48 protein-coding genes and 3 tRNA genes are annotated in these 55,618 nt (G+C 49.5%); 31 read left to right on the forward strand and 20 right to left on the reverse strand.

All coding sequences use genetic code 11. The features are described from left to right. Window positions 1-121, forward strand: a 121-nt coding sequence (locus tag P9L94_20315; GenBank protein ID MDP8246438.1) for a transposase, incomplete at its 5' end; no start/stop codon positions are given. Window positions 122-250: 129 nt separating this feature from the next. Here the strand turns inward: P9L94_20315 and P9L94_20320 are convergent. The 3 genes from P9L94_20320 to P9L94_20330 form a co-directional block, all read right to left on the reverse strand. Beyond that, window positions 251-1,786: a DUF5906 domain-containing protein gene (locus P9L94_20320; protein MDP8246439.1), complete on the reverse strand. Its 1,536-nt coding sequence runs from the start codon at window positions 1,784-1,786 to the stop codon at window positions 251-253. A 7-nt stretch (window positions 1,787-1,793) separates the two neighbouring features. Further along, on the reverse strand, window positions 1,794-2,618 hold the full coding sequence (locus P9L94_20325; GenBank protein MDP8246440.1) for a DUF3854 domain-containing protein: 825 nt from the start codon (window positions 2,616-2,618) through the stop codon (window positions 1,794-1,796). Window positions 2,619-2,721: 103 nt separating this feature from the next. After that, window positions 2,722-2,997: a hypothetical protein gene (locus tag P9L94_20330; GenBank protein MDP8246441.1), complete on the reverse strand. Its 276-nt coding sequence runs from the start codon at window positions 2,995-2,997 to the stop codon at window positions 2,722-2,724. Window positions 2,998-3,121: 124 nt separating this feature from the next. Between P9L94_20330 and P9L94_20335 the strand changes: the two genes are divergently transcribed. Further along, the gene (locus P9L94_20335) at window positions 3,122-3,808 is read left to right on the forward strand and encodes a hypothetical protein (protein MDP8246442.1); all 687 of its coding nucleotides are present in this window, start codon (window positions 3,122-3,124) and stop codon (window positions 3,806-3,808) included. 89 nt (window positions 3,809-3,897) lie between these two features. Here the strand turns inward: P9L94_20335 and P9L94_20340 are convergent, their stop codons facing one another. The 3 genes from P9L94_20340 to P9L94_20350 form a co-directional block, all read right to left on the reverse strand. Continuing rightward, entirely contained in the window at window positions 3,898-4,128 is a 231-nt protein-coding gene (locus tag P9L94_20340) for a helix-turn-helix domain-containing protein (GenBank protein ID MDP8246443.1), read from the reverse strand. A 185-nt stretch (window positions 4,129-4,313) separates the two neighbouring features. After that, the gene (locus P9L94_20345; GenBank protein MDP8246444.1) at window positions 4,314-5,351 is read right to left on the reverse strand and encodes a site-specific integrase; all 1,038 of its coding nucleotides are present in this window, start codon (window positions 5,349-5,351) and stop codon (window positions 4,314-4,316) included. Window positions 5,352-5,527: 176 nt separating this feature from the next. Further along, a tRNA-Gly gene (locus P9L94_20350) sits at window positions 5,528-5,600 on the reverse strand. A 136-nt stretch (window positions 5,601-5,736) separates the two neighbouring features. On the opposite strand from P9L94_20350, the gene P9L94_20355 reads away from it, so the two are divergent. From P9L94_20355 to P9L94_20385, 7 genes are all read left to right on the forward strand, one after another. Further along, a complete protein-coding gene (locus tag P9L94_20355; protein ID MDP8246445.1) occupies window positions 5,737-6,177 on the forward strand; it encodes a response regulator in 441 nt (146 codons plus the stop codon). Window positions 6,178-6,194: 17 nt separating this feature from the next. Further along, window positions 6,195-7,463, forward strand: a complete 1,269-nt coding sequence (locus P9L94_20360) for a hypothetical protein (protein ID MDP8246446.1) — start codon at window positions 6,195-6,197, stop codon at window positions 7,461-7,463. Between the two features lie 20 nt (window positions 7,464-7,483). Next, the gene (locus tag P9L94_20365) at window positions 7,484-10,204 is read left to right on the forward strand and encodes a hypothetical protein (GenBank protein ID MDP8246447.1); all 2,721 of its coding nucleotides are present in this window, start codon (window positions 7,484-7,486) and stop codon (window positions 10,202-10,204) included. Between the two features lie 343 nt (window positions 10,205-10,547). After that, the gene (locus P9L94_20370) at window positions 10,548-12,020 is read left to right on the forward strand and encodes an alpha-L-fucosidase (GenBank protein ID MDP8246448.1); all 1,473 of its coding nucleotides are present in this window, start codon (window positions 10,548-10,550) and stop codon (window positions 12,018-12,020) included. Between the two features lie 226 nt (window positions 12,021-12,246). Then, on the forward strand, window positions 12,247-13,749 hold the full coding sequence (locus P9L94_20375) for an alpha-L-fucosidase (GenBank protein ID MDP8246449.1): 1,503 nt from the start codon (window positions 12,247-12,249) through the stop codon (window positions 13,747-13,749). A gap of 437 nt (window positions 13,750-14,186) precedes the next feature. After that, entirely contained in the window at window positions 14,187-17,753 is a 3,567-nt protein-coding gene (gene nifJ, locus P9L94_20380) for a pyruvate:ferredoxin (flavodoxin) oxidoreductase (protein MDP8246450.1), read from the forward strand. A gap of 33 nt (window positions 17,754-17,786) precedes the next feature. Beyond that, on the forward strand, window positions 17,787-18,776 hold the full coding sequence (locus P9L94_20385; protein ID MDP8246451.1) for a dihydroorotate dehydrogenase-like protein: 990 nt from the start codon (window positions 17,787-17,789) through the stop codon (window positions 18,774-18,776). Window positions 18,777-18,881: 105 nt separating this feature from the next. Here the strand turns inward: P9L94_20385 and P9L94_20390 are convergent, their stop codons facing one another. Further along, window positions 18,882-19,163, reverse strand: a complete 282-nt coding sequence (locus P9L94_20390) for a hypothetical protein (protein MDP8246452.1) — start codon at window positions 19,161-19,163, stop codon at window positions 18,882-18,884. A 138-nt stretch (window positions 19,164-19,301) separates the two neighbouring features. Next, on the reverse strand, window positions 19,302-19,463 hold the full coding sequence (locus tag P9L94_20395; GenBank protein MDP8246453.1) for a hypothetical protein: 162 nt from the start codon (window positions 19,461-19,463) through the stop codon (window positions 19,302-19,304). Between the two features lie 675 nt (window positions 19,464-20,138). Here P9L94_20395 and P9L94_20400 point away from each other — a divergent pair. Continuing rightward, window positions 20,139-20,957: a HAMP domain-containing sensor histidine kinase gene (locus P9L94_20400; GenBank protein ID MDP8246454.1), complete on the forward strand. Its 819-nt coding sequence runs from the start codon at window positions 20,139-20,141 to the stop codon at window positions 20,955-20,957. 16 nt (window positions 20,958-20,973) lie between these two features. Continuing rightward, window positions 20,974-22,362 carry a sigma-54 dependent transcriptional regulator gene (locus tag P9L94_20405; protein MDP8246455.1) on the forward strand — a complete coding sequence of 463 codons (1,389 nt, stop codon included), beginning with the start codon at window positions 20,974-20,976 and terminating at the stop codon, window positions 22,360-22,362. 91 nt (window positions 22,363-22,453) lie between these two features. Here the strand turns inward: P9L94_20405 and P9L94_20410 are convergent, their stop codons facing one another. Beyond that, window positions 22,454-23,776 carry a Gfo/Idh/MocA family oxidoreductase gene (locus tag P9L94_20410; GenBank protein MDP8246456.1) on the reverse strand — a complete coding sequence of 441 codons (1,323 nt, stop codon included), beginning with the start codon at window positions 23,774-23,776 and terminating at the stop codon, window positions 22,454-22,456. Between the two features lie 356 nt (window positions 23,777-24,132). On the opposite strand from P9L94_20410, the gene P9L94_20415 reads away from it, so the two are divergent. Then, window positions 24,133-24,504: a pyridoxamine 5'-phosphate oxidase family protein gene (locus tag P9L94_20415; GenBank protein MDP8246457.1), complete on the forward strand. Its 372-nt coding sequence runs from the start codon at window positions 24,133-24,135 to the stop codon at window positions 24,502-24,504. Window positions 24,505-24,741: 237 nt separating this feature from the next. Next, window positions 24,742-25,485 carry an HAD family hydrolase gene (locus tag P9L94_20420; protein MDP8246458.1) on the forward strand — a complete coding sequence of 248 codons (744 nt, stop codon included), beginning with the start codon at window positions 24,742-24,744 and terminating at the stop codon, window positions 25,483-25,485. Between the two features lie 66 nt (window positions 25,486-25,551). On the opposite strand, the gene P9L94_20425 is transcribed toward P9L94_20420, so the two are convergent. Together P9L94_20425 and P9L94_20430 are read right to left on the reverse strand one after the other, a co-directional pair. Continuing rightward, window positions 25,552-26,577, reverse strand: a complete 1,026-nt coding sequence (locus P9L94_20425) for a hypothetical protein (protein ID MDP8246459.1) — start codon at window positions 26,575-26,577, stop codon at window positions 25,552-25,554. Window positions 26,578-26,637: 60 nt separating this feature from the next. Then, a complete protein-coding gene (locus P9L94_20430; protein ID MDP8246460.1) occupies window positions 26,638-27,681 on the reverse strand; it encodes a hypothetical protein in 1,044 nt (347 codons plus the stop codon). A 358-nt stretch (window positions 27,682-28,039) separates the two neighbouring features. Between P9L94_20430 and P9L94_20435 the strand changes: the two genes are divergently transcribed. From P9L94_20435 to csrA, 3 genes are read left to right on the forward strand one after another with little or no spacing between them, the layout of a single operon-like run. After that, on the forward strand, window positions 28,040-28,798 hold the full coding sequence (locus P9L94_20435) for an ABC transporter ATP-binding protein (protein MDP8246461.1): 759 nt from the start codon (window positions 28,040-28,042) through the stop codon (window positions 28,796-28,798). A gap of 47 nt (window positions 28,799-28,845) precedes the next feature. Continuing rightward, window positions 28,846-29,406, forward strand: coding sequence for a flagellar assembly protein FliW (locus P9L94_20440; GenBank protein MDP8246462.1), 561 nt, complete (start codon window positions 28,846-28,848; stop codon window positions 29,404-29,406). Between the two features lie 49 nt (window positions 29,407-29,455). Beyond that, window positions 29,456-29,701, forward strand: coding sequence for a carbon storage regulator CsrA (csrA, locus tag P9L94_20445; GenBank protein MDP8246463.1), 246 nt, complete (start codon window positions 29,456-29,458; stop codon window positions 29,699-29,701). 345 nt (window positions 29,702-30,046) lie between these two features. On the opposite strand, the gene P9L94_20450 is transcribed toward csrA, so the two are convergent. Further along, window positions 30,047-30,895, reverse strand: coding sequence for a hypothetical protein (locus P9L94_20450; protein ID MDP8246464.1), 849 nt, complete (start codon window positions 30,893-30,895; stop codon window positions 30,047-30,049). Then, window positions 30,892-31,404, reverse strand: a complete 513-nt coding sequence (locus tag P9L94_20455; protein MDP8246465.1) for a hypothetical protein — start codon at window positions 31,402-31,404, stop codon at window positions 30,892-30,894. Before P9L94_20455 ends, P9L94_20450 begins: the two co-directional genes overlap by 4 nt. Window positions 31,405-31,613: 209 nt before the next feature. On the opposite strand from P9L94_20455, the gene P9L94_20460 reads away from it, so the two are divergent. After that, a complete protein-coding gene (locus tag P9L94_20460; GenBank protein ID MDP8246466.1) occupies window positions 31,614-32,930 on the forward strand; it encodes an anaerobic sulfatase maturase in 1,317 nt (438 codons plus the stop codon). A gap of 238 nt (window positions 32,931-33,168) precedes the next feature. After that, window positions 33,169-34,209: an amidohydrolase family protein gene (locus tag P9L94_20465; protein ID MDP8246467.1), complete on the forward strand. Its 1,041-nt coding sequence runs from the start codon at window positions 33,169-33,171 to the stop codon at window positions 34,207-34,209. A 21-nt stretch (window positions 34,210-34,230) separates the two neighbouring features. Here P9L94_20465 and P9L94_20470 read toward each other — a convergent pair whose 3' ends face one another. Continuing rightward, window positions 34,231-35,742, reverse strand: a complete 1,512-nt coding sequence (locus P9L94_20470) for a NapC/NirT family cytochrome c (protein ID MDP8246468.1) — start codon at window positions 35,740-35,742, stop codon at window positions 34,231-34,233. Window positions 35,743-36,426: 684 nt separating this feature from the next. On the opposite strand from P9L94_20470, the gene P9L94_20475 reads away from it, so the two are divergent. Further along, entirely contained in the window at window positions 36,427-37,224 is a 798-nt protein-coding gene (locus P9L94_20475; GenBank protein ID MDP8246469.1) for a family 16 glycosylhydrolase, read from the forward strand. Between the two features lie 136 nt (window positions 37,225-37,360). Then, window positions 37,361-38,113: an exodeoxyribonuclease III gene (locus P9L94_20480; GenBank protein ID MDP8246470.1), complete on the forward strand. Its 753-nt coding sequence runs from the start codon at window positions 37,361-37,363 to the stop codon at window positions 38,111-38,113. A gap of 32 nt (window positions 38,114-38,145) precedes the next feature. On the opposite strand, the gene P9L94_20485 is transcribed toward P9L94_20480, so the two are convergent. From P9L94_20485 to P9L94_20495, 3 genes are all read right to left on the reverse strand, one after another. Then, on the reverse strand, window positions 38,146-38,979 hold the full coding sequence (locus P9L94_20485; GenBank protein ID MDP8246471.1) for an alpha/beta hydrolase: 834 nt from the start codon (window positions 38,977-38,979) through the stop codon (window positions 38,146-38,148). A 73-nt stretch (window positions 38,980-39,052) separates the two neighbouring features. After that, window positions 39,053-39,139 (reverse strand) — tRNA-Ser (locus P9L94_20490). Window positions 39,140-39,203: 64 nt separating this feature from the next. Continuing rightward, a tRNA-Ser gene (locus P9L94_20495) sits at window positions 39,204-39,291 on the reverse strand. 187 nt (window positions 39,292-39,478) lie between these two features. Between P9L94_20495 and P9L94_20500 the strand changes: the two genes are divergently transcribed. Then, a complete protein-coding gene (locus P9L94_20500) occupies window positions 39,479-40,966 on the forward strand; it encodes a M43 family zinc metalloprotease (protein MDP8246472.1) in 1,488 nt (495 codons plus the stop codon). A gap of 90 nt (window positions 40,967-41,056) precedes the next feature. Then, a complete protein-coding gene (locus P9L94_20505) occupies window positions 41,057-42,751 on the forward strand; it encodes a hypothetical protein (GenBank protein ID MDP8246473.1) in 1,695 nt (564 codons plus the stop codon). 10 nt (window positions 42,752-42,761) lie between these two features. Here the strand turns inward: P9L94_20505 and P9L94_20510 are convergent, their stop codons facing one another. Both P9L94_20510 and P9L94_20515 read right to left on the reverse strand, forming a co-directional pair. After that, complete coding sequence (locus P9L94_20510) at window positions 42,762-43,613, reverse strand: hypothetical protein (GenBank protein ID MDP8246474.1); 852 nt, start codon at window positions 43,611-43,613, stop codon at window positions 42,762-42,764. Window positions 43,614-43,747: 134 nt separating this feature from the next. Beyond that, window positions 43,748-45,292 carry a glycosyltransferase family 39 protein gene (locus P9L94_20515; protein ID MDP8246475.1) on the reverse strand — a complete coding sequence of 515 codons (1,545 nt, stop codon included), beginning with the start codon at window positions 45,290-45,292 and terminating at the stop codon, window positions 43,748-43,750. Between the two features lie 118 nt (window positions 45,293-45,410). On the opposite strand from P9L94_20515, the gene P9L94_20520 reads away from it, so the two are divergent. The 8 genes from P9L94_20520 to P9L94_20555 all read left to right on the forward strand — a co-directional run bounded on the left by P9L94_20520 (window position 45,411) and on the right by P9L94_20555 (window position 53,053). Further along, window positions 45,411-46,169: a YebC/PmpR family DNA-binding transcriptional regulator gene (locus P9L94_20520; GenBank protein MDP8246476.1), complete on the forward strand. Its 759-nt coding sequence runs from the start codon at window positions 45,411-45,413 to the stop codon at window positions 46,167-46,169. A 210-nt stretch (window positions 46,170-46,379) separates the two neighbouring features. Further along, window positions 46,380-46,898, forward strand: a complete 519-nt coding sequence (ruvC, locus tag P9L94_20525) for a crossover junction endodeoxyribonuclease RuvC (GenBank protein ID MDP8246477.1) — start codon at window positions 46,380-46,382, stop codon at window positions 46,896-46,898. A 15-nt stretch (window positions 46,899-46,913) separates the two neighbouring features. Next, window positions 46,914-47,516 (forward strand): Holliday junction branch migration protein RuvA, encoded by a 603-nt coding sequence (gene ruvA / locus P9L94_20530; protein MDP8246478.1) that lies wholly within the window; start codon window positions 46,914-46,916, stop codon window positions 47,514-47,516. 494 nt (window positions 47,517-48,010) lie between these two features. Further along, window positions 48,011-48,376, forward strand: coding sequence for a response regulator (locus P9L94_20535; protein ID MDP8246479.1), 366 nt, complete (start codon window positions 48,011-48,013; stop codon window positions 48,374-48,376). 35 nt (window positions 48,377-48,411) lie between these two features. After that, a complete protein-coding gene (locus P9L94_20540) occupies window positions 48,412-48,882 on the forward strand; it encodes a chemotaxis protein CheX (GenBank protein MDP8246480.1) in 471 nt (156 codons plus the stop codon). Window positions 48,883-48,884: 2 nt separating this feature from the next. After that, window positions 48,885-49,781: a protein-glutamate O-methyltransferase gene (locus P9L94_20545; GenBank protein ID MDP8246481.1), complete on the forward strand. Its 897-nt coding sequence runs from the start codon at window positions 48,885-48,887 to the stop codon at window positions 49,779-49,781. A gap of 15 nt (window positions 49,782-49,796) precedes the next feature. Next, window positions 49,797-51,911 carry a chemotaxis protein CheA gene (locus P9L94_20550; protein MDP8246482.1) on the forward strand — a complete coding sequence of 705 codons (2,115 nt, stop codon included), beginning with the start codon at window positions 49,797-49,799 and terminating at the stop codon, window positions 51,909-51,911. A 44-nt stretch (window positions 51,912-51,955) separates the two neighbouring features. Further along, entirely contained in the window at window positions 51,956-53,053 is a 1,098-nt protein-coding gene (locus P9L94_20555) for a chemotaxis response regulator protein-glutamate methylesterase (GenBank protein MDP8246483.1), read from the forward strand. Between the two features lie 95 nt (window positions 53,054-53,148). On the opposite strand, the gene P9L94_20560 is transcribed toward P9L94_20555, so the two are convergent. Next, entirely contained in the window at window positions 53,149-54,585 is a 1,437-nt protein-coding gene (locus tag P9L94_20560; protein ID MDP8246484.1) for a sigma-54 dependent transcriptional regulator, read from the reverse strand. A gap of 323 nt (window positions 54,586-54,908) precedes the next feature. Here P9L94_20560 and P9L94_20565 point away from each other — a divergent pair, with 323 nt between their 5' ends. Beyond that, window positions 54,909-55,388, forward strand: a complete 480-nt coding sequence (locus P9L94_20565) for a chemotaxis protein CheW (GenBank protein ID MDP8246485.1) — start codon at window positions 54,909-54,911, stop codon at window positions 55,386-55,388. The last annotated feature ends 230 nt before the right edge of the window (window positions 55,389-55,618 follow it).

A 55,618-nucleotide genomic window follows, 5' to 3' on the forward strand; every position in this document is an offset into this window, starting at 1 on the left:
CGAAGGAACCAACAACAAAATCAAAACCATGAAACGCCAAGCCTATGGATTTCGAGATCAAGAATTCTTTAAACTCAAAATCATGGCCATCCATCAATGTAGGTACTCATTTACCGGATGAACCATATTTATTTTCATTCCAATTTTACCCTTACCACCCCTGACACCCTTGACTCCATACTGAAAACATTAGACTTACAGCGTCAGAGGTCGGTCTACAAAAACAACCAACCCCCGACACCCCTGACACTTAGATACCATCCCAAAAAATATCATTTTCATATTTTTCGTCATCAATGGATTCATCTTCATCATCGGTAAACAAAATAATTGGTTTTGCATCATCGTCTATTGGTGACCACTGAATTGTTGATCCAATGTATTGTTCAAACGACTGACGACACACGCTCAAATCTGGAAAGACATAATAAACGACTCGCTGTTTTTGATTGCCAAATCCATCCGTGTTGTAAACTGTCTTTCTGGTATCTCTTACCGCTGGAATGATCTTACTGATTTCTTTGGCAAATTGACCTTCCCAATTCCTGCGACGAACTCCAGCAATAGACGATGCTTCACAGTACGCTTGGTACAGATCGTGTTTTGCAATCTCGTTGTTCCATCCATCATGCGTATCCAGCCACTGTCCTTCCATCAAACGATCATAGACAAATCGATCTACTGCTTCCAAAGATTGAATTTTCTGTTCCAGTAATGCGTCCGTTTTTGGTATGGATCGAAGATTGAAGTTGGAGATGTCGTACGTTAATAGAAAATGCAAAAATGCTTCACTACCGCCATCATCGAGTTCCATTTTCAATTCTGCAAAATATCCGTTGTCTTGCTTTCGCTCTTCGCTTACTTGCAGCACAACAAACCGTCGATCATCAATGTTCGCTGGAACCACCCAGTCCTCATTTGACGCCATAATAATTCGCAATCGATTCGGCGTTGTAAATACATCGCGACCTTTTGGTTCAATCGCAATTTCTGGTTCAGTTATGAGCGCTTTAAGAGTATTTTCACCCTGCTTATCACCAGCCCAAAATGCTTCATCGGCAAACAGTACCAGTGTGTTGGCTAAATGGCTGTTAAAATTTCCGACTAAGTGCTTACTCTGCGATACCTGTTTATAGTGGACTCCAAACAATGATCCAAACGCATTAACGAAGAACCCTTTACCTGTACCTTGTCCACCCTGAAGAACCAATGCCGTTTCTGGTCGTTGCGCTGGATACTGTACTGCATGAGCCATCCAAGCAAGCACATACTGATAGAGTTCATCATTGCGATTACAGATGATATTGCGAATATGATTCAGATATTTTTCGCAAGTACCTTCAACAGGTTCAACTGCGAACCCTTTCCACAAATTATAGTGACATGGATTTGAATTCTCTGGATCAAACACCACTTTGTCATACGTACGTCTATCTCGATGTTCAAACCAGTATTTTGCCAGTGATACGGTTTTCGTTTTTTTTGCTGGCTTGATCTTTATCTTCTTATTTGCTTGATGGTCAATTAAATCTTGCTTACGAAGAAATTCTGGAACCATTGCAATCGACTTTCCGTCTTTCACTTCACGAATGATAACGCATCGTGAACCATAGAATGAAACCGCGTATTCTTCGTTGTATTTTTCGATTAAATCGTTTATTTCAGACTCAGTTAATACTTTATTTGATTTTGGCTGTAATTGGTTTAATGCTTCTTCGCTGCTGATTTCTTCAATGCTTGAATTATTTATGAGAGCGTCATCAATACCCTTATTTTTTTCTGGCATAATTTATTTACCATTTTTCTACGCGTATTGCGTAGCCTCTATTTTTCAATTCCGTTAACAGTTCATATAAACATCTTCCTACGTTTTTATTTGTGAAAGCGTCTTGATCGAACGCGACTTTCACGTTAGTAATCTTCATCGCTTTTAGTGTGGAAAATACCATTCGCCAATTGCTAACTCCTGGTACCGATATTGTTAATAAGCCAGATAACGCAGTAGCAATATCCGCTTTGAGTTCACCTTCAGTAATCCGTATTTCATTTCCAATTGGTTGATCAAAAAGTGGAATATGAATGTGACTACCGGATGATGCTCCACCATGATAACTGCTGGAGAGATAGCGGTATTTGCCGTAACCATCATCGTTATTAACGCGGACTTTTAATGCAATGATTCGCTGTTGCATATCTCGAACCGGAATCAACAAACCGGACGAACCAGCGATAGTCCAATAGGGTGAATAGTTACCATCTTTAATGAAAAACCCTGGTGTGGTTAGCAATTGGTCGTCGGCGAAATGGGTGGCGACCTGCTTGGCGATCTTCCAGCGATCTGAGTCTGGAAGAGTGCGATATTGGCGTTTTTGTATTTCATGTTCTGATAAACCTCTTTTGAGTAAATTTTCATGGTGCTCTGGTGATAGTTCCAGATAATGCAGCAAACTGCCATAAACGGCGTTTAACGTATCTTCATCGGCGCGTTGAATTGGTTTGATTGAAGTTGCTACTGGTTGTGGAATGGAATTGTTCTGTGGATGCAGCCAATATAATGACCCGTTGGCGTCAGTTTTCGCTATGGCGTTGATTCCGCCGCTTCTTCGGCATAAAACCATATTGCCGTCACTGGTCGTAGCGCACCACGAATCATGACCACAAATGGGACATGGATTTCTTCTGGAAGCGGGTATGTAGTTCATTGCATGTATTACGCGGTTTTTAGAATTTATCCGCAAATGGATCAGAAATGGCGGCAAATTCGTCTGCTGGTACATCGTCGATGTCCGTAAAGACAACTTCGTATTCATTTTCATTAAGCCAATAGTCGTAATCTTTATTGGTTTCCAGCTCGCGTGGATCAATCTTTTCCAGAGCATCAGTAAGCAAGTCACTGATGACCGAGCTGAAATTGGATCCCCGTTTTCCAGCGATAGATTCAATCGCTTGATAATCGGCTTCATTCATTTCGATTTCGAGTTTAAACTTTTGATTCATAAAACTATCTCCTTCGCGCATAGTTGCGCAGGTTTTTTAATTTATTGGCAGAAAATAAAATGAAGACAAATATGTTTTTTTAATATATTGTTATTTTTATACTTATGATGTAATATTATGTATTATGTGTAATGATACCGAAATAAAAGAAATCAGAATTTTCATCGATTTGATGACAGAATTGAACAAGGAGAATGACCCACTTACAATACAAACAGTGGTGGTCATGAAACTGGGTTTTTATACTGGTTTGAAGTTCAAGACGCTTGTTGGACTAAAGCCGTCTGACATAACGTTCAATCCTCGAAAAACGCCAATATTAATCGCTGGTTATGAAGTTGGAGCCGCTAAGAAAGCATTAAAGAAGTATCTCGCATGGTTGAGTTCAAACTCGCCTAATAGCACTCTTCTATTTCCTTCTCTGACGTATGAGAAGATAATTCAGCGTCAATTAAAAAAACATAAATATGATTACAAAGGAATCCAGATTCTTGGTAGAAAGCACTTCTACTATTCCCAAAGCAGAATAAATCTTTCAGAAGAAACTCTGTTTAACATGATCGCTGATCATTTTCAAATATCATTTGATTGGGCGTGTAGAACTCGGTTTCAACCACTTTCAATTACTAAATATAAACCACGAGAATCTCTGCTGGAGCAAGCAAAAGATGAAATCCGATGGACAAGAGAATGGTCTACGAAGCGTGAGCAGTATATAAAAAAATTGAAATCAATATACCGAAGAATGAAAAAAACTGATGACCGACAAGAAGTTGAAAGATTGGCTACTGCTGCTGGAATTGTGTTGTAAAAAATTCACTACCTGCTAAATACGAAAGAGCGCCGGAAAATGGCTCCGACGCTCTCTGACTTAACTTAACGATCTTATCTGTTATTGTATTATTCTACAGTATCGCCGAAATCAATCGTTCTAATTTCTGGTGTATGTGAATTTTTTTCAATAAACTCTTTAATTTTAACTGGGTCGAATCGAAGTCGACCGCCAATTTTTGTGTAAGGTATTTTTTCTTGATACCGCATATCGTAAACTGCTTTTGGATCGACCTTTAGAATCTTTGCTACTTCATCAACATCTAATAAATGCGACAATTCAACGACGGTTTTTTTCATGTTCTATAAGTTCCTTATTTAACCTTAGTTACCTCCTCTGATAGAATATTTTTTTTGGGGTGTTATAGAATCTTGTAACGCGACTTTTTAGGGGACCCGGATTTCCTACTTTAAGGTCTTTTTACCTCCAATCTGGTATATTATACCTCGTTCAATAAAAAATGGCGCAAAAAGTTGCATTTTTCTTAAAATTCCAAGCAATCAACAGCATTTTTTAAATGACCTGGAGCCAAATGGCTGTACAGTTTCGTCGTTTCCGTATTGCTGTGACCAAGCAGTTGAGCGACTGTATAGAGCGGAATCCCTTTCATCACCAAATTAGACGCAAACGTGTGTCTCAGCGTGTGTGCGGTCACTTTATCTTCCCCCGTCGTAGGTAGTCCCGATTGCTCAATTAATCGCTTAAAGCGCTTCTTTAAAGCGTCATAACTCAGATTCAGAACCATCTCGCTGGATGGATTGCTCTGCTGATAAGATTGCAGAAAATCATGCAGAGGTTGGTTCATGGGAATATCTCTTCTTTTCCGCGTCTTGGTTGTCCACCCTTCTCGCGGTGCAACAGTTATCAATTTGCTTGTGAAATCAATGTCTCTCCAGCGCAAAGCAACAATCTCTCCCGCTCTCATCCCAGTATTCAAAGCGATAGTCACAAAACAATGAATTTCACCAGACTGGTTTTGAGCGGTTGTAATCAATTGCTGGATTTCTTGTTGATTTAAAAAACGAAGTCGGCCTTCTGTCTCTGGCAGTTTGGCGACTTTAGGTATGGAGGAAGCCGGCAATATTTTCCAATCAACCGCCTTATTTAACATCACGAGTAAGACATGGTGAGTGTCTATGTTAACGGTTCTTGCTGATACATCTTTGAGACGTTCTCGTTGGTATTCTTCAATTTTCATTCCGGTGATTCGCTTGATGTCAGTATCTTTTCCAAAAAAGGGAATAATCTTGTTTTCCAGGATAAGCCGCTTGTTGTAAACCCACCGTTCCGCTTGAGTGGATGAAACGAATTCCAGATATTTTTCTTTCAGTGTTTCAAGTGTGATTTTCTTGCGCTTGGTGGGTAGCTGGTTCGCGTCTAGAGATAATTCAACGCGAAATCGCGAAAGTACATCTTGAGCGATCTTCTTCTTATCTGTCTTGGTTGAAAACCGTCTTCGTTTTCCGGCTGCATCGAAATAATCAACGTACCAAATTCTTCCACGTTTTACTAAACTTGCCATGAATTGCATCTCCTGATTTGCTTGTATTGATTACAGTGTACATGGAGATGAAATAAGTGTGTACACAATTTTGTACACAAAAAAATCACGAAACAGCCAGAAACGGTAAGTACAGGAGAGAATCTGAAAAGTGGTAAAAGTGTCGTAAATAGTTGGAAATTAAGAACTTTTAAGTAAGCGGGAGACGGGGTTCGAACCCGCGACCCTCAGCTTGGGAAGCTGATGCTCTACCAACTGAGCTACTCCCGCAAAGAGTACGGTTTGCTGCTTATCATTATTCGCCGTCGCCTTCCGCTGTCAAGCGATTGCTAAAACAATAATTCACGCGCCGCTCTCGCTTACAACCAGCAATTCGTTTCTCCGCAGTATTACGATATGATACAGTATGAACGTAACATCAACCGTGATCGCGAATTTAGATGCGCAAGTTCATTCACTGGTTGGAGGAACCATGCCAAAAACAGTATTAATTGTCGAAGACCACCAAGACAGCCGCGAACTGCTGGCGGATGCGTTGGAGTTTTCAGGCTACGCCGTGTTGCAAGCGAGCGACGGAGAAGAAGGCGAACGCATCGCGATTGAAAATGCGCCGGACGTGATTTTGCTTGATATTTCGTTACCGAAAAAATCGGGCTGGGACGTCGTTGAAGCGTTGCGTCTCTGCGACGCCACCAAAGAGACGCCCATCATCGCGCTCACCGCCCACGCCCGCGCCCAAGACGAGAGCAAGGCTATGCAGGTGGGCTGCAACCACTATTTGCCCAAACCCGTTAAACCCAAGCAAGTGCTGCAAACCATCCAGGCGCTCTTGGGAGAAGACGCCTAGCCGAAAAGCGACGCCTTATGCAACTCAAGCGGACTCATTCTACGTCTCAATCTGTCGCATCGTCCGCTTCGTCGCCTATCCAGACGCCGCGGTTGAAGGACGGGTCTGGTTCCGGTTCGGACAAACCGCGTACGCTGCAAGAAAAAAAAGCCGCGCTTAGAAAATATTTGGCTTCATTGGAGCCGGAAAAACGCAAGAAAGTCATCGCTGCGCTGGCGAAAAAACAAAAAGAAAAGCGTTCGCAAAAGCCAAAGCCCGACGCGGACGAAGCGCCCTCCACAACAAGCGATCCACTTGAGGATGCGCCAAGCGCCCCAACGCCGCCGCCGGGGCCTTCTCGAGCGAGGCCTGCCCGGTCGTCGCGTACGCCTTCCACCAAAATTCTGTCCAAGGTGCAGTATCGAAAAGCCAGTGGGATCATGCTCAAACGCCGTGTGATTCAGATTATGTGTTTGTTTTTCTTTCTTGCGCTTGGGGCCGGTTGGGTCGCTTTTATTGGTTACGACCAGTCGAGCGTCATGATTATTATGGATGCGTCAGCCAAAGGTCTCGGTGCGCTTGAGGACGATAAGTTTGATGAAGCGGCGTCCCACTTTCAAATTGTGTTAGACGTTTTTACTGAATACAACAAAACCAAAAACGCTTGGTGGCGTCGGCCTGATGTGCAGTTAGTTCCCCAACTGTTACGCGTTGCCATCGGTTGGCGCGTATTGGGCAAGACTGGCAACGCGGTCGAACTCTTTCATCAGACGGCCCTCTATTTGCCTGAGGGTTTGGAGTCGTGGCAGGGAGATGAGTTCAAAAAACAGTTCGAGGAACTTTTGAATCCTGATTATTGGTCGGAGCCTGACGCGGCGGAACTCTACACGCTTTTGGTCGCCGCCGATCCTGCGTCCTGGGGAGAAGCAGGCAATTATCTGGTCGAAAATACCGAACGGGTTGGGTTTTGGTTGGCTCCATTGTGGAGGCGTTATCAAGATGCGGAGATTATTGTCTATGGCAATCCGCGCAGCGTCAGCGACGGCAAAGACGGCGAGTTTGTCGTGGATGCGGAGATCATCTACAAGGCGGACCGCGAGCCCGGTTTGTTTTATTTTCAACCTGTGGAGGAAATGACTCCGATCGAACGCAAACGTCTCGACTGGTATCTTGCCTCAGAAGAAAAATGTATTTTATTTGGGACAATGGATGGTGACAAAGGCCGCTTGAATAGCATCGAAGGCGTTGTGATTAGCCGTCCCTCCACAGTCGATGAATTTAACGGAATTGTTGTATATTCAAACTAACTTGCGTTGGCGTTATTTGCATGAATGCTTCACTCCCTACCCAAAATTGGTTGCAAGATTCATACGCCCGCTTTCTGTCATCGGTGTGGTTTCCGTTGGCGTTTACGTTGTTTGTCTTTCTGTTCAAAGCGCCGTATATGGACCTGCCCGTCTATGACGACGGGGCGACATTTTATAACGGCTGGCGGATTCTCAACGGTGATTTTGGCGCGTTGAATTTTCAGTGGTCGCCGTTGTTGACGTTTCTCTGCGCGGCCATCCAGGTCGTTTTGCCGGAGCATCCCATCGAAGGATTTTTTCTGTTTCATGCGCTTGGGCATGTGTTCATCGCGCTCGGCGGATACGCCATGCTGCGCGTCTTGGACGTTGAGGAGCGCTATGCGGCGCCGCTGGCCGCGGCCTGGTGCGGATTTATTCACGCGATGGGCGTGATGATGGAGTTCCCGACGCTGCACTTATATCACACCGGCGTTCCTCTATTGGTCGGCGCTTATTTTCTTCAGAAAAAACCCGTGTCGCTTATGACGGGGCTGGGGTTATCGGCTCTGTTGTTTTTGTTGCGCAACGAGGCCGTGTTGGTGATGTTGATCTTGCTGGCGGCGGGCGCAATGCGGCGGCGCAGCATCGAGGCGCCGTTATGGAAACGAAACGTCGCGGCGTCATTGGTCGTTTGGATTGCGCTGGGGGCGTCGCTGTGGGCGATGAACCAAGATGCGCGCAACTGGCAGGCGGAGCGAATGCAGCAGGCGTTCCGGCAGAAGTTTTATGTGTATGCGCTTTCGACGGTGCAATTTGACGCGGTGTATCCAATGACGTATGAGGCCGAGTTTCGCGTGTTAGAAAACGCGTTCGGCGATGGCGCCGACGAATTGAGCGTACCGCAGTTGTTGCTTAGAAACCCCGGCGCTTTTTTGGGCTTCATGGGCATGAATGTTCAAATGGTTCTCAATGGCGAACTGGGCTACGACGACCATCACTGGTTGATTTCCTATTACATTTCGGTGCTATTTGTGTTGGGGTGTTTGGCGCTGGGGGCTGCCGCCGTCCGCCGCAGGCAATGGTGGATCGCTCTTTTATTGTTCACCGTTTTGTTGAAAGTCCCCTTATTATTGATTACGGTTCCGCGCGTACGGTATTTTGGCGACGCGCTGTTCATCGCGCTGTTTGCCGCCTGGCCGTTATTGAATGCGCGGCGCGGGGCGCGGTGGAGCGACGGCGTCGCCAGCGGATTGGTTTGCCTCGCGGCTTATTCATTTTTCTTTTTGCCCGCAATCAAGCCGCTGGGCGTTCGTCCCAATATGGATCGTGCGTTGTTTGTGCGATACGCCGACCCGTTTCTCGATTTTGAGAATAAAAGCATTGCCGAAAATTACCCGACGTTTTCTACTGCGTTTGGTTCGCGCGGGTTTCGCGAGTCGTTTCCGGCGGACGATTTCGTCTATCAATACGGCGACTTGCTGTATGGTCGCGATGGGCGGGTGTGCGATTACATACTGTTGGAAGACGGCTTGCCGGTGGTCGCGGGGATTGGCAAGTGGGGCAGCAGCCATACGCCGTTGCTATCGCAGGGGCGCTTTCACTTATATGCGCAATCCGAAGGCGGCGAGGCGGTGGAAATTCATAACGAGCAAGACCTCGCGGTGTGGACGACCGACGACTATCTCAGCGAAGATATCCTGGATGGCCGTCTCGATTTTGATGAATACCCGCACCCGGACGTCGCCGTAAAATGGGATTTGACACGCATGGCGATTGAAGATATCCGTTCGGTTTCAGACGTTCACCTTTATGTTGAAATCAACGGCGGCGACGAAATGCAGCCGCTGGGCGCTCCCTATCAAGTGCAGGCGCCGTTTTTTGAATGGACTGCGAACTCGCCGCTTGTGAATCCTGCGATGCAATCCGGCCCGGCGTTTGGCGCGGCTTATCGGTTTGGCGTCTTTGTTCGTCTCGCGGGGCAGGAACATTTCCGCCCGCCTTGGATGACCTCGGAGCCGGTGCGTTTTCAATCGTTCCTTACCGTCCATGATTCAATCGACAGCCGCATCGACCTCAGCGACGGATTCGATGTAGACGATGAAGACGCGAGGAACCTGGTCATTCGCTGGAACCTGCCGCCGGACGTGCTCCAATCCTATCAGATTATTGATTTTCATGTGTATGTTCGCAGTCGCGGGGCCGAAGCCATCCAGTATCTGGGGCAGACCATGAGCGGCGACGTCTTTCATTTAGAATGGAAGCCCGGCAATCCGGGCATCGCGCCCGACTTTCGCAATGGTCCCCAATTCGGCAATGAATATGAATTTCTGGTGTACATCATTCCAGAGGAACGCATGAAGACGCCCAAGGCGCCCTATCGAACCTTCGGGCCGGTGCGGTATTTCAATACGGCGCAAGCAGGCGAGTCATTGCCGACGGTGACGGCGCAAGCAAACAAAGATGGAGTCGCCGTGCGCTGGCAATATGATGACGCGTGGTTGAGCGAGCATCCGGTCAATGGGTTTGATGTGTATGTCCATCAAAAAGGCAGCGAGGATGTGCTATTTTTGGGGCGCAGCGGCGTAGAGAACCCCGGCGCGTTGCAATGGAGAAAAGATAATCCATCACTTGCAGAGCGGTTTCAAACACGCCAGCCTTCTTATGGCGAGTATGAGTTTGCTGTTTACCCGCTGATGAATACCATGAGCGGGATGGTCGGCCCCGCATACAGTCCGTTTATACAATTGCCATCCAATTGGTAGATGTTCCATTGAGATGCTTTCTTTTAAAAGGTTCATCCGGCAAGTGAGCGCCTGGACTGTTAGATGCCTTAATTTTGATTACGGAAACGTATTCCGCCCTATCAAAAATTGACAAACCAATTCAGGCATGGGTGCAACTCTGTAAGCGCCTGTGCATAAGGGCCTGAAAGCCCGCACTGAAGCGAGCAGAGTTGTACCCATGCCACGCGCAGCGAAAGATCAAGTATTTAGGAGATGGCTTCTAGAAATCTCAATTCAGTATCCAATTTACGGAAGAACCTTTTATAAAGTGTATCAATGCTGAGGGAAATAAGTTATAAATAACGCACAGAGAAGGCCTGGTATGAAATTATCTTTTACCATCACAACAGCCATTACCGTTTTATTTTTCTCACTCAATGCTTATAGCCAAACGTTTGAACCTACCTGGGATTCTCTTAAACAATATGAGACGCCCGAATGGAATATAGACGCGAAATTTGGCATTTTCATTCATTGGGGAGCCTATGCCGTTCCTGCGCATGGAAGTGAATGGTATCCCCGCAATATGTACCGCCCGGAAGATAAAATTTTTTCTTACCATAAAGAAGCGTGGGGAGACCAGTCTAAGTTTGGCTATAAAGATTTTATCCCCATGTTTGAAGCCGAAAAATGGAACCCTGACGAATGGGCTGAGTTGTTCCAAAAATCAGGCGCAAAATATGTTGTCCCTGTTGCTGAACATCATGATGGGTTTGCGCTGTATGGCTCAAGCCATACCAACTGGAATTCGGTGAACATGGGCCCCAAACGGGATATATGCGGTGATCTTGCGAAAGCGGTCCGCAAGCGTGGAATGAAATTCGGCGTTTCATCTCACTACGCTTGGAACTGGCGTTATTACAATATCCAGGATTCATTTGATAATTCCAACCCGGAATTCGAAGCGCTGTATGGAAAACGCCATGAGCCGGATGCGCCTGCGAGTGAGGAGTTTATTGCACACTGGCATGCGCGAACACAGGAATTGATCGATCAATATCAACCGGACTTGCTTTGGTTTGATTTTGGTTTCTGCTATCCAGAATTTGAACAAGACCGGAAAGAAATTGCGGCGTATTACTACAACAAAGGAATTGAGTGGAACAAAGGCGTCGCGCTGAATTATAAGCGATGGACGAAACCGCAAGAGGGCGTGACTCAAGTCGCTTTTCCCGACGGCGCCGGGACGCTCGATCTCGAGCGGGAAAAATCGCCCCGGATACGAGAATTTTTTTGGCAAACCGATACATCAATCAGTAAAAAATCTTGGGGCTATATTGAGAATGATGAATTTAAATCTCCCAACCTGCTGGTTGACGACCTGATTGATATTGTTAGTAAAAACGGTTGCATGCTCTTAAACATCGGCCCCCGCGCAGATGGCGTGATTCCTCAAGAGGCGCAACAGGTGCTCTTATCAATTGGCAAGTGGTTAAAGTTGAATGGTGAAGCCATTTACTCTACCCGCCCGTGGAAGGTCTACGGCGAAGGCCCGACGGGCGTCGCAGAGGGGCATCTTTCTGAAAACAAAAACAAGCCCTTCACATCAGAAGACATTCGTTTTACTCAGCGTGATGACGTTCTTTACGCCATTGCCTTAGAGTGGCCTGAGGATGGAACATTAAAGATCAAGAGTTTAAAAAAGAACAACACGTTAAGTGGAGAGATCAAATCAATCAAAATGATTGGCTCGAATGAACGCCTTCAATGGGTCCAAGACGAAGGCTCGCTTTCAGTTCAGTTTCCACAAACAAAGCCTTGTGAGTTTGCGTTTGTGTTAAAAATCGAACGTTGATACGGGTTGCGGCGTTTCAACCAAAACCCGATCACATTCACACGGTGCTCTAACCCGGCGGAGCCGCAGTGTCGATCTATAAATCAACCATACTAACTGAAATCAGAGTTAGCAAGAGAAAAAGAAGACGTCGGCGATACGGATGAGCGCTACCCTGAATTGGCAAAGTTAGCGAAAGATTCTTAATAAAAATTGCAGATATAAACGCACACATAGGATAAGCAAAATGAAGAATACGATGATGGCCATTGTGGTGATATTTTGGGTGTTTATCGCTCTGTCTAATGCAAAATACATCCAATGCCAGGAGGAAGAGCGCTATAACTCGACTTGGCATTCAGTGGTGCAACATCAAGACCCCGAGTGGTTTCGCGATGCGAAATTCGGCATTTATTGCCATTGGGGCCCCTATTCGGTCCCCGCCTATGAAACCGAGTGGTATTCACACTCTATGTATGTGAGCGGTCATAAGATTCGCAAACATCATGTCGAAACTTATGGGCCGTTATCTGAATTTGGCTACAAAGATTTCATCCCAATGTTTAAAGCCGAAAAGTGGAACCCCGATGAATGGGCGCATTTGTTCAAACAGGCGGGCGCGCGCTTCGCGGGAATGGTGGTCGAACACGCTGACGGATTTGCGATGTGGGACAGCGAATTGACATCCTGGGACGCAAAAGACATGGGGCCTGAAAGAGACTTGGTCGGTGATTTAGAAAAAGCGATCAAACAATCGGGGTTAAAATTTATCGCGACGTATCACCGCCAATGGCTTTATGGCTGGTACCCGACATTAGATCCAAGCACGGATGCTTCGCTTCCTGAATATGCTGGCTTATATGGAGCGCCTCTCCCGATATCCGCATTTGTCGGCTCCCGTACTTTCCCCGAACCACTGCCGGATGCAACATTCTCGAAAGAATGGTTGGAGCGCATCCAGGAAGTAGTTGACAAATATGAGCCGGACCTTGTTTGGTTTGATAACAAGCTTGATATTCTCCACGAAAAATACCGCCTCGATTTTTTGAGCCATTACTACAACAAAGGCTTAGAGTGGAAAAAAGACGTTGCCGTAACCTACAAACACGAGGAATTTTACCCCGGGGCGGGGATACTCGACCTGGAGCGCTCGCGGATGAGTGAGGCGAGAGAGTTCCCCTGGTTGACCGACGATTCGGTGGATTGGAAATCATGGGGCTATATATCGAATCCCGAATACAAAACAGCCAACCGCTTGATTGACGCTCTGGTGGATATTGTCAGTAAAAACGGGTGCCTTCTACTCAATATTCCACCCAAGCCGGATGGAGAAATCCCGTTGGCTGTAAGGGAACTATTGTTGAAAATCGGGCAGTGGCTAGAGGTCAACGGCGAAGCGATTTACGAAACAAGGCCTTGGGAAGTGTATGGCGAAGGGCCTTCGAGAGTGGTTGAAGGACACTTGAGCGAAAGACAAAACTCTGACGCTACGTATGAAGATATTCGCTTTACTCGCAGCAAAGACAATAAGGCTCTGTATGTGTTTCTTTTGGGTTGGCCCGGCGCAGGAGAAACGGTAACGGTTCAATCGTTGACCGCAGGCAGCCAATCGCCAAATATACAATCTCTTGAAATGTTAGGAGTTGATGGCTCGATTGACTGGAGCCTGACGGACAAAGGCCTTTCGATTCGGATGCCGGAGAAGCCTCCTTTTGTCGAGTCGGTATGCTTTAAGTTGACGCTTCAATGAGTCCCCGTTTGCGACGCAAGCATTGTTGCCGACTCACAACGCGACTTTTGTCGGAAGGGCTTTCAGTCAAACATTCGTGCAGTTTCTTGTCGAGCAATAAGTATATTTTTTTTATGTATTAAGTAAACTTTTTGATTTCTTTAACCCGAAAACTCATCATTATTATCAGATTTATCTCAAAATAGGTGCAATGTAAGTTCTTGTTTGGGAAGCAATAACATGGCTTAATAAATGATTTGTTTTATCTATTATATTAACATTAATAATTAACAAAGAGATGCTTATATTTAGTTTAAATTCCGTGAAAATGGTAGCTGCCATCTTGCAAAACGATAAAAAAATAAGTATGTTAGTTATGTTGTAAGGTTATTCTCATCTGAGAGAAACATCTTTCAGAGAGAGTTTCATCATCACGAATCAGCAACGGGAGGTACTCCATGGCACGCCGAATGGTAACCCTGGACGGCAACCAAGCTGCAGCACATGTAGCGCACAAGACTAACGAAGTTTGCGCTATTTACCCAATCACTCCGTCATCCCCGATGGGTGAATTTTCCGATCAATGGTCATCTGAAGGCAAGACGAATATTTGGGGCGTTGTTCCTGACGTCGTCGCATTGCAAAGCGAAGGCGGCGCTTCCGGCTCCGTACACGGCGCATTGCAAGCAGGCGCATTGACCACAACCTTTACGGCATCACAAGGGTTGTTGTTGATGATCCCCAACATGTTTAAGATTGCCGGCGAATTGACCTCAACCGTCTTTCACGTCACGGCGCGTTCAGTCGCGTGCCAGGCGTTGTCGATTTTCGGCGACCATAGCGACGTGATGGCGACTCGGACTACGGGCTTCGCTTTGTTGGCGTCCAACTCAATTCAAGAAATAATGGACTTCGCCCTGATCTCACAAGCGGCGTCGTTAGAATCACGCATTCCGTTTGTTCACTTCTTCGACGGCTTCCGCAGCTCGCACGAAGTGATGAAGGTCGAAGAACTGACAGTCGATGACATGAAAGCGATGATCTGCGATGATCTGGTTCGCGCACACCGCGACCGCGCGTTGTCGCCTGACCACCCTGTTATTCGCGGGACGGCGCAAAACCCCGACGTATATTTCCAAGGCCGTGAAACCGTCAACACGTTTTATAACGTCTGCCCGGATATCGTCCAGAAACAAATGGACAAGTTCGCGGAACTAACGGGACGCCAATATAATTTGTTTGACTACGTTGGCGCGCCCGACGCGGAAAACGTCATCATGCTGATGGGTTCCGGCGCTGAAGCCGCCCATGAGATGGTCGAACACATGAACGCCAACGGCGAAAAAGTCGGCGTGTTGAAAGTGCGTTTGTACCGTCCGTTTTCAATGAAGCACTTTGTTAACGCCTTGCCAAAGTCGGTGAAAAACATCGCCGTCTTAGACCGCACCAAAGAACCCGGCGCGGGCGGCGAGCCGCTTTATCTCGACGTGGTCAACGCGTTGTATGAAGCCGTCAACGATGGCGTCGCGCCGTTTAGCGCGATTCCAAAAGTGATCTGCGGCCGCTACGGCCTGTCGTCGAAAGAATTCACCCCGGCGATGATTAAAGCCGTGTTTGAAAACTTGGCTTCCGCGAAACCGAAAAACCACTTCACCATCGGTATCATTGATGACGTGACTCACACCAGTTTGGACTTCGATCCGACCTTCTCAATTGAGTCGAACGAAGTGGTGCGCGGCATGTTCTACGGTCTGGGTTCAGACGGTACCGTCGGCGCCAACAAAAACTCGATTAAAATCATTGGCGAGGGAACCGACAACTACGCGCAAGGCTACTTTGTTTATGACTCCAAAAAGGCCGGTTCGGTTACGGTGTCTCACTTGCGCTTTGGCTCCAAACCGATCCGTTCCACCTATCTCATCAATTCCGCCAACTTCATCGGCTGCCATCAGTTCGTTTTCCTTGAGAAATACGACGTGTTGGCCTCTGCTGCCGAGGGCGCGGTGTTCTTACTCAACAGTTCGTACGGCGCGGATGAAGTATGGGACAAAATCCCTCGCCGCGTACAAGACCACATCGTTAACAAAAAACTGAAATTCTACGTCATCGACGCTTACAAAGTAGCGCGTGAAAGCAGGATGGGCGTTCGCATCAACACCATCATGCAGACCTGCTTCTTTAAAATTTCCGGCGTCTTGCCGCCAGATGAAGCCATCCAGGCGATTAAAGACGCGATCCAAAAATCGTACGGCGCTAAGGGCGAAGAAATCGTCAAGATGAACAACAACGCCGTCGACCATTCAGTCAGCAATCTGTATGAAGTAAAGGTTCCGGCGACAGCAACCGGCACGATTGCGATTCCGCCAGTGGTATCGCCAGACGCGCCGAAGTTCGTGCAAGAAGTCATTGCACCGATTATCGCAGGCAAGGGCGACGAAGTTCCCGTTAGCCTGATGCCGGTCGACGGCACCTTCCCGCTCAGCACCACCCGCTGGGAAAAACGCAACATCGCGTTAGAAATTCCCGTGTGGGATGAAGCGGTGTGCATCCAATGCGCAAAGTGCTCGATGGCCTGTCCTCATGCGGCGATCCGCGTGAAGATTTACGACGGCGCCAGCGTTAACGGCAAACCGCCAACCTTTAAGATGGATGACGCGCGCGGCAAAGAATTTGAAGGCATGAAATTCACCCTTCAAGTCGCGCCCGAAGATTGCACCGGGTGCGGCGCTTGCGTCCACATCTGCCCGGCGAAAAACAAACAAGAGCCGTCGAAAAAAGCGATCAATATGGTAGACCAAGTTCCGCTTCGCGAAAGTGAACGCGAAAATTGGGATTACTTCCTCGGCTTGCCTGACATTGATCGCACTAAATTGAAACTGAATACCATCAAAGGCTCGCAATTGTGCGAACCGCTGTTTGAATTCTCCGGCGCCTGCTCGGGCTGCGGCGAGACGCCTTACGTCTTGCTGATGACCCAGCTGTTCGGCGACCGGGCGCTCGTCGCGAATGCAACGGGTTGCTCGTCAATCTACGGCGGAAATTTGCCGACCACCCCGTATGCGGCCAACAAAGACGGGCGCGGCCCGGCCTGGTCAAACTCGCTGTTTGAAGATAACGCCGAGTTTGGCTTTGGGTATCGTCTCGCGATTGACCAAAACAACCGTTTCGCCAAAGTGCTCTTAGAGCGCTTGGCCCCGCAAATCGGCGACCAACTTGTGCAAGAGATTCTCAACGCTGACCAAAGCGATGAGGCCGGTCTCGCTGCGCAACGCGACCGCGTAGCCGCTTTGAAAAGTAAACTGGGCGGCGGCGATTCAAACGACGCCAAACATTTGCTCAACATTGCTGACTATCTCGTGAAGAAAAGCGTGTGGATCGTCGGCGGCGACGGTTGGGCGTATGACATCGGCTACGGCGGGCTCGATCACGTTCTCGCCTCAGGCCGCAACGTCAACGTCCTGGTTTTGGATACCGAAGTCTACTCCAACACCGGCGGTCAGATGTCGAAAGCAACGCCGATGGGCGCAGTCGCAAAATTTGCGGCGGCGGGCCGTCCGATGGGCAAAAAAGACATGGGCATGATCGCCATGTCTTACGGCAACATTTATGTCGCTCATGTGGCCATGGGCGCCAACGACCTGCAAACCGTCAAAGCGTTTATCGAAGCCGAAGCCTATGACGGACCGTCATTGATTCTCGCTTACAGCCACTGCATCGCGCACGGTATCAATATGCGTACCGGCAACGATACGCAAAAGCAGGCGGTTGATAGCGGTCACTGGCCGTTATATCGCTACAATCCTGACCTGATCAAGGAAAACAAGAATCCGCTGCAATTGGATTCACGCGATCCGAAGATTTCCTTCCAGGATTTCGCATACAACCAAACGCGCTTCAAAATGCTCACCAAGAGCAAACCCGAACGCGCGCGCGAATTGCTCAAAAAAGCGCAGGAAGATGTGACCAGCCGTTGGAGCCTCTATCGGCAAATGGCTGACATGAAATACGGACAGTCAGACGAGTAAACATCGAGGCGATACAACGAAAGGAACGGCGTCATGGATTTGTCAACGACATATATGGGACTCCAACTCAAGAACCCGATCGTGCCCTCCAGCTCGCCCTTGTCGCGTGAAATCGACACCGTCAAGCGAATGGAAGACGCAGGCGCATCAGCAATTGTGTTATGGTCTTTGTTCGAAGAACAACTGCAATTCGAATCACAGGAGTTGTCCCACTTTTTAGATTACGGGACCGAAAGTTTCGGCGAAGCGCTTAGCTACTTCCCCGAAGCGGAAGATTACAACGTCGGCCCCGACGGTTATCTGGAGCACATCCAGAAACTGAAACAAACCGTCGATATCCCCATCATCGGAAGCCTCAACGGCGTCTCGACCGGCGGGTGGATCGACTATGCCAAAAAGTTAGAAGAAGCGGGCTGCGATGCGATGGAACTCAACGTCTATTACATCCCGACCAAAACCGACCTGAACGGCGCGAGCGTTGAAGATATTTATCTCGACGTGCTCAAAGCGGTCAAGTCGGCGGTCAAGATTCCCGTTGCGATGAAGCTCAGCCCCTATTTCACCTCAATGGCGAATATGGCCAATCAATTGTCGGATGCGGGCGCGGATGCGCTGGTCATGTTCAACCGCTTCTATCAGCCTGATATCGACATCGACACGCTTGAAGTCAAGCCGAACCTGCTGCTCAGTACGCCGCAGGAAATGCGCTTGCCATTGCGTTGGATCGCGCTGCTATACGGTCGAGTCGCCATTGATATGGCGGCTACCACCGGAATTCACACCGCGCAAGACGTGATTAAGTCGATGATGTCCGGCGCAAAAGTGGCGATGATGTGTTCGGCGCTGCTGCGTTACGGCGTTGACCATATTGGCAAGGTGCTCGATGAAACCAAACTCTGGATGGAAGAACACGAATATGATTCCATCAAACTCATGCAAGGCAGCATGAGCCAGAAAGCCTGCCCCGAACCGGCGGCCTTCGAGCGCGCAAACTATATGAAGACGCTGCAAAGTTACGTATAACCTGAATGGGACTGTTGTCCCACGGGTTGGTCAGCGGAACAATCAATAATAAACGCCGGTTGGGTTTTCCCGACCGGCGTTTTTGTTGTCTGTATCAGCGAGTCATTACGGTTGCTTTCGCAACACAATTTTAATTGAAATATATGGGAGTAAAAAGAAGAGCATGACGGCCATTTTCCAAAACATCAGCCCCATATACATCATGATGTCAAATTGCTGGCGGCTGAAAGATCCAAACTGAGAATGAATCGAATAGGCGAAATCCATAAATCCAATCAAGATGAACCCGAACCAAATCAGCAAAATTCCGAATCCAATTACTGTACACCAAAATAAGACGCTGGCGGTGAGTTGTAATGCGGCTTTTGAGTCTTCTGTTACGCTCATGGCTTTCCCCTTTGCCGTGTTTTTCTTGACCATAAATGATGCTTTAGAGAATGTGAATGGGAATGATGGGGAGGCGGGGTAAAATAAATCGGGGCCTCTCAAATGTAGGCCCCGGCAGGAAAGTCAAAAAAACGCGCGTTAAATCGAGACGTAAAAGAAAACGAAGGCGTAAAATAGCGCTGTGATAATCGCGGCGTACATCAAGGGTTTTTTGTGAAAATCCCACCCGTAGGCTTCGTATTGGTTGTCGTCAATTGACTGTTTGTCTACCTGTGAATTCTCATCAATATGTTCGTTCATCAGACACTCCTGCCATCGGTTTTGCAGCATAATTCAGTATATGCTTGATTCTAAGAAATACGTATGGCTGAAACAAAAGTGGCGATAAAAAACACTTATTCGTCATCTTTCTTTCAATGTTAAACTATTTTGCAATTAAAGGTGTAATTTATTTACACCTTCTGCTTACTTCATCCTATTGGTCTATAGAATTGGATAACAAATGGTTCAAATGTTTCCACTCTGCGCGATTCGTTCCATATAAGAATCTAACTCTCAAATTCTCTTGAGTTTATGTCTGAGGGCTTTAGTGCGTTTCGATTGTGGAAGTATTGGGATGGAAGGAACGTTCCGAGTTTAAGTTTAGAAAATTTAACGAAATATTATCATCAATACAAAAATTTTGATGAAGTGTGGTATAAACGTTCCAGTAAAATGCAATTTTCTATTGCCAAAGCAATTTTTTTCCCTTAAAGTATTGATTGTACGTAACCTTTGGGTTTCGATCGAAAATAAAAGAGCTTTTCTTCAATTTTACTCGTCTTGTATATTAAACAAGATTAGCAGAGTTTCTTTTTGGTCGAAATGATAAAAAAAAGTTGCATGTAGTAATAACCATTTTGTTATTTAATTTTGCCCTGATTGAATTTAAGCGTGAGAGATCATGGGGATTCTTCCTCCCTGGAGATGATGAGTATGGAAAACGCGATTAAGCGCGTAGAAATGTCTCAATCTACGGATGCTTCAAACGGGCAGCACTTTGAAATTCATGCGCAAACGTTGGCGCAAATGGAAAAACTCGCGGCGATTGGTCAACTGTCGTCAAGCGTAGCGCATGAAATGCGCAACTTGCTTGGCGTGATCCGCAACGCTGCGTTTAACATAGACCGGGCCTTGCCTGATTGCGACCCCTCCTTACAGCGAAACCTCGATATGATTAATCGAAGCGTAGGGCGGGCGAGACAGTTTATTGATAACCTTCTTAACTTGTCGAGAATGCCAGCGGGCGCTGAAGAAGTGATCGACATCGGCGCCGCTGTGGGTGAATTGTTGGTGTTGTTTTATAAAGAAATGGAATGGCGCAACATTGAACTGGTTCGTCATTACGAAACGCTTTGCATCTTTCATATCGACCGCAACCGCTTGCAAGAATGCATCCTCAATTTAGTCATCAACGCGATCCAAAGTATGGACCACGACGGCATTCTGACCGTCCGGGTTGAGCCTTGGCGTAAAGGCGTACGCATTCAGATCGAAGATACAGGCTGCGGCATCGCTCCCGAGATGTTGTCGGATATTTTTAACCGCTTCTTTACCACCAAGGCCAACGGCGAAGGCACCGGACTGGGGCTGACCATTTCAAAAACGCTTGCCCATGAAATGGGTGGCGAGATTCATGTCGAAAGTACGATTGGCGAAGGCAGCGTGTTTACCATTTTGCTGCCGCTGCTTTCCGCCGCCAGTCATGCGGGGCCTGAACCCATCAAGGCGCCGTCTTTGGTTAAAGTGAAATAATGGAGCGCAACCCCGGATGAACACGGCTACGTTAAATTCTTCTCTTCGCGTCTTGGTTGTCGATGACGAGCCAGACATGGTGACAACGCTCACCCAATTGCTGCAACAAGATGGGTGCAGCGTTGATACGGCTTGCAGTGCGCAGGAAGCATTGACCTTTCTCGACACGCAAGGCTATGACTTGGTATTGAGTGATTTGTCTATGCCGGGCATGGATGGCGTTGAACTCCTGCGTGAAGTCAAAACCCGCAACGCCGCCGCCGAGGTGGTGATTATTACCGGGTATGGAACCATCCACAGCGCCGTCGAAGCCATGCGGGTGGGCGCGTTTAATTATTTAATCAAACCAGTCGAACCGGAAGAAATTTTGGCCGCCGCTGAACGCGTACGTCGCCGTCTTTTCGTTGAACCCAGCGAAGGCGTGAGCGCAAGCGATGGGTTCCGTTTTCATAAATTGATTGGTCGTTCGCCGCGCATGCGCAAAATTTTTTCGCTGATTCCAAAAGTCGCGCGGATGCACGGGTCGGTGTTGATTCAGGGCGAAAGCGGCGCGGGTAAAGAACTGGTCGCGCAGGCGATTCATGTTTGCAGTCCGCGTTCTAAAAAACGGTTTGTGCCCATCGACTGCGGTGCGCTGACGGAGACGCTGCTCGAAAGCGAATTGTTTGGACACAAGCAAGGTTCGTTTACCGGTTCGACGTCTGATCGCGTGGGCATGATCGAGTCGGCGCACGGCGGTACATTGCTGTTGGATGAAATCGGCAACTCGACCGCGCATTTGCAGTCGCGTTTATTACGCGTCATCGAAGAAAAAATGGTGCGTCGTATTGGCGAGAACAGTTCGATCTCCGTCGATGTTCGCATTTTGGCCGCATCGAACATTGACCTGTGTGATATGGTCGAGAAGGGAAACTTTCGCGAAGATTTATATTACCGCCTCTGCGGATTTGTGATCGACATCCCGCCGTTGCGCGAACGCAAAGAAGACATCCCGTTGTTGGTGCAGCACTTTATCGAAACCAACGCTGAACTGTATGACAAAATTCCGACGGCGTTCAGTGCGGAAGCGATGGACGCGTTAATGCAATATCAATGGCCCGGCAATGTACGCGAACTGCGCGTGGTGGTTGATCGCGCGGTCGCGTTGGCGGAGGGGCCGATTATAGATAAGAAGGATTTGATTTTTAGTCGTTCGTTTCGTACCAGCGCCCCTCCGGCGAGCGGCATGAATGACTTCGCGCCTGTAATTGAAACGCCGTTCTATGACGCGGTGGAAACCTATGAACGGCGCTATCTGGAAGAACTGTTAGAACGAACCAACGGCAATATCTCGCAGGCTTCGCAACTATCAGGCGCCAGCCGAAAAACGATTCGTGAAAAAGGCCGCAAGTTTGGGTTGCTCTAACCGGGGCGGTCGTTCATCAAAAAAAGCCAACAAAAAAACAGGGACGCTGCAATCGGCGCCCCTGTTCTTGTTTCGTATGGTTTTGCTGTGATTAAATTTTGTGCATGGGCAGTTTCCACGGCGCGCGGTATTCGCGTTGGAACTGCGGGCAATCCATCGCCGACGGTTCGTTGGTGATGACCTCGCGGTCTGCGTCCCACTCGAGTTTCATGCCGGTGCGGAACGAAATGTTGGCGAGGTGACAAAGCGCCGTAGTTTTGTGCATCGACTCGATGTCAGAGCGCGGCTTATTGCGCGTCTTCATGCAATCAATAAAGTTGGCCTGATGGCTCTCTTTGATTTCGTTGATAGTTTCCGGTTTCTTGTCGCCCAGGCGGTCGCCTTCGGGGAAGACTTCCCACTTGCCGCGATTGACGCCGAACTGTCCGTTGCGCCCGATCCATTCCGCGCCGTGTCCGGCGGAGAAGCCGTCGACGCCGCGTCCGTTGCCCCAGCGCACTTCCCAATGTAAAACAAAACTGGGGAACTTAAAGATCGCGACTTGCGTATCGGGGGTGTCGCGTCCGTCTTTGATGAAGAAGTTATCGCCGAATGATGACACTTCGAGCGGGTCCCATTCGCCCATCGCGAGGCAGACGATGTCCATCATGTGGACGCCCCAGTCAGCCGTCTGTCCGCCGGCGAAATCAAACCACCAGCGCCAGTCCCAGTGGAAGCGGTTCGATTGGAACAGCGAGAAGGGGGCGGGTCCGAGCCACATATCGTAATCGACGCCTTCGGGCGCCTGGCTTGGGTAATGGAAACCCATGCCGTCGCTGTTGCCGAGCAGCCAGGCGCGGCACATGGTGATGTCGCCCAACGCGCCGGAACGGACAAAGTCGATAGCGTCGACGAAATGCTGGACGCTGCGCTGCCACGAGCCGATCTGTACCACGCGCCCGTATTTCTTCGCGGCGTTGACCATGGCGCGGCCTTCGACGATGTTGTGCGAGATGGGCTTTTCACAGAAGACGTCCAGCCCCAGCTCGCAAGCGGAGATAAAGGGGATCGCGTGCCAGTGGTCGGGAGTGCCGATGTTGATCGCGTCGAGGTCTTTGTTATCGAGCAGATAGCGGAAATCTTTATGCGGTTTGGGGCGCATCGACTGGCGTTCTTCAAACTCGTTGTTAAATTTTTCGAGCTCGCGGGCGTCGACGTCGCAGGCGTCAGTGACGCGCACGTTGGGGACTTGGATCAGTTCGCGGGCGTTGTGTTTTCCCTGACCGCGTACGCCGATGCAGCCGATGTTGATGGTATCATTCGCGCCCAGCACCTTACCGGTGAACGGAGCCGAGGTCATGGCGGCGACAGTGAATCCAGCGGTTTTGGCGAAACGGCGCCGGGTGGGTTTGGATGTTTCCTTATTCGTGCTCATTCGCTTGCTCCTCGATAGGGTAATGTCTTTCCGAACCAATACGATCCTTTGAATGATGCGGGAAATCCTAGAAATAATTAAGGGGAATGACGGCGGGGGATTGAGTCATTTATTCTTCCTCTGATAGAACCTGCCTGCCGCAGGCGGGGGTAAGGATGCAATGACACGGAGTTTACATTTCAAGACAGTTGCTATCGGTCTTGGGTGAATTTCGAATTTGCTTCAAGGGCTGGCTTCATTTCATTCAGCCTTGGCTCGCCACCCAGTCAGAAATAAGTAATCGGGCCTACCTGATTTGACAGAAGCCGATAGTATGAAACCAGAGCAAACATAATGAGTAATAGCTGGAGAATTTAATGTTCAACGAAAAATTTTTGGAAGTCATAGAAAAAGAAGGCGTCGTTTCTATTGTCTCATGCGCGAATAATGAAGCGCATGTCTCAAACTCCTGGAACAGTTACCTTGTAATACCAAAAGATGGCACCCTCTTTATCCCTGCCTGGAAAATGAGAAAGACCGAGAAAAACATACAAAAGAATAACAAGGTATTACTCACCGTTGGGAGCAAAGAGGTCGTAGGGACTATGGGCCCGGGCGCGGGTTTTTTGGTCGAAGGTACTGCAAGATTCATATCTTCCGGCCCAGACTTTGATCTGATGAAAGAGAAGTTTTCTTTTGTTACCCGTGTTCTAGAAATTACCGTTAATTCGATTACACAAACGATATGAATTTTATTGAGGCTTTTTTTGACGCGGTCGGTTTGGTTGCGCTTTATTAAACCTCTATTTTTTAAGCGTTGATAATGGTGGGGCTTGGGTGTAACTCGATTCGCTTCAAAGGCTGGCTTCATTTCATTCAGCCTTGCCCTTGCCGCCCAACCGTAAAACGCGCGAGATATCATTTGCTCTCTCCTTGATGTATTCTCTTCCCGAATAATATAAAAAATATTTACGAAAGACAAGAGAATGGTGAGTTCGTCAATTTTACTGGATAGTCAGCCGGCGAGGCCGTGGGTGTTTATGGACGCGGGCGATACTTTCATCTATGGATACCCGACCTTCTACGAAGCGGTGCGCGACCGCTGGGGCGCGGTCGGTTCCGAAATCAGCCTCGATACCGTCAGACACGAAACCAACCATTTTTTCGCGAACAACCCCAAAGCCGAACTCACCTCGCAAGAACGCTTCGAGGTCTATTTCAAAACGCTCTACCGCCATGTGTTGACCGAACTCGGCTTCCCCGGCGTGATCGAAGACCACGTCGAAGGCCTGTGGCAGGAATGGGAAAGCGGACACCGCCTGCGCCTGTTCGACGACGCCCGCTCGGCGCTGGATATGCTCAAGCGGGCGCGCTTCAAACTGGGCGTCATTAGTAATTGGGACCTCTCGATGGAGCCGGTCATCGAACGCCTGGGCGTACGCGACCGCTTTAATGTTTTGGTGTGTTCCTGCAGAGTCGGCGTGGCCAAGCCTAACCCGGGCGTGTTTGAACATGCGCTCGATCAAGCAGGCGCGGCGCCGACCCAGGCGTGGTACATTGGCGATCAGGTTGAATATGACATCGCGCCCGCGAAGGCGCTGGGCATGAAAACCGCACTGGTCGATTATTACGGTAAGATCAAAGAGCAAGACCGCAATGAGGCGGATATCTATGCGCCGAGTTTGAGCCTCGCGGTTTCTGAAATCATGCGTGAAGAATTGGGGCGTTAAAAAAAGCATGAGCGCAATAGGGTGCGCTCATGCTATCATTTTTTCGACCGGTGTTCTTAATGAAAACTACCCTCGGCGTTGGTCCATAATCGCCATGCGGATGCGCTTTTTCTTGGCTTGCTCCGCGTCCTCTTGTTTGGACTCTTGAGGCGCTTCTTGCGCAGCGGGTGGTTGCGCAGCGCGTTCTTCCTTGGGCTGTTCGGTAGGAGCGACGCCTAGTGTTTCCTGCAATCCGCTGATGACGCCTTCGGTTTCTTTTTCTTTCTGAGTCAGGTACGAAATTTCACGTTGCACGGCTTCGAGCTCCGATTGGTTGGTGTCGAGTTGGGTTTCGCGCTGACCGAGTTGCGACTTGTAGGCGTCGACTTTTTCCTTCACGGTGCGTTGCAGCAACACCTTGAGGTTGTCGATTTTTTTGCGCAGGTCCTGGCTTTCTTCCTGCAAGACGCCTTCGCGCTGTACGGCGAGGTAGCGTTGTAGGCTGAGGATGCTTTTCTTTTTTTGCTGCAAGTCCAAGCGTACCGAATAGCCTTCGTTGGCGTCGTGTTGCAGGGCTTTGCTGATGCGGATGTAGCGCGGTTTCATGTTTGCCAGCGCTTGGGCCAGCGGCAGCGCATCTTTCGAGTGTCCGCTGCGTTGCATCTCGAGCAGTTCGGCCATTTTGCCTTCAAATTCGCCCATGACCGGATTTTTTTTGCGCGTACTTTCGATGCGGGTGATTTCTTCAACCGGGATGAGTTGGTTTTCGCGGTATTGATTGAGCGTTCCGGTGGAGATGGTCAGCAAGACCTGCATTTCCATCGCTAGAATACGCGAATCCCCGCGCAGCGCGAATTGGACGCTGCGTTTCAGGTTGGCGTCTTCGTCGCCTTTCAGGTCGTTGACGTGTTCTTCCGCCTCGGCGGCGGTCATCCAACGAACCACGCCGTTATCAACCACGCGAACCAGTTCGCGCGGCGAGCGACCGCTGCTCTCCATCGACTTCGATACGACGTCGTCGAGTAGAGATTCGAGCTGGTCGACGGTTACATTTTCCGGCGAGGAACCAAATAAATCTTCAAAGGACAACGCCGGGCTTCCTGAGGCAATCATACTATCTCCAATGCGTTTATGATTGCCCTACAACCACAGATCAAATGATCAAATAAAAAATTACCGCCTAAAGTGCATTCCATGTGCGCGTGATTTCTTCTGTCCGTCATCCGCCGGTTCTGCTGTCGCTTTGGGCGCGGACATTTGCTTCTTCTCTTGCTTGGCTTTGATGCCTTCCATATCAACTTTCGAGTCAACTTCGCCCAAGATATTTTCGGCGATATGTGAAATCACAGCGTCCACTTCATGTTCTTGCCGCTCAAGAATCGAGCTCTCTTTTTCGAGTGAATTCAGTTCGGTGGCCTTTTGTTCAATTTCTTTCTGTGCGCCTTCAACGTCATAGAGGCGCAGTTTGCTGATTTCGGCGGAGGCTGAATCCATGCCGCGTTCTTCTGCGTCCGCCGTACTGTTTTTTACTAGAGTGATGCTCGATTGCAAATCATGCAACTCAATCTGCAGCGCGTCGATGCGCGTCGCGCAGATATCGTTTTGCGTATTAAGAATGCGCTTTTTGGTTTTTTGTAAATTTAAACGGTGATACTGGATGGTGCGGATATCTGGCTCAATGGCGCGTGAGAGCAGGATGTATTTTTTCTTTCTCTCCGCTAAAATGCGCGCCAGACGTAAGGCTTCATCCATATTGCCTTTGGCTTTTTCGTTTAAAAACTGCCCCATCATTCCTTCATACTCATCTAACATGGGGTTGCGGCGGCGTTTTTCTTGAAGCAGCGCCTCACTCTGGGCGGTTTGATTGACGCCTTCGCTAATTTCATGTTGCCGACGAACCAGGCTCGGTTCGATTCGCGCAATTTCTGCAGGCTCAATGGCTTCTTGGTCTTTATATTTTCGGACAGTGTAAGTTGCTAAGGCCAGCAGAATTTCGAGTTCCTGCCGGATAATTTTAAGGTCAGCCTTTAAGGCGAGCTGGACGTCGCTGGCGAGCGAGCCGCTTTCGCCCTGGTCCATATAATTGACGGCTTGTTCCTGCGTCATCCAGACGACTTTGCCTCTGTGCATGACGCGGACAAGCTGGTTGGGGTTGATCTGAACGCGGTCAGAAATGGCGGACATGATTTTGTCGAGAAAGACCTCGATATTGTCCATCGAAAACGCGCCGTCATCTCCCCCCCATCAAATCTTTGAAGGAGACGCCGGGTATTGTGCTGAGATCAAAATCGTTCATTATTGCCTGGTATACTCAAAATAGTTTGAGATCAATCCCCCAACACACTTCATCGCATTAGAAGTTCTATATGACTATGAAAAAACAAAACGCCCCTGGAGAAAGTATCTCTCCCCTTTTGGAGTTAGAGCAACTATTATAGTGTAACGTCTAAATCTAAAAAAGCGAACGGATTTCTTTCTTCGTTTTACTATTATCGCATTGTGTGCAACTGTAGCGAAGTCGCATAGATAGCATTTCTCGCATGAGAGAAAAATAAAGGCTCCGGCGAAACAGTTTATGATCCGTATTGAACAACTTACTAAATTTTACGGAAAAACGAAAGCGCTAGATAATCTCGATCTAGACATTCGCCCCGGTGAATTTTTTGGCTTTCTTGGGCCAAACGGCGCCGGTAAGACGACAACCATTAAAATTACGGTCGGGCTGTTGCGTCCGACGTCAGGCCGCGTTTCGGTTGGCGGCGATGGTTTGGACGGCGGCGTCGATGTCTTACAAGAGCCAGAGCGCGCCAAAGCTTTAATTGGGTATATTCCCGATAGCCCCTATTTATACGACAAACTGAGCGGGTATGAATATGTTCACTTTGTCGGCGGGTTGTACGGCGTTCCGGTCAAAAAAATTGACGCTCATATCAAAGAATATTTTAAAATGTTTAATCTGACTCATGCAGAACATTCGCTGGTCGAGTCGTACTCGCATGGCATGAGGCAAAAACTGGTTATGACGGGCGCGATGGTGCATGACCCCAAAGTGTTGATCGTTGATGAACCGATGGTGGGGTTAGACCCGCGCAGCAGCCGCGTCGTAAAAGATTTGCTCAAACAAAAAAGCCGTGAAGGCATGACGATTTTCTTGTCAACGCATACGCTCGACGTGGCGGAAGAACTCTGCGACCGCGTCGGCATCATTCGCCGCGGTCAATTAATTGCGGTCGGCGGCATTGATGAATTGCGCGGTCAAGCAGAAGATGGCAGCTCTGACTTGCGCCTTGAATCGCTCTTCCTTAAACTAACAGATGAAGCGGCTGAAGCGTAACCCGGCGACGGGCTTGTGAATTTAACAGGGGAGACCCCAATATCGGAATGAATACATCCAACACCTCCGACGCGATGATCGAATTTGAAACGACACGGTTTGGGAGCATTACCATTCCCGAAACCGATGTCCTAGATCTGCCGGAAGGTTTGGTTGGGTTCAATCTCTATCACCGATTCACAATTCTGAAAGACCCCGAACAGGAACCCTTCTTGTGGCTGCAATCGCTGAATGAACCGGACCTGGCGTTTGTGGTGGTCAACCCGTTTCTCTTTTTTCCGGGATATGAAATCAAAGTTAAAAATTCTGACTTGGCGAGCATCGGGTTAGACGACCTGGCGAAAGCCGAGGTGTTGACCATCGTCACCATCCCCACCAACCCGATGGACCTGACCACCAACCTGCGCGGCCCAATGGTGGTTAATGTTGAAGATAAAGTCGCCAAGCAATTTGTCTTGATTGATGATCGTTACAATACCAAGCATTTCTTGTTGCATGACATACCGCCCGAACTCGCCGCCCCGGTTGCCGATTCATCCACGCCGAAACAGGGCAAAGTGGTTGAACTGGACGCAGGCAAGCGCCGCGATGAAGGGAAGGGAACATGATGAACGCCTGCCGGAGATGCAGTCGTGACTTCGGGCATAGGAGGCCCTCATGCTGGTTCTAAGCCGAAAGCGCGATGAAAGCATAATCATCGGCGATGACGTCGTCGTCACGATCGTCGACGTTAAAGGCGAGCAGGTGAAGATCGGCATCAGTGCGCCCAAAACGGTTTCGATTCACCGTAAAGAGGTGTATGAAGCGATTCAACAAGAAAACCAGGCCGCCGCAAAAACGCCCATGCAAAACCTCAGCGGCCTTGTCCAAGTCCTCAAAACGCAAAAACCCGCCGGGTCGTAAACCGAGCGGGTTTTTCATTTCAGATTTATCAATTTTGGTTCTTCCGGTATTTGGATACTTTATCACAAATTGAATTGCGTTTTTTGACGCTTTTTCGTAATTTCTTGATCTTTTGCTGTATCAGGCATGGGTACAACTCTGCTTGCTTCAGTGCGGGCTTTCAAGCCCTTATGCACAGGCGCTCCCAGAGTTTCACCCATGCCTGATTGGTTTGTCATTTTTTGATATGCCGGAGTTCGTTTCTGAATCAAAATTATGGCCATCCACCAATGTAAGTACTCATTTACCGGATGAACCTCAATTTTTAATGTTCCATGATCTTGTGAACTAACGAACCCGCTCCTTCTAAATCACTTCATACTCCACCTGGCGGGCGGCGATGGGCAGCGGGACATCGGTTAATGACGGATGGCGGTAGAGAGCGCTGTCAATCTTGTCCAAACTAAATTCGTCCGGCGGCGCCTCGAATGTTTGCAGATCATCCAGCGTCGGTTCCGGCAAATGGAATGCTGAAGCGCGTTGGTCTTCTTCATAAAATAAGTAGCGCGATAGTTTCACGTCTTTTTCAACCGGTTGCAACCGTTTTAAATCGACCGGGATTTGCAGCAGGATGTCTTCCATCAATCCTTCGCGTTCATGGCGCTTGCGACGAATTTGAAACAGGCAGATTGCGCTGTTATTTTTTATTTTGTTGTCAAATACATACAGGCGGGCGGCGGGAAAATAATCAAGAAATCGCTGCACGGTTTCGCAGCCTTTCGCGATATCCGCAATCGACGCCGCGCCGATGACTTCGGTCTCCTGCTTTTTGAGCCAGCGGGGGTAGTACCACGATGCGAACGCGACCGGCGCAACCACCGTCAACACAAACGACCCGCCATACGCGATTTGCCAGGGGATGCCCAACAACCGCAATGGAACCACGGTCGCGATATGAGCGAGCAGGACCTTATCGACCATCCATTGCAGGTCTTGCATGTAGGTGCGTTTCAGAAAATCGGCAGAGAATTTGTCAAGTAGAACCAGTAAGACAGCGGAAAACCAATAGTAGGCGTAGTGGCATTCCACTAGCCAAGATGGGTAAATTTCGACTGACTGGCCAAACATTTTCACAAATGTTTGAATCGTGAAATTAACGCCGAGCGACGCGGTAACAATGATGGTTGCGAATGTCCACAGCAACATTGACGTCATGACGGCGGTCGGCTGCCTCTCGCGCGTTGTTGGCTGTCAACCACATATTTGACCATGCTGGGGTCTTTTTTAATCGCGATTTCCAGCGCTTGGCGGTAATACTCGTCGGCGTTGTCCCAATCGTCTTTGAGCCCATATATTTCCGCAGCGCGCATCCAGAAACTAGGCCAGTCGTCCGGGAACGGCTTCAGCGCGGCCAGTGCTTCTTCGAGGGCTTTGTCAAAAAACGCCTGCTGAGAGCTGTGGTTCGATTGGTGAAAGGCTTTGAGCAGATATAAAAAACTCAGTTGATAGCGCTCGCGCGAGCGGTCGCGCAACGAGAGGTTGTCGGCGCTTAAGACCAAGCGGCGCTCATTGATGTCGCGGTCGATCACTTCATCAGTAGACTGTTGAAGATAGCGGGCGTAATACCGGGGCGCGGGGCGCGGCGGTTCCCAGCGCATGGATTGAAAACACGCCCATCCATACGATAACCACACAATCGTCAATAACGCATAGAGAAACTTCATGCCGTCTGGTCAATCTGCTTTCATCAAAAATAGGCGCATCTTCCTATTCGATAGTATACGACGAAAATCCTCAATCGACGAATAATCCGCTTTTGGTCTGCCCTTGATTGGAACAATATCGGTTTCCCCGTTACAATGTCCACACGATTCTCATTGGCGCGCTTACTGCGCATCATTGAATTAACGCTCTTACGTCTGGGGAGACGCTCATGTCACTGATGGAACTGCCAGTCATCCAACCGGTTCGCTCCAAGCCGCTGCAATCGGTCTTGGTGAAGCCCACCGGGGCGGATTGCAACCTGGATTGCGTCTATTGCTTTTATCTCGAAAAAGCGGCGCTGTATCCTGAATCAAAAGTCCACCGCATGAGTCTTGAAGTGCTCGAACAAATGGTGAGCCAGATCATGCAAGACGGCGGGCAGCAGGTCTCGTTCGGCTGGCAGGGCGGCGAGCCGACCATGATGGGGGTCGACTGGTTTCGTAAGGCGGTTGAGTTTCAACAAAAATACGGACGCACCGGACAGGTGGTCGGCAACGGCTTGCAAACCAACGGGCTGCTGATTAACGACGAGTGGTGCGACTTTCTAAAAGAATATCAATTTCTGGTCGGCCTGTCGCTCGACGGCCCGGCGCACATCCACGACAAATACCGCTTCACCAAGGGCGGTAAGCCTTCGTGGGAGAAAGTTCAAAACGCGGGCCGTTTGATGCTCGACTCCGGCGTGGCGGTCAACGCGTTGGTGGTGGTCAATGACTATTCCTGCCATCACGCCGAAGAGATATACAAATATCACAAAGACATGGGCTTCGAGTTCATGCAGTTCATCCCCTGCGTCGAGGGCGACCCCAACGACCCCGCTCAAGCGGCTTCGTGGTCGGTCACCGCCGAAGAGTACGGGCAGTTTTTGTGTGATATTTTCGACTTGTGGAAACTCGATTTCGTCGATGGAAAACCCACCACATCCGTGCGCTGGGTCGATTCGGTCTTTCATACCTACGTCGATATGGCGCCGCCTGAATGCACTCTGCTCGAAGAATGCGGCTGTTACGTCGTGGTCGAGCATAACGGCGACATTTATGCCTGCGACTTTTTTGTGGAACCGGAATGGAAACTCGGCAACCTCACCGAAGGCCGCATCGTGGAGATGCTCAATAGCGACCGTCAGACTGAATTCGGTCTCTGGAAAAAAGAACTGCCACCCGAATGCCCGGACTGCCAGTGGCTAAAACATTGTTACGGCGGTTGCACCAAAGATCGGCTGCGCGACCCTGGCGACAGCGGCTCGAACCATTTTTGCCGCTCATATATCATGTTCTTTGAACACGCCGACGAAGAACTGCGCCGCCTCGCCGATGAGTGGCTCGAAGGCCAGCGCCGCGAACATGAAGCGTCGATCCAGCGCCTGCGCGACTTACAGGCCGCTTCCGCGTCGTCTCAAATGGCGGAACATGCGCCTGAAATTGGACGCAATGAGCTTTGCCCCTGCGGCAGCGGCAAGAAGTATAAAAAATGCTGCGGACGTTGAGCGGCTAGTATTGCTTAGTCGTTTATGGAAGATAATTCAAATATATAATTTCGTGATTGGATTTCGGCCTGCCAAAATATGACTAGTTAATGTTGGCATGGGTGCAACTCTGGGAGCGCCTGTGCATAAGGGCCTGAAAGCCCGCACTGAAGCGAGCAGAGTTGTACCCATGCTTTACTCAGCGAATGTATAAGTATTTTGAGACGGCTTCTTTAATTGATTTTTTTTGGAGAGAAAAATGAAACGGTTACTTCTATGTCTATGTGCATCTTTTCTATTGGTTCAATCAACGACCTTTGCTGACGAAGTCACGCAATATCCTGACATCCCACGGATCGACGTTCACACTCACATCACCAGCGATGTGGAAGCAATCGAAAAGTTTCATTCCTTACGAAAAGCGTTGAAAGATACCAACAAGATTGATCTCGCTCTCTGGTTGAATCTGGGCGGTGGCAGCGACGCGATGGAAAACAACGACGAAGCCATGGCTGCCGGTCAGGGGCGGATGCTTTGCGCCATCAGCGATTATTCGTCGCACGACGGGTTGAAATACGATCCGGCTGAACTGCAACAATGGTTGGATCGCGGTTATGTCGGTTACAAAATCTGGGCGGGGCCTGCGGGGCGCAAACTGAAACCAGACGAAGACGGCATTCGCTTTGTTGATAACCCCGCTTTAGAGCCGACCTTCGCCAAGATGGAAGAAATCGGCATGGTGGGCGCCTCGATCCATATCGCAGACCCGAACGGCCCCTGGGGCGCCCGCACCAAATGGCTTCCCGATCCGGTCGCGTATTGGAAAGAGATTCTCGCGTGGCGCAATGTGCTCGAACGTCATCCGAATCTGGTCGTGGTCAACGCGCACGGCATGTGGTCGCTCTGTCAGGATGCGCAGATTGATTACTTGCGAAACACGCTGTCAACCTTCCCAAATTTGCACGTCGATTTGGCGGCGACCTTTCAGTATTTCAACCTGGTTGACCGCGATAATCTGCGCGATTTTATGATTGAATATGACGACCGCATCTTGTTTGGAACCGACGTAGGCAAATGGACGGAGCCGGAAGAAACCGAATACAATCGCCAGCGCTTCTTCCAAGCCTTTCAAATATTAGAAACTGACGAAACTATTGCAGGCAGTTTTTTTGGCGATCAGCCGACGCAAGGGTTGAACCTGCCCCGTGAGACGCTGGAAAAAATCTATTACAAAAACGCCGCGAGAATTTATCCGCGCGTCAAAGAAAGCCTTCAAGCGCTTGGTTATTCCGTCGAGTAAGAATTATGTCAATACACAAACTTACATCGCGTCGGGCGAATGGCATTCATGGCAGTTCTGCCCCTGCCAGTCGTCGCCAAAGCCGCGCGGGTGATAGAAGTCTTGTTTTTTATAATCCATATTGGCAATTACGTCCCATCCTTCTCCCTGGCGAATAATTGTGTGGCAGAGGTTGCAATCGTTTGAGATGACTTTCGGCTCGGCGTCTTGAGTTCGGTGGTTATCGTCATGACAGCGGTAGCAGCCAGGGAACTGAAAGTGGCCGATGTTCCACGGGTATACCGTCCAATCAACTTTCCATTCAGTAAAAATGTTCGTCCGGTAGATTTCCTGCGCTTTATCAATCGCTTTGTCGACGGATTGCTTCATCGCATCGTCCAACTCTTTGCCATCATCAAAATTCGTTAATACGGCGGTTTGAATCGCATCGAGCGCTTCTGGAGTGGTTTCGTATTTTTCCTGCATTGCATCTAGCAAAATGGATTTGATATTCGGAATCTTCGGGTCGATTGCGCCCGCTTGCATCGCAGTATTGATCGCCTGAATCGGCGAAAGATAACGGTGAGAGGGCCGGTTGTGGCAATCAATGCAATCCATCTCGCGAATTTGTTCTTCATCCATTTTCGCAACGTCAAATTCTGTGTTGGTTTCGTCTACATATTCAATAGTGCGTCCATCATCGTACGTCACCCGCACCCAGGGAATAATTTGGCGGTCTTCATCTTGCGGGTAATATTCGAGCTTATGGTCGAGGCCGATATGCCAGTGGATGCCGTGCGACGATTCGTTTTCGGTCACGCCTCCGACTTTCAGCAGCAAGTCTACTTGATACGGCGTATTCTCATCGTCTGAAGCATAAGCCACAATCGATTTTTCAATGGATTGAGAAAACTTTTCCGGCCAGTGGCATTCCTCGCACGTGTCGCGCGCAGGGCGCAACGCTTTGACGGGAGTGTCAATCGGCAAGGTATAGGATTTCGTCACTACGCTGTAGACCTGATAAAGCCCTGAAATTTTGCTTTTCACATACCAGTTGGCGCCGGGGCCGATATGGCATTTGACGCAATCCACCCGCGCATGAGGCGAATTTTGATACGCGGTGTATTCGGGCAGCATCACCTGATGGCAGACCGTGCCGCAGAACGCCGTCGATTCGGTGATGTGATACGCCTGGTATGAACCCACCATCGATAGAATGACGAATATTGTTGTTCCAACCACAAAGATGCCCAGATACACCCGGTGGCGGGGCGAGTTGAGATCAAAGATCGGCAGCGCCTTGTGTTCGATGCCGCGCAACCGCCGTTTATGCTCGCGCCACATTCCAAACGGAATTAACAGCAATCCAAAAATTAAAAAGGCGGGTGCGATTAGATAAATAAGGATGCCGATATAGGGATTATGCGTACCATAAAATAGGTCAAGCAGAATAATGATGCTTTCAGCGATGAAAAATGTGACAGTGACCGTAAAACCAAAAATGGTGATCCAGTTGTCGGATAAGGGATGGCGTTCGCCCGGTTGATTTTGCATAGATACAGCGCTGCCTTTCTACACCATGCAATTAAGTTCAGAACAGAAGAAATAATATCTATTAAAATAACAAAAAAAGGGTTGACTGTTCACGCTCGCCCTATCGGTCGCTTATTGTAAGCAACTGGATATTAATTAAGGCATCGCGGCCTCATCCAAGAAGGAGAGCGTCCTGTTTGGATGATTTCAGAACAACATAACAAATGCTGCATACATTAATGCAGAAAACATAACAATGACCAACGAAATTGAAATGAAGCTGTTTACGACAGAGAGATCGATTTTCATTTTGTCTCTCCCCCGGTAAAGTATGTAAACCAGGATTTATCCTGGTTTGATCTGCATATCAATTTCTTTTATAAACGAATAGACAATTGCGCGTCAATTCATGCAAAACAACTGTATCTCTATTTCAAGCGTAACTGAATAAAGTCTTAGCTGTCAACTAAAATCTGATATTAAAGGTAATAAATAAATTTTAGTATTTTGGTAATGATTCAGCGCCTGTAATTTCACCGGCTCTCTTTTCATAACAAAACGGATTTTTGACAAGCGCTCTAAGAAAAATAAAAATAATGCTACGATTGAATGTAAGGTGAAAATAAATATTCGTTTTTCGATTATTGGTTTCTAATTAACAATGTATTATAAATTTTCAAGGACCCAATTCAGGACAAACCACTTATGAAGACCCATCTCTTTCGCTTTCTCCTCTTTGTTTTTTCATGCTTGATCTTGCAGATTGGCGCGGCGGCCCCGCCTGAAACGTCTCAGTGGGTCGCAATTGAAGAATTAACGGATGAATTTGATGGTTCGGTAATCAATGCGGATAAATGGCATGATTACAATCCGCAATGGAAAGGCCGTCAACCGGGGCTCTTTTCGAAAAAGAACGTCGCGGTTTCCAATGGCGAATTATTGCTCACTGCGCGGGCTGAGGCGCTGCCTGACCTGCCAGAAGGGTATCATACTTTCACGACGGCGGCGGTGAAAAGCAAAGCAATTGTCAAGTACGGCTATTTCGAAATTCGTTGTAAACCCATGGATTCGCGCGCGTCCAGCGCTTTTTGGTTTTATGAAAGTACGCCCGAAATCTGGACCGAGATCGACGTTTTTGAAATAGGCGGCAAAGCGCCCAAACATGAAAATTCCTATCACATGAATGCTCATGTTTTTCATACACCCACAATAAAAGAACATATTTCCCATGCAGGCATCTGGAAATCTCCCTACCGGTTAGCCGATGAATATCATATTTATGCGCTTGAGTGGGACGAGGAATCGTTGAAATGGTATGTTGACGGCAAGATCGTTCGGACGTTTAAGAACGACCACTGGCATCAGCCGTTGCGCATGAACTTCGATAGCGAAACCATGCCCGAATGGTTTGGGCTTCCTGATGCAGAAAACCTTCCTTCGACTTTTCACATTGACTATGTTCGATCATGGAGAAAAGTGGATGCGACGGACGAGAAGCCGTAGGTTCCCTCCTGTGCGTTTTCTGTCATTGAATTGCATCGCGCTCAAAAGACTGCTTCCGGTTTGCTCGGCGTTTCTATTTGGTGCATTCGCCTTATACTAAAGCAAAAATTTTTAATGGCGGATGAAAGAATAAACAATGGAATTTATGTCTTGGAACGTGAACGGAATTCGGGCGGCGGTCCGAAAGGGTTTTTTAGATTTTGTCGCCGAGGCCGACCCGGATGTCTTGTGTTTGCAGGAAGTCCGCGCCGAACCCGATCAAGTGGATTTGCCACTGCCTCAATATCATATCTATTGGAACTCAGCGGAGAAAAAAGGCTATTCCGGCGTGGCCACGCTGACGAAGAAAAAGCCAATCAACGTCACCTATGATATGGGCGTCGAAAAACACGACCACGAAGGGCGCGTGGTTACGCTTGAATACAAAAGCTATTTTCTCGTGAATGTCTACACGCCCAATTCAAAACGCGGACTCAACCGCCTCGAGTATCGCACCCAAGAGTGGGACGTCGATTTTTTGGCCTACGTAAAAAAATTAGAAGAAACTAAACCCGTTATTTTTTGCGGCGACCTGAACGTCGCCCACACAGCAATCGACTTGGCCAACCCCAGAAGCAACGAACGCAACGCAGGGTACACCATCGAAGAGCGCCGCAGTTTTGACGCGATTGTCGAGAGCGGGTTTGTTGACACGTTCCGCGAATTTACCAAAGAGGGCGGGCATTATTCCTGGTGGAGCAACTTTGGCCGCGCGCGCGAAAAGAACGTGGGCTGGCGCATTGATTATTTTTGCATCTCGCAAGCGCTGCGCAAGAAATTAAAAGAAGCGACCATCTTGCCTGAAGTCCAAGGCTCCGACCATTGCCCGGTGCGGATTGTGTTGAAATAGCGCGCCGTCGGCGTGTTACGCAACGCTTGCCGTCACTCCCCATACTCGGCGCCGATGGAAATGAGATAGTCGCGAAAGCCCGCTAGATATTCTTTTTCTGAAATGACATGTCCATCATTATGCGTACCGTGGATTTCTAGAAACCACTTCGGCTCGGGCGCGGCGTCAAACAACGCCTGTCCGTGATGGAAGGGGATCAACTCGTCGTCAAAACTATGCGCGACCAAGACGGGCGCGTTTAACTGGGGGATTTTTTCGATTGAATTATATTCAATCACACTCACCCGCCGCACAGGCAAAAACGGATATATTTCCTCGCCCAAATTGGTGATCGACGTAAAGCCGCTCTCAACCACTACGCCGTCAGCCTCGACTCGCGACGCCAGATCGACCGCAATCGACGCCCCGAGCGAGCGCCCAAAGATCACCAAGGGGCGCTGCGGGTTCTGCGCCCATAGCCATTCATACGCCGCCTGTGCGTCGAGGTAGGTGCCCTTTTCGCTCAAGCGACCGCCGCTGGAACCAAACCCCCGGTAATCAAAGATAAAGACATTCAAGCGAATGGAATGAAACTGACGGAACGATTCGAGCCGATAGCTGATATTGCCGGCGTTTCCATGACAAAACAGCAGAGTCGCGACCGGGTTATCGTGTGTTAGATACCAGCCGTGAAGCGTAACGCCGTCGGATGATTGAAAGGTTACGTCTTGATAGTCGAGGCCGATTGAATCAGGCGTTGCAACGATTCGGCTTTTGGGAACCCAAACGGTGGCGCGTTCAAACCAGCGTAAACTGAAATAAACCAGGAAAGAGACGACCAGCAACGAAAAGAAGGATGCCATGAGTAAGAAGAAAATGCGTTTCAATCCACAATCCCTGTACAAAAAATTAGGGCAAAAGCAAACAACCAGAGCATTGAAACGTGAGACAAGAAGTAAACGGAGGAGGAGGGATTCGAACCCTCGATACAGTTTCCCGTATGCCGGTTTAGCAAACCGGTGCCTTCAGCCGCTCGGCCACCCCTCCGGAAAAGATTGTTCTATTTTAGTGTAGACGCCGCGCCCGCGAAACCCGCCCCTTCTCAATTAAACGGTGGGGGTGGGATTCGAACCCACGGTACAGTTTCCCGCACTCCGGTTTTCAAGACCGGCGCCTTAAACCAGCTCGACCACCCCACCTGTTGTCTTTATGATTTTACCAATCAAATTTAGAGACGCATCCAAGTGACCGGCTGACTCTACCACGGAGTTTATAACTCAATCCGCCTCTGCGTTCAAGGAATTCAACGCCGACAATCGGCTTGGATGGTCATTTTCGTTTGAATTCGATATACTTATTATGGATTTTACTTGGGGAGCATGTTGGTTGCGTATCAGGCTTATACTCATTTTTTCTATGATTTTCACAACGGCGCTCACATGGGCGGGCGGACCGTTGCAGATATGGAACGACCAAGCGGTGGTTTGGGACTCGTCGACGTTTCCAGTTCCTTACCATCTTGACCAGGGCGCACTCGGCCCCTTTTCCGCCGAAGAAGCCAAATCCCTTATTGAACAAGCCTTCGCTTTGTGGAGCCGCGTCGCCACATCCTCCATTTCATTTATGGCAGGCGGGGCGATGCCGATTGATATTGACGGCGCCAATTACCTTGATTACATCGACGGTCGCGCACCGGGGTTCAATCCCATTATTTTTGACGACGACGGCGGCATCACAGAAGCGGTGTTTGGTCAGAACGCCCAAAATGACATCCTGGGCTTCGCCAGCATCACCGAAAGCAATGAGACCACCATTCTTTCATCCCAAGTGGTGTTCAACGGGGCTTATCTCACCGCCCAAAATATTTCGGCGGCCGCCTATCAAGCCACCATCTTACATGAATTGGGCCATTGGATTGGCTTAGACCACTCTCAATTGCTGCGCCACATCGCCAACGACGGCGTCGGCTCCAATGACGTTTGGACGCCGATCATGTTCCCCACAACCACTGACGACGAAACCCAACGCACCTTGCTTACTGATGATGACCAGTGGGCGTTGTCCAATTTATATCCCCGCGACGGCTTCCATGAATCGACAGGCTCGATTCGCGGGCTGATTCAACAATATACGGAAGAAAAGCCCGGGTTGAACGTCATTGCGCGCCGGGTGGGCCATGTAACCGATCATATCTATTCGACGGTCAGCGGCGCCTTTGATACGCTGGGCGGGTCGTTTGAATTTAACGGACTCCCGGTTGGGGACTATCAGGTTTACATTGAACCGGTCGACTTGTTCTACCGGGGCAGTTCGTCGGTGGGGCGTTACGCCGCAACATTTAACAGCCTGTCGTTTCGGGACCCGCCGCCCGCGCAATACTTTCATACTGGCGACGACCGCATCAACCGCAGCCGTTGGACGCCCATTTCAGTTGAGGCGAACAGCACAAACAACGAAATTAACTTTGATCTGAATTTCGACATCGCTTCATTTGACGAAAATGATTCTCAACTTTTCGGATTGCCCGATGAGCAAATTGGCGCGGCGCCGCCCAACGCATCCACCCGCTACCAATACATTATGACCCTGGGCGGCAATGAAACGGCTGTCGAAATCAAAGTGAATAGCGCCCCTGATTCGCTGTTTGATTTATTGGTTGGAATGGAGCGGCGTCCCGGCGCGTTTGATCTGCCCACGGCGAGCAGCGTCAACGGCAACGCGAAGTTTCTGCTAACGCCGTCAAGCGACCCTCCGTTGCAGATTGCGCGCTATTTCATCGCAGTGCGAAACCGTTCGGAGGTTGATGCGCCCTTTACCCTGACGACCCAAACGCCAACAGCGAACACTCGCGTAGACTACGAACTGTATCGCTAGCCATATCAAATGTTCTTCGAGAAGAGAACCAAATCTCTGATGAACTGTTTTGTAGTAGAACGATATTTATAAGCAGAATGACGGTCATTCATGTATAAAACAATTTGCGTGGTTTTCATCCTTGCAGCGACAGCGCTTTCAGTGCATGCTGGCGGCCCATTGATTATTGTGAATGAGCGTGAAACCGTCTGGCCAGGCAATCTCGTCACATACTCCGTTGATCCAGGCAAATTGGGCGACCTATCTCACAACGACGCCGCGTTTTTGGTCGAGCAGTCGTTCCAGGCATGGAGCGATGTCGATACATCGTTGCTGCGCTTTCAGCGAGCGAACAATTTGTCCCGCGACGTGGATTCATCTAATTATAAAAATGTAAACAATTATCTGCCTCGAAACGTGGTGAACCCCATCATTTTTGACGACGATGGGGAAATTATCGAAAACATCTTTGGGTCTGGTTCCAAACAACAAATTTTAGGCGGAGCGCTCCCTGAATATATTGGAAACCGGATCGTGCGGGCGGAGATCATCTATAACGGATTGTTCTTTTCGAGCAACAACTCCAGCGACGAAGAAATTCTGGTCACGATGAAGCATGAAGCCGGGCATATCTGCGGGCTAGACCATACCCAACACTCGCGGCAGTTCGCCAACAACGGCATTGACGAAGACGACGCCGCGCTTTCGATCATGTATCCGACCACGTCAGATGATGATGCGTTTCGTTTGGCCCTCAGTTTCGACGACCGGATCGCATTGTCGAATTTATATCCCGGCACGAACCATTTGCCCAATTCAGGCCGCGTAACGGGCAGGGTGCGGCGCGGCTCGCGTCAGTTGCCCGGCGTCAATGTGATCTTGCGCGACGTCGAAGACCCATTTTTCAACATCATGTCAACCGTCACGGGCACGTTTGATAAAAACCAGGGGACGTTTGAGTTTACTGGCGTGCCTCCAGGGAAGTATCACGTATTGGTTGAGCCGATTGACGATGTGTTTACTTTGGCCTCAAGCGTGGGGCAGTACGCCGAGTCGCTTAACGACGATTCGTTCAAGAATCCAGTCAAGATTGAATATTACAACGACTCTGACGAGGCGTCAGAAGGGCGCAGCGTTGCAACTGTGATTGAAGTAAAAAAAAACCAGTCAAAAGATAACATCAACATCCAGGTTGATTCTAACAATACGACGGATGATGAATATCGCTACGGCTTGGTTCCAGTCGACGGCGTCATGCGGGGATATACCGATAACGGGCGTTTTTTGTTTGAGCCCAGCGGCGATGAAGACCGCATTGTCTTTCGCATCGAATTTGACTTTGCTACGCGATACTACATCGAAGTGGCGAGAGAGCGCTCAAACGGCTCGCTTGAAACCAGTGAGTTTTTAGCGCCGGACCAACAGACTTCAGTAGAAATTGTATTGTCCAACCGGGGGGATGTTGACTTAGACGACACCCGCTATTTTATTCTCATGGCGACAACAGAATTTCGAAATGTTCCCTTTACGCTCACAACAATAACAGGGGACGAACCGACCCCGACACCAACGCCTGAACCTACGCCCACGCCTGCGCCGACCGCGACGCCGGTCCCGCTCTCAATCGCGGACGTAAACCAGGACGGCGCGGTCAATGCGATTGATCTGTTTTCGTTTGCGCAAGATTGGCAGCGCGCCCATGAAGGCCAGGCGCGTTTTAACAGTTTGTTTGCGGGCGAAGATTCAGGCAAAGTCGACCATTTCGACCTCGTCGCCTGGGCGCGCCTATACTTGCAGGAACACTGAGAACTTGTGCTTATTGCGCCTGCGGCGCTACTTCTTGCGGCGCTTGCGGCCCATCGTGTTTTTGAGAGAAATCAGCAAGAATTTCTTTTAAATGCAACGCCATGTAATCCAAAATCGTCGCGTTGCCTTCCATAACAAACTGGTCGGTGTTTTGCGCGATCAATTCAGCGTTTTCTTGAATAAACGTCACATCATTCACTTTGCCCAACAGGCTATCGAGTTGAATGTCGTTACCGTCAATCTGAAATTGGCCGGTATTGATATTCATACCTTTTATATGATCGCGCGCTTTTTCAAACGCCGGGATGTAGTTGTCCCACATGGTTTGCCCGGCCTCAAATTCGTTGTCTTTGGCTTTTAAGAGAACGCCCAGCACTTCCCTGGTAAACCAAACGTATTCGTCAGGCGACATTTGGGCTTCGCGCAATAATTTGAGATGCTCATTGCCGATGGTGGCGGGCATCATCGCGGCTTGTTTAATGATCTCGCCAATCTTGCCCGCGCCTGAAATTTTTGACGAGACTCCGCCCTTGTCAAACGTCTGGCCGATCTCATCGCCCATTTTGCCGAATGTATCGCCATATTGCTCTGCAAATTTGACTGCGCTGGAACGGACCACAAAATACTCTTTTAAGCGCTCGTCAGTGAATAATTGATTTTCGGGCGGCGTGAAAGCAATCTCCTGGTCGAGCTGCTCATAATTTTGCGTGAGGGTGGTATATTCTTTGGCGATTTCAGTGCCAAACTGAACGGCTTGATAGGCGAAAAAGCCGACCCCGCCAAGCGCTAACACAATCAACAACGCGAGAAATCCGCCGCAGCCTAAACAACCCCACAATAATACTTTTTTTGTACTTGCCATGATTCAAACCCCTTGAAGGTGATATTGGTCTCTCGAACTGACTGGGTCTTGCTTGGAAACAATGCGTAATCATGTTATCACGCGATATGGTAGTTTATATCAAATATAACTACGACCGAAAAGAGGCAAACCTTTCATGCGTTTTTGCGGTTGGCCCTGAATGCCAAAATACCAGCAATGAGTAGCGCGGCAACAGCAACAAACGCCGCGCGGATACAGGCGGCCATATACAATTCGTTCTGAAGAATAATCGGCCACAGCGAAGAGGCTTGCCCGTTCCAGATGGCGTTCCAGTGCAAGACCGGCGATGAGAACTGGGGCAGGTAGACGTTGAATTGCAGCAGCATCGAGGCCAGCGGCATGCCTGGCGCGACCTGGATTTCTGGATAGCGCATCAAAAACGTACGGATCGTTTCAACCGGGTCAATCGCGATGCCGAGCAGTTGGATTACAACCGCAAACGCGCCCAGCGCGATCAGTGCGGCGGATTTCCATTTAGTATTGAACCAGGCGCCGTCATTCAGCCCCGCTGCGCCGATCAACATCACAAAGGGCGTGATCTGAAAGATATGCCTCGGCCCCCAATCAAAACCGCCCGCCCAGTTTTGCCACATCGACATGACAACGAGATAACTTCCGACCAGTAGATACACGCCGCCCGCTAGCCAGCGGTCGCGCTTCCAAAACGGGACTAGGCCAAACAATGCGAACAACAGCGGCGGCGAGTAGAGAAACAAACTGCGCCCCGGCGTGAAGAAAAACCCGTGCAGCCCCACCAATACTGGAGTCGTGAAATGCACGCCTTCGCTCTGGTCTTCGTAGCCCGTCGAGAAAAATGAATCAAAGCGGTATTGATTATAGAGAAGAACCACGAGGCCAAACACAGCCCACGGCGCCGCGAAGGCGATAATGCGCGTCCAGTCGATTTGAATGGGCGACTCTTTTTTATCAGGATCAATCAGCAGCAACCACAGCGCAGCCAGCCCGGTGACCAGGGTGTCGGGCCGGGTGAAGACGCCGTACGCCCAACAAAACCCGGCGAGCAGGTACCACTTCCACAGGCCGTTTTGTCGCGCCTGGAACAGCGCCCAAAATGCAGCGAGCAGACACAGCGCCGTCAGCGGTTCGGTGAAAAACGTGCGTCCATGCTGCCATTGGTAGGTACCAAAGGCGTACAATAATCCGCAAATGATTGTCCACTGGGTTTGAACGCCCACCAATAATAATAAATCGACCAACACCACGACCGTCAGCGCAGAAATGAGGATGGTAAACACACTCGCCCAGATTTTCAGAAAGAAATAGCCGTCGGGGTCTACAATGTCTGGAATCTGGTCTTCCATTGTTCCGGGAGGCTGCTGCATCCAAGCGGCGAAGTCGAGTTCTTCGCCGGGGTAGAGCATTCGTCCCAGCGCCATCCAAGACGCGGCGGCGACGGGCAACCCGAGGCCGTATTGGGCGTACTCTTTGCCGTCGATGCCTCTCTTGCTTGCGAACCCCGCCGGAAACGCGGGGATCGCGCCGCGCTGGCCCTCTAGCAGCGAAAGCGTTGTACGCAGGTTGATCTGTTCGTCCGGCGTGGTCAGAAAATGCCCCGGCAGAAACAGTAAATAAACGCTCAGCGTCGCGCCAAAAAAAGCAAAGACAATCCGTCGCCGCGCCGATGGGATATTCGTCATGGGTTCCCTATTTTTTCAGCCGCTTGTTCGTTGATTCGCCAGTGATATACTACGTTCTTGCGGAGACCCAGGCTAGCAATCCGCTTCACAAAACTGAATACATAAAGGAACCAATTCGATGTCCGGCCATTCTAAATGGAGCACGATTAAACACAAGAAAGCCAAACTCGACGCTGCGCGGGGCAAGGTTTTTACCAAGATTATTCGCGAGTTGACCACCGCAGCGCGCATCGGCGGCGGCGACCTTTCCAGCAACCCGCGCCTACGCACCGCCGTTGACGCCGCCCGCAGCGCCAACATGCCCAAAGACAATATTGATAAAGCCATCAAAAAAGGTACGGGCGAACTGCCCGGCGTTACCTATGATGAAATGACCTACGAAGGCTACGGCCCTGGCGGCGTGGCGGTCTTTCTTGAAGTATTGACCGATAACAAAAACCGCATCACGGCGGAACTGCGCCACATGTTTAGTAAATTCGGCGGCAACCTGGGCGAATCGGGCAGCGTCGCTTGGATCTTTGAGCGCAAAGGCCAAGTCATTCTAGAAGCGGAAGAAGGCCAGACGCTCAACGAAGATGAGATCATGGAAACCGCCATCGACGCCGGCGCCGAAGACGTTGAATTTGATGACGGCTACTGCACTGTCTCCACTAGCGTTGAAGACTTCAACGCTGTCTCGGAAGCGCTTCGTGAAAAAGGCTTCAACGTGACCGAAGCCAATCTGACCCGCATCCCCAGCACTACGGTTGCGCTCGAAGGCAAAAACGCTAACACCATGTTGAAGCTGATGGACCATCTCGAAGATAACGACGACTTGCAAAACGTCTACGCAAACTTCGATATCCCCGAAGAAATCATGGCGGCGATGGAAGCCTAAGCGCACCATTCATATCAAATATCCAAAGGCGGGGCGTTTGCTCCGCCTTTTTTTATTAATATGAAATCCCCTCTCCCTCTGGGAGCAATGTCATTGACTTAAGACTTTTAGCCCCCCCCCCTTTTTAAGGGGGGATGGCGCTGAAAGCGACAGGGGGGATTCGGGCGCAACGCGTTGCGCCATACGAACAATTTAGATTACAATGCCTTTATGATAACAGTCCCTCCCTTACGAATTTTAGGCATTGACCCTGGCTTGCGGTTTACCGGCTTTGGGGTTGTTGACGCGGTCAATCGGCAGGCGAAGTTAGTTGAATACGGCGTCATCACGACAACATCCGATGCGCCGCTGCCGGAACGCCTCAAAATCATCCATGACGGCGTCGCGGCGGTGATAGAAAAGCATCAGCCCGACCGCATGGTGTTCGAGAAGCTGGTGTATTGCAAAAATGTGTCCATCGCGCTGCTATTGGGGCAGGCGCGGGCGGCGGCGATCCTCGCGGGGGCGCAACAGGCGATGCCGATGGATGAATACAGCCCGGCGGAAATCAAACAGGCCGTGGTCGGCAAGGGCCGTGCTTCCAAAGAACAAGTACAAAAAATGGTGCGGCTGCTGCTGTCGCTCGCTGAAACGCCGGAGCCGGACCACGCAGCGGATGCGTTGGCGGCGGCGCTGACCTATATTCACTCCAAACCCGTTCACGACCTCTTGCAGCGGGCGCGCAAATAACCCACAATCCAAAACATGATTGACTTTCTCTCTGGAACGCTGACCGACAAGCGCGAGACCTACGCCATCGTCGGCGTGGGCGGCGTCGGGTTCCGCGTGAACATTCCACTGTCCACTTATCGTGAGTTGCCCCGCAGCGGCGAGGCGGTGCATTTATTTACTGTGCTTATCGTACGCGAGGATGATCTGAAGTTGTTCGGCTTTGCTACCGAAACCGAGCGCGATCTGTTCAATATATTGTCCAGCCTTAGCGGCGTGGGCGGAAAACTGGCGATGGATATACTCTCGTATGTCCCGGCGCCGCTGCTGGCGCAGGCGGTGCAACGCGATGAGCCAGCGCTGCTGTGTCAGGCGCCCGGCGTTGGCAAAAAGCGGGCGGAGAAGATCATCTTTGAACTCAGCCGTCAAAAACACCCATTATTGTTGATGACGACATCAACAGGGTCGGGCGGCGAAGAGGTTCCTATCACCGATGCGGGCCAGGAAGCGCACGAAGCCCTGTTAGCGCTTGGACTCAAACCCGCCGACGCCCAACGCACCCTTTCAAAAGCGGTTGAAACCCTCAGCGCCGAAGCCGAAGTCTCCTCCCTGATTAAAGAAGCCCTCAAATATCGCTAAACGCCGCTTGGAGGATGAATTCAGCCAAATTGTCCGCTCTTTTTTGTGAGGGATAGATCGTTGCATCTGTTTTATCTTACTAATACATATAGGTTTATGGAATAAAATCCAATGCTTTCCTCGTGATATTTCTATCCGATTCTACTGAACTTTCCTGTCTCGCCATTCTCATTCTAATCTCCAGGTGGAGTCTTTTTTATATGATTACGTAGTAATCATCTGTTTTTAAATGGGTTAGGTAAAAAGATGGCATTTGCGCTTTCAATCACATTCTTACAAATTGAGTAACGGCTTCGATTACAAATTCGATTTCGAATCTCTCAATTCGTCAAATCGATATTCTAATTTCGAAAAAAAATGTAGCAAAATCAGTAGGTAAGAACAAACTTTATACTAGTTTTCTTTGTTTTTATGTTTGGTATGACAATTGATATAAGAAAACCCGAATGAACGAAACTCAGTTAATGTCATTCAACTTGGAAGGAGACAAAATCGTGGGTAAATCAGTAATGATCGTGGACGACGCCGCATTCATGCGCGCGACATTGAAAGATCTCATCAGCAAAGGCGGTTTCGAAGTCGTTTCAGAAGCCGAAAACGGCCGGGACGCAGTTGATAAATACAAAACCTTTAAACCTGACCTGGTCACCATGGATATCACCATGCCAGAAATGGACGGGCTTGAAGCGCTGAAGAAGATTAAAGAAATTGACGGCAACGCCAAAGTGATTATGTGCAGCGCAATTGGTCAACAAGCCAACGTTTTATCGGCAATCAAATCCGGCGCGAGTGATTTTATCGTCAAGCCGTTCCAGCCAGACCGGGTGCTTGAAGCGCTCAACAAAGTTGCTGGTCAATAACTGTCGCATCAGGATACCGCCTAAGGAGCAACACCGTGAAAGTAGAATTTATTAATCCGTTTATTGAAGCAGCGTCTCAAGTGTTGGAAGAAATCGCCCAATTAAAATCGGAGCGAGGCGCACTTCGGCTGAAAAATACCAATGAGCCTTTTCGAGATGTCTGCGCCATTATTGGTTTGGTTGGCGATGTTCAGGGGCAAGTCATTTATGGCTTTGACCAAACCACCGCGCGCAGCGTGGTCTCTAAAATGATGATGGGCGCCGAAGTTACCGAATTTGACGAAATGGCCCGTAGCGCCCTGGGCGAACTCGGCAACATTATCTCAGGCAAAGCCTCCATCGGAATGGAAGAACTCGGCCTCATGATTGACTTATCGCCTCCGACCCTGGTCATGGCGCAAAACGTCCACATTTCAACCTTGAAGATTCCAATGATCGTGGTCCCGCTCGATACCGAATGCGGAATCATTGATTTATATGTTGGAATTGAACAGAAAGAGAAATAACGATGAGCGTCACCGCAACCATTCCCAATTCTGAGAAAACTCAAACGCCGGCCGCCAGTCGGTTTCTGTCTCCGGCGATGAGCGACAAAGAGTTTAAAGAATTACGCAGCCTCATCTTCGATTCCATTGGGATCGAAATTCGCGAACACAAAAAACACTTGCTGGTGAATCGCCTCGCCAAACGGCTGCGCCAATTGGGGCTGCCGCGCTTTAGCGACTATCTCGGGTATCTGGAAACCAGCCAAAACCGCCATAAAGAAATGGTTGAGTTGGTTGACGCCGTCACCACAAACAAGACTGACTTCTTTCGCGAACCCAAGCATTTTCAAGTGATGGATGAAGTCTCGTTACCAGCGCTGTTAGCAGACCCGGCGCGAAACAATCGAAATGTGAAAGTTTGGTGCTCGGCGTCTTCGTCTGGCGAAGAGCCTTATACCTTAGCGATTTGTTTAGCGGAATATTTTCAGAAGAAGCCTGGATGGACGTTTGAAATTCTCGCGTCTGATGTTTCTGAAACCATGTTGCGCACGGCGGCGTCTGGCATCTACCCGGAAGAGCGCATCCAGCCGGTTCAGTTTGAGTTATTACGAAAATATTTTCTCAAAGGCGAGAAACGCTACAAAGTCAAACCGGAACTGACCAAGCACGTTACCTATAAAAAAATCAACCTGAAACACGATTTTCATAATTCGCTATCGGGTTATGACATTATTTTTTGCCGCAACGTATTGATTTATTTTAACCAGGATTCACAAGACCAAATCATTGAAAAACACTGGCGCGTATTAAAACCCGGCGGCTACTTATTTTTGGGGCATAGCGAAACGCTCCATAAAACCAGCGGTCTGTTTGAATACATCGCGCCGTCTGTTTATCGAAAACCTATGAAAAGCGCCTAGCACCGGAGGAACACCATGTCATTTGATACGCAACAATATATAGAACTCTTTTATCAAGATGCAGAAGAACATCTCCAACTGATGACGGACGCCTTGTTGGATATGGAAAAAGACTCGGGCGATAAAGAGGCGCTTGGCGCGCTCTTTCGCGCGGCGCATACGCTGAAGTCGTCATCTGCGATGGTGGGTTTTATGCACGTGAGTGAATTCACCCACAAAATGGAAGACCTGATCGGCCATTGGCGCGACAGCAACGCGACCATCACAACCGAACAAGTGAACCTGCTCTTCAGTTCATTTGACGTGTTAAAAGATATGCTCGCCCATTTGCAGGAATCCGCCGCTGAAGAAGAAAAGAACCAGGTCAAACACAAAGCGAGCGACTTGATCGCAGTCTTCAAGCAAATCGTTTCCGGCGAAGAGCCTGAGCAGGAAGCAAGCAATGATGGCAAGAAAAAGCCGCGCGTTCGCTTGGATGAAGAATTGCGCAACCGCGTCGAAGAATTTCGCTTGGCGGGCGAACATATTTATGAACTGAATGTTGAATTTAAGGCCGATGTTCAAATGGCCATGACCCGCGCCTACTTGATCGTCAGTAATGTAGAAAAAATTGGCAATTTAATTGCCAGCGATCCGTCAATCGACGGCGACGGCGAAGAATTTGGAACCCACTTTACTGCGCTCATCGCTTCACATGAAAGCGAAGACAATGTGAAAGCCGCTTGCGATATTTCTGACGTCGAGAGCACGCAAGTCAGAGAAGTGACCGAGTCGGAACAGTTCGAATGGGGCGAAGAACAAGAAGCGGCGTCTCTCGCAGCAGCGCAAGTCTCAACGCCGGAGACGGAATCGCCAACGCCGGAAGCGCAAGCCGCCGATGCGGCGGTTGCGAAAAAAGTCGAGACCTCATTTGATCGTCGGGAAGACCGCTCAAAAACGCAGACCGTGCGCGTGAATATTGAAAAACTCGATCGTCTGCTCAATCTGGCCGCCGAACTCGTGATTCAACGCGGGCGCGCTTACGAACTGACGCAAGGTTTAGTCGCAGCGAATGGAAAAGGCGGTCCCGAAGAAGAACTGCTCGACGTGATTACCCAACAGGGCATGTTCATGTCGCAGCTGCAAGAAACCATCATGGAAGCGCGTATGGTGCCGATGGGCATGGTGTTCTCGCGTTTCCGCCGCGTGGTGCGCGACCTCGCCCAAGCAAGAGGAAAGAAAGTCAGCCTGGTCATCGAAGGCGAAGAAACCGAACTCGATAAAAAGATCATCGACCAGATCGGCGATCCGTTGATGCACATGGTGCGTAACGCCGTCGATCACGGACTCGAAACAACCGAAGACCGCAAAGCCGCAGGCAAAGCCGCCGAAGGCGAGTTGCATCTGGACGCGATTCATCAAGGCAACAACATCGTGATTAAAGTGCGCGACGACGGTCACGGTCTCAACGCAGACAAACTCAAAAACAAAGCGATTGAAAAAGGCGTCATTACGCCGGAAGAAGCGGCTTCGATGAGCGATAAAGAAGCGTGGCATTTGATTTTCCGCGCGGGCTTCTCGACCGCCAAAGAAGTGACCGACATCTCGGGCCGCGGCGTCGGCATGGACGTTGTGCGCCGTTCCATCGAGCAGCTGGGCGGTTCCGTCGAGATCGACTCGAAAATGGGAGAGGGCACGACCTTCTCGCTTAAACTGCCGCTGACGTTGGCCATCATTCAAGCCTTGCTGGTCGAAACGCACGAAGAACTTTACGCATTGCCGATATCCGCTGTTTCAGAAACCATTCGCATCGAACGCAGCGAAATCTTTAGCGTTCAAGGCAAAGGCAAAGTAATTCGTCTGCGCGATGAAGTGGTCCCCATTTTGAACCTGAGCCGCGTGGTGGGCAAAAAAATGGACGACGATGAAGATGAGCGCTTGTATGTTGCGGTGTTGCGCCAGGGCAATAATTATGTCGGCATCATTGTCGACCGCATGGTCAACGAGCAAGAAATCGTAATCAAATCATTGGGCGGAGAAGTCTCAAGAGCAGCCTACATCGCGGGCGCCGCGATCTTAGGCAATGGAAAAGTCATTCTGATTCTTGATACAGCGTCATTGGTTGAAAAATCGCTTGGATCCGCCGCTTGAACTGTTGATCGGCGTTGAGGGACTACTAGAGAAAGAGGGAGATCATGAATTCTAAAATCCGGGTACTTGTGGTTGACGATTCCGCCTTAATTCGAAAAATGCTTTCGGATTTGTTGAACCAAAACCCTGAAATTGAAGTTGTCGGTTCGGCGCAAGACGGGGCGTTTGTCATGAGGAAAATTGAACAACTCAAGCCTGACGTCATTACGCTTGATGTCGAAATGCGCACCAAGGGCGGGCTTGAAGTGTTACCTGAAATTGTCCGGGAACATCATATCCCGGTGATAATGGTGAGTGCTCATACCGAACAAGGCGCTCACTCGACATTAAAAGCGCTCGAACTTGGCGCAGTGGATTTTGTGACCAAGCCTCAGGCCGGTTTAGGCGTGAATCTGGAAGAAATTGTCGATGCGTTATGCCAAAAAATTATTGCGGTTGGCCGCTCTCGCGCCCGGACGCCCCAGCGGACGTTAACCGCTTTGCATAAACCGACAGCCTCGCGTCCTGTTTTACAGCGCCCCATTATTCCCGCATCGTGCGGCAAGGTCGACTTGATTGCGGTCGGCGCTTCAACCGGCGGGCCGGAAGCGCTGAGAGAATTATTGGTTAACTTGCCCGGAAACTTGCCCGGCATTTTAATCGTACAACACATGCCCGCAGGCTTTACCAAAGCGTTCGCAAACCGGCTTGACGGGCTTTGCGCGATGCATGTGAAAGAAGCCGAAGAGGGAGACCCCGTCTCAAAAGGGACCGCATTAATTGCGCCCGGCAGCCATCACATGGAACTGGTGCGCTCTGGCAGCGGTTACCGCGTCCGGTTGTTGGATACGGACCCGGTCAACCGCCACCGTCCCGCTGTGGATGTTCTCTTTAATTCCGTCGCGCGCCTGGTTGGCAAGCGTTGCGTCGCCATTCAAATGACCGGCATGGGCGGCGACGGTTCACGCGGCTTGTTGAATATTTTTGAGACGGGCGCGATGACCATCGCGCAGGACCAGGATTCATGCGTCGTGTTTGGAATGCCCAAAGAAGCGATCAAGTTGGGCGCGGCGACCCATATTCTACCGTTACAACAAATTGCGCCGTTTGTCACTAAGAGCCTCGGTGTTGAGCGTCAAATGCAAATGGCGGCGTCGAACTAAAGAATATCTCATCATCGCGTTTGAAAAATCAAAAACGCCAATTGATAATTAAATATCCGTTGGCGTTTTTCTGTTTTCGATGAGAACGCTATCCGCTAGTTTTTGCGAAAATCACTCGCTGAGAGTCCACACCGCGACATCACCCGATACATCGCTTCGCGGGTCAGCCTCGCTTTTGATGCGGCGTCGCGAACGTCGCCTTCGGTTTCATCCAGCAATTTTTTGATATACGCCGTCTCGGCGCGCAACAACGCGTTATCGCGAAATGATTTAAAATCTTGCGAGGTATCCACAGCGGGTTGGGCGGCTGCGGAGGCCGCTTGCGGCGGTGTTACGCCGTCTAGCGATAAATGTTCCGGGCCAATTTTTGCGCCGTCGCATTGGAAGAAAGCCGATTCAATCACAAAACGCATTTGCCGGATATTGCCGGGCCAGGGATACGCGCACAACATTTTTAATGCGTCCGTTGAGAATTCAATCTCTCTCTCATTGCTTTCTCTGATGCGCGCAAGAAACTGCTGAGCAATCACGGGGACGTCATCGACGCGCTCGCGCAACGGCGGCAGGCTGATGCGCACTGCTGAGATGCGGTAAAACAAGTCGGTGCGAAACGATCCCGTCTTGGTTTCCGCGTGCAGGTCGCGGTTGGTGGCGCAAATGATGCGAAAATCGCTCACCGTTTCTTTGGTAGCGCCGACCGGGCGAAAGCGCCCTGTTTCGAGACAGCGCAATAATTTCGGTTGGATGTCGGCTTCAATTTCACCCACTTCATCTAAGAACAACGAACCGCGGTGCGCGGCTTCCAACAAACCCTTGCGTTCGACCGCGCCTGTGAATGCGCCTTTGGTGGAGCCAAACAATGTCGCTTCGATCAAGGTGTTTGGCGTTGCGGTGCAATCCATAACAACGTATGAATGAGATTTGCGCTGGCTGTTGAGATGGACGGCTTCGGCGATAAATTCCTTACCCGAACCGGTTTCGCCTTCGATCAAAATGGGCAGCGAACTATGCGCCGCCCGCAAAACGGCTTCATAGACCGGCGCCATGATTTGAGACGGGCCAATCACGCCCGAAAATTCAAAATTGTGGTCAATGACCTTGCGCCGATAATCTTGACCGCGCCGTAAGTTACAGATTTCTTCGAGGCGCTCTAGCTTCTCTAATAGAATACCGCTAGTAATTGGTTTGGCGATAAAATCCCACGCGCCCTGGTGCATCGCCTCGACGGCTTTTTCAATCGTGCCGAAGCCTGTGACGATAATGGTTAACATGTTAGGGAACTGCAAGCGGATTTTTTTCATCAATACGATGCCGTTTTCTTTTCCCAGCATCAAATCAATGATCGCAACATCAATCGGGTGAGTTGTCACCAGATCGAGCGCCGCTGACGGGTTGGACGCTGCGTGGACCAAATATCCGCTCCGCTCTAAAATCGATTTGAGCGCATCGAGCACCATGACGTCATCATCGACCACTAAGATAGTGATCGACTTCTTGTTCTTCTTTTGAGCTTCTGTCGTATTTGTTTTCATTTTGATTCACAGAATATTAAATTACACATCTTGATAAGATTGTAATCACGCAGGTTACAACCGTAATGTGAATTTTCAACTTATAAAAAATATCTCTACGGCGTATCTGACATGACGCCAAAGAGGCTGTGGCTGTAACTCATTATATATGTGTTGGTTATGGAGGTGCTGGGCGCGGATGTTTATTCGCCATTATTTATCTGTACCGATACCGAGAATTGGCGCCGGGATTGCTTTTCCTTAAGGTCATAACAAATACGCAAATCAGGTTACGGCCTGAAACGAATTTTGCGATCAACTCTACATAATGTATGGAGGCTCTCATGGGCGCCGAAACTCAACAAGATTTACAGATCAACCAATACGTTAGTTTTGTCTTGCACGGCGAAGAATACGGCGTGCCCATTCTTAGCGTACAAGAAATCATTCGTCACGAAACGCTGACCCGCGTCCCGCAAAGCCCGGAATTTGTTGACGGTGTATTAAACTTGCGCGGACAGGTCATTCCCGTCATTAACTTACGCCGCAAATTCGGCTTGCCCGCATGCGAACAAGATAAAGCGACCCGCATTATTGTCGTTGAAGTAAGCGACCGGGTAATGGGCATTGTCGTCGACGAAGTATCTGAAGTGTTGCAGGTCAACCCCGACGACGTCTCCAGCACGCCGCCGATGGGAACGCAGGTGCGCCATGATTTTATTTCCGGCATGGCCAAGATCGGCGAAACTCTGGTGATTTTGTTGGAGATCGACAAAATTCTCACCACCGAAGAAAAAATTCTCGCAGAAGAAGCTGTTGCGTAACGCAAAAACAACGTTGCGTAATCGTCATTATCTCCTTCTTACTTGGGGGCCTTCACCGGCCCCTCTTTTCTTTTTTTAGGTTCATCCGGTAATTGAGTACTTGCATTGATGGATGGCCATAATATTTATTCAGAAACAGGCTCCGGCATTTCACAAATTGACAAACCAATCAGGCGTGGGTGGAACTCTGGGAGCGCCTGTGCATAAGGGCTTGAAAGCCCGCACTGAAG

Source organism: Candidatus Hinthialibacter antarcticus, assembly GCA_030765645.1.
In the GTDB taxonomy this organism is placed as follows: Bacteria; Hinthialibacterota; Hinthialibacteria; order Hinthialibacterales; family Hinthialibacteraceae; genus Hinthialibacter; species Hinthialibacter antarcticus.

Coding starts and splice junctions, on each gene's coding strand:
- P9L94_20375 (MDP8246449.1), top strand. CDS start 12,247: ATGAAGAATACGATGATGGCCATTGTGGTGATATTTTGGGTGTTTATC.
- P9L94_20505 (MDP8246473.1), top strand. CDS start 41,057: ATGTATAAAACAATTTGCGTGGTTTTCATCCTTGCAGCGACAGCGCTT.
- ruvC (MDP8246477.1), top strand. CDS start 46,380: ATGATAACAGTCCCTCCCTTACGAATTTTAGGCATTGACCCTGGCTTG.
- P9L94_20355 (MDP8246445.1), top strand. CDS start 5,737: ATGAACGTAACATCAACCGTGATCGCGAATTTAGATGCGCAAGTTCAT.
- P9L94_20555 (MDP8246483.1), top strand. CDS start 51,956: ATGAATTCTAAAATCCGGGTACTTGTGGTTGACGATTCCGCCTTAATT.
- P9L94_20455 (MDP8246465.1), bottom strand. CDS start 31,404: ATGAAGTTTCTCTATGCGTTATTGACGATTGTGTGGTTATCGTATGGA.
- P9L94_20320 (MDP8246439.1), bottom strand. CDS start 1,786: ATGCCAGAAAAAAATAAGGGTATTGATGACGCTCTCATAAATAATTCA.
- P9L94_20395 (MDP8246453.1), bottom strand. CDS start 19,463: ATGAACGAACATATTGATGAGAATTCACAGGTAGACAAACAGTCAATT.
- P9L94_20340 (MDP8246443.1), bottom strand. CDS start 4,128: ATGAAAAAAACCGTCGTTGAATTGTCGCATTTATTAGATGTTGATGAA.
- P9L94_20545 (MDP8246481.1), top strand. CDS start 48,885: ATGAGCGTCACCGCAACCATTCCCAATTCTGAGAAAACTCAAACGCCG.
- P9L94_20465 (MDP8246467.1), top strand. CDS start 33,169: ATGAAACGGTTACTTCTATGTCTATGTGCATCTTTTCTATTGGTTCAA.
- P9L94_20360 (MDP8246446.1), top strand. CDS start 6,195: ATGCAACTCAAGCGGACTCATTCTACGTCTCAATCTGTCGCATCGTCC.
- P9L94_20550 (MDP8246482.1), top strand. CDS start 49,797: ATGTCATTTGATACGCAACAATATATAGAACTCTTTTATCAAGATGCA.
- P9L94_20435 (MDP8246461.1), top strand. CDS start 28,040: ATGATCCGTATTGAACAACTTACTAAATTTTACGGAAAAACGAAAGCG.
- P9L94_20440 (MDP8246462.1), top strand. CDS start 28,846: ATGAATACATCCAACACCTCCGACGCGATGATCGAATTTGAAACGACA.
- P9L94_20520 (MDP8246476.1), top strand. CDS start 45,411: ATGTCCGGCCATTCTAAATGGAGCACGATTAAACACAAGAAAGCCAAA.
- P9L94_20365 (MDP8246447.1), top strand. CDS start 7,484: ATGAATGCTTCACTCCCTACCCAAAATTGGTTGCAAGATTCATACGCC.
- P9L94_20390 (MDP8246452.1), bottom strand. CDS start 19,163: ATGAGCGTAACAGAAGACTCAAAAGCCGCATTACAACTCACCGCCAGC.
- P9L94_20425 (MDP8246459.1), bottom strand. CDS start 26,577: ATGATTGCCTCAGGAAGCCCGGCGTTGTCCTTTGAAGATTTATTTGGT.
- P9L94_20325 (MDP8246440.1), bottom strand. CDS start 2,618: ATGGTTTTATGCCGAAGAAGCGGCGGAATCAACGCCATAGCGAAAACT.
- P9L94_20430 (MDP8246460.1), bottom strand. CDS start 27,681: ATGGACAATATCGAGGTCTTTCTCGACAAAATCATGTCCGCCATTTCT.
- P9L94_20420 (MDP8246458.1), top strand. CDS start 24,742: ATGGTGAGTTCGTCAATTTTACTGGATAGTCAGCCGGCGAGGCCGTGG.
- P9L94_20510 (MDP8246474.1), bottom strand. CDS start 43,613: ATGGCAAGTACAAAAAAAGTATTATTGTGGGGTTGTTTAGGCTGCGGC.
- P9L94_20460 (MDP8246466.1), top strand. CDS start 31,614: ATGTCACTGATGGAACTGCCAGTCATCCAACCGGTTCGCTCCAAGCCG.
- ruvA (MDP8246478.1), top strand. CDS start 46,914: ATGATTGACTTTCTCTCTGGAACGCTGACCGACAAGCGCGAGACCTAC.
- P9L94_20565 (MDP8246485.1), top strand. CDS start 54,909: ATGGGCGCCGAAACTCAACAAGATTTACAGATCAACCAATACGTTAGT.
- csrA (MDP8246463.1), top strand. CDS start 29,456: ATGCTGGTTCTAAGCCGAAAGCGCGATGAAAGCATAATCATCGGCGAT.
- P9L94_20405 (MDP8246455.1), top strand. CDS start 20,974: ATGAACACGGCTACGTTAAATTCTTCTCTTCGCGTCTTGGTTGTCGAT.
- nifJ (MDP8246450.1), top strand. CDS start 14,187: ATGGCACGCCGAATGGTAACCCTGGACGGCAACCAAGCTGCAGCACAT.
- P9L94_20385 (MDP8246451.1), top strand. CDS start 17,787: ATGGATTTGTCAACGACATATATGGGACTCCAACTCAAGAACCCGATC.
- P9L94_20370 (MDP8246448.1), top strand. CDS start 10,548: ATGAAATTATCTTTTACCATCACAACAGCCATTACCGTTTTATTTTTC.
- P9L94_20345 (MDP8246444.1), bottom strand. CDS start 5,351: ATGGCAAGTTTAGTAAAACGTGGAAGAATTTGGTACGTTGATTATTTC.
- P9L94_20415 (MDP8246457.1), top strand. CDS start 24,133: ATGTTCAACGAAAAATTTTTGGAAGTCATAGAAAAAGAAGGCGTCGTT.
- P9L94_20470 (MDP8246468.1), bottom strand. CDS start 35,742: ATGCAAAATCAACCGGGCGAACGCCATCCCTTATCCGACAACTGGATC.
- P9L94_20330 (MDP8246441.1), bottom strand. CDS start 2,997: ATGAATCAAAAGTTTAAACTCGAAATCGAAATGAATGAAGCCGATTAT.
- P9L94_20480 (MDP8246470.1), top strand. CDS start 37,361: ATGGAATTTATGTCTTGGAACGTGAACGGAATTCGGGCGGCGGTCCGA.
- P9L94_20560 (MDP8246484.1), bottom strand. CDS start 54,585: ATGAAAACAAATACGACAGAAGCTCAAAAGAAGAACAAGAAGTCGATC.
- P9L94_20450 (MDP8246464.1), bottom strand. CDS start 30,895: ATGACGTCAATGTTGCTGTGGACATTCGCAACCATCATTGTTACCGCG.
- P9L94_20400 (MDP8246454.1), top strand. CDS start 20,139: ATGGAAAACGCGATTAAGCGCGTAGAAATGTCTCAATCTACGGATGCT.
- P9L94_20475 (MDP8246469.1), top strand. CDS start 36,427: ATGAAGACCCATCTCTTTCGCTTTCTCCTCTTTGTTTTTTCATGCTTG.
- P9L94_20515 (MDP8246475.1), bottom strand. CDS start 45,292: ATGACGAATATCCCATCGGCGCGGCGACGGATTGTCTTTGCTTTTTTT.
- P9L94_20410 (MDP8246456.1), bottom strand. CDS start 23,776: ATGAGCACGAATAAGGAAACATCCAAACCCACCCGGCGCCGTTTCGCC.
- P9L94_20335 (MDP8246442.1), top strand. CDS start 3,122: ATGTGTAATGATACCGAAATAAAAGAAATCAGAATTTTCATCGATTTG.